The 55894-nt window shown below is 59.4% G+C and carries 58 protein-coding genes and 1 tRNA gene (2 of these 59 cut by a window edge); 38 read left to right on the plus strand and 21 right to left on the minus strand.

What is annotated here, in order from left to right; all coding sequences use genetic code 11:
- Both dnaQ and AB1748_RS05535 read left to right on the plus strand, forming a co-directional pair.
- A protein-coding gene (gene dnaQ / locus AB1748_RS05530) for a DNA polymerase III subunit epsilon (RefSeq protein WP_293770993.1) crosses the window boundary here: on the plus strand, positions 1-419 show its 3' portion. The gene continues 313 nt to the left of window position 1, outside the view; 419 of the gene's 732 nt are visible here — the last part of the coding sequence; the start codon falls outside the window, past its left edge; it ends in the stop codon at positions 417-419.
- A 134-nt stretch (positions 420-553) separates the two neighbouring features.
- Positions 554-630, plus strand: a tRNA-Asp gene (locus tag AB1748_RS05535).
- Positions 631-678: 48 nt separating this feature from the next.
- Here AB1748_RS05535 and AB1748_RS05540 read toward each other — a convergent pair.
- The gene (locus AB1748_RS05540; RefSeq protein ID WP_111140122.1) at positions 679-2187 is read right to left on the minus strand and encodes an NCS1 family nucleobase:cation symporter-1; all 1509 of its coding nucleotides are present in this window, start codon (positions 2185-2187) and stop codon (positions 679-681) included.
- Positions 2188-2331: 144 nt separating this feature from the next.
- On the opposite strand from AB1748_RS05540, the gene AB1748_RS05545 reads away from it, so the two are divergent.
- From AB1748_RS05545 to puuE, 3 genes are read left to right on the plus strand one after another with little or no spacing between them, the layout of a single operon-like run.
- Complete coding sequence (locus AB1748_RS05545; protein ID WP_367396102.1) at positions 2332-3054, plus strand: GntR family transcriptional regulator; 723 nt, start codon at positions 2332-2334, stop codon at positions 3052-3054.
- Positions 3051-3782, plus strand: coding sequence for an allantoin racemase (gene hpxA, locus AB1748_RS05550; protein WP_293770988.1), 732 nt, complete (start codon positions 3051-3053; stop codon positions 3780-3782). Before AB1748_RS05545 ends, hpxA begins: the two co-directional genes overlap by 4 nt.
- Before the next feature lie 33 nt (positions 3783-3815).
- Positions 3816-4769: an allantoinase PuuE gene (puuE, locus tag AB1748_RS05555; protein WP_111140125.1), complete on the plus strand. Its 954-nt coding sequence runs from the start codon at positions 3816-3818 to the stop codon at positions 4767-4769.
- Between the two features lie 46 nt (positions 4770-4815).
- Here the strand turns inward: puuE and hpxZ are convergent, their stop codons facing one another.
- The 4 genes from hpxZ to AB1748_RS05575 are packed head-to-tail and all read right to left on the minus strand — an operon-like array spanning position 4816 to position 8371.
- Complete coding sequence (gene hpxZ / locus AB1748_RS05560; RefSeq protein WP_367396103.1) at positions 4816-5196, minus strand: oxalurate catabolism protein HpxZ; 381 nt, start codon at positions 5194-5196, stop codon at positions 4816-4818.
- The gene (locus AB1748_RS05565) at positions 5196-6593 is read right to left on the minus strand and encodes an AtzE family amidohydrolase (protein ID WP_367396104.1); all 1398 of its coding nucleotides are present in this window, start codon (positions 6591-6593) and stop codon (positions 5196-5198) included. Before AB1748_RS05565 ends, hpxZ begins: the two co-directional genes overlap by 1 nt.
- Positions 6590-6772 carry an oxalurate catabolism protein HpxX gene (gene hpxX / locus AB1748_RS05570; RefSeq protein ID WP_111140128.1) on the minus strand — a complete coding sequence of 61 codons (183 nt, stop codon included), beginning with the start codon at positions 6770-6772 and terminating at the stop codon, positions 6590-6592. The genes AB1748_RS05565 and hpxX overlap by 4 nt, the downstream gene beginning before the upstream one ends.
- 12 nt (positions 6773-6784) lie before the next feature.
- On the minus strand, positions 6785-8371 hold the full coding sequence (locus AB1748_RS05575) for a gamma-glutamyltransferase family protein (RefSeq protein WP_367396105.1): 1587 nt from the start codon (positions 8369-8371) through the stop codon (positions 6785-6787).
- A gap of 138 nt (positions 8372-8509) precedes the next feature.
- Between AB1748_RS05575 and hpxU the strand changes: the two genes are divergently transcribed.
- From hpxU to uraH, 9 genes are all read left to right on the plus strand, one after another.
- On the plus strand, positions 8510-9349 hold the full coding sequence (hpxU, locus tag AB1748_RS05580; protein ID WP_128086597.1) for a MurR/RpiR family transcriptional regulator HpxU: 840 nt from the start codon (positions 8510-8512) through the stop codon (positions 9347-9349).
- Positions 9350-9540: 191 nt separating this feature from the next.
- The gene (locus AB1748_RS05585; protein ID WP_367396106.1) at positions 9541-10326 is read left to right on the plus strand and encodes a transporter substrate-binding domain-containing protein; all 786 of its coding nucleotides are present in this window, start codon (positions 9541-9543) and stop codon (positions 10324-10326) included.
- A gap of 10 nt (positions 10327-10336) precedes the next feature.
- Positions 10337-11005 carry an amino acid ABC transporter permease gene (locus AB1748_RS05590; RefSeq protein WP_128086599.1) on the plus strand — a complete coding sequence of 223 codons (669 nt, stop codon included), beginning with the start codon at positions 10337-10339 and terminating at the stop codon, positions 11003-11005.
- Positions 11005-11661: an amino acid ABC transporter permease gene (locus AB1748_RS05595; protein WP_367396322.1), complete on the plus strand. Its 657-nt coding sequence runs from the start codon at positions 11005-11007 to the stop codon at positions 11659-11661. The genes AB1748_RS05590 and AB1748_RS05595 overlap by 1 nt, the downstream gene beginning before the upstream one ends.
- Positions 11642-12373, plus strand: a complete 732-nt coding sequence (locus AB1748_RS05600) for an amino acid ABC transporter ATP-binding protein (RefSeq protein ID WP_111140134.1) — start codon at positions 11642-11644, stop codon at positions 12371-12373. The genes AB1748_RS05595 and AB1748_RS05600 overlap by 20 nt, the downstream gene beginning before the upstream one ends.
- A gap of 21 nt (positions 12374-12394) precedes the next feature.
- A complete protein-coding gene (locus AB1748_RS05605) occupies positions 12395-13630 on the plus strand; it encodes an alanine--glyoxylate aminotransferase family protein (protein ID WP_111140135.1) in 1236 nt (411 codons plus the stop codon).
- On the plus strand, positions 13627-14880 hold the full coding sequence (gene hpxK, locus AB1748_RS05610) for an allantoate amidohydrolase (protein WP_111140136.1): 1254 nt from the start codon (positions 13627-13629) through the stop codon (positions 14878-14880). The genes AB1748_RS05605 and hpxK overlap by 4 nt, the downstream gene beginning before the upstream one ends.
- 2 nt (positions 14881-14882) lie before the next feature.
- Positions 14883-15377: a 2-oxo-4-hydroxy-4-carboxy-5-ureidoimidazoline decarboxylase gene (uraD, locus tag AB1748_RS05615; RefSeq protein ID WP_367396107.1), complete on the plus strand. Its 495-nt coding sequence runs from the start codon at positions 14883-14885 to the stop codon at positions 15375-15377.
- Entirely contained in the window at positions 15374-15709 is a 336-nt protein-coding gene (gene uraH / locus AB1748_RS05620) for a hydroxyisourate hydrolase (protein WP_111140138.1), read from the plus strand. The genes uraD and uraH overlap by 4 nt, the downstream gene beginning before the upstream one ends.
- A gap of 24 nt (positions 15710-15733) precedes the next feature.
- Here the strand turns inward: uraH and AB1748_RS05625 are convergent, their stop codons facing one another.
- Together AB1748_RS05625 and AB1748_RS05630 are read right to left on the minus strand one after the other, a co-directional pair.
- On the minus strand, positions 15734-16501 hold the full coding sequence (locus AB1748_RS05625; RefSeq protein ID WP_111140139.1) for an amidohydrolase: 768 nt from the start codon (positions 16499-16501) through the stop codon (positions 15734-15736).
- Complete coding sequence (locus AB1748_RS05630) at positions 16489-17649, minus strand: pyridoxal phosphate-dependent aminotransferase (RefSeq protein ID WP_111140140.1); 1161 nt, start codon at positions 17647-17649, stop codon at positions 16489-16491. Before AB1748_RS05630 ends, AB1748_RS05625 begins: the two co-directional genes overlap by 13 nt.
- 299 nt (positions 17650-17948) lie before the next feature.
- Here AB1748_RS05630 and AB1748_RS05635 point away from each other — a divergent pair, with 299 nt between their 5' ends.
- From AB1748_RS05635 to AB1748_RS05645, 3 genes are read left to right on the plus strand one after another with little or no spacing between them, the layout of a single operon-like run.
- On the plus strand, positions 17949-18563 hold the full coding sequence (locus AB1748_RS05635) for a methylthioribulose 1-phosphate dehydratase (protein ID WP_111140141.1): 615 nt from the start codon (positions 17949-17951) through the stop codon (positions 18561-18563).
- Complete coding sequence (mtnC, locus tag AB1748_RS05640) at positions 18560-19243, plus strand: acireductone synthase (protein ID WP_111140142.1); 684 nt, start codon at positions 18560-18562, stop codon at positions 19241-19243. Before AB1748_RS05635 ends, mtnC begins: the two co-directional genes overlap by 4 nt.
- Before the next feature lies 1 nt (position 19244).
- Complete coding sequence (locus tag AB1748_RS05645) at positions 19245-19787, plus strand: acireductone dioxygenase (protein WP_111140143.1); 543 nt, start codon at positions 19245-19247, stop codon at positions 19785-19787.
- 54 nt (positions 19788-19841) lie between these two features.
- Here the strand turns inward: AB1748_RS05645 and mtnA are convergent, their stop codons facing one another.
- Entirely contained in the window at positions 19842-20864 is a 1023-nt protein-coding gene (gene mtnA / locus AB1748_RS05650) for an S-methyl-5-thioribose-1-phosphate isomerase (protein WP_293770968.1), read from the minus strand.
- 121 nt (positions 20865-20985) lie between these two features.
- On the opposite strand from mtnA, the gene mtnK reads away from it, so the two are divergent.
- Complete coding sequence (gene mtnK, locus AB1748_RS05655) at positions 20986-22185, plus strand: S-methyl-5-thioribose kinase (RefSeq protein ID WP_111140145.1); 1200 nt, start codon at positions 20986-20988, stop codon at positions 22183-22185.
- 94 nt (positions 22186-22279) lie between these two features.
- On the opposite strand, the gene fadE is transcribed toward mtnK, so the two are convergent.
- Positions 22280-24730: an acyl-CoA dehydrogenase FadE gene (gene fadE, locus AB1748_RS05660; RefSeq protein ID WP_367396108.1), complete on the minus strand. Its 2451-nt coding sequence runs from the start codon at positions 24728-24730 to the stop codon at positions 22280-22282.
- A 243-nt stretch (positions 24731-24973) separates the two neighbouring features.
- On the opposite strand from fadE, the gene lpcA reads away from it, so the two are divergent.
- Together lpcA and AB1748_RS05670 are read left to right on the plus strand one after the other, a co-directional pair.
- Positions 24974-25552 (plus strand): D-sedoheptulose 7-phosphate isomerase, encoded by a 579-nt coding sequence (lpcA, locus tag AB1748_RS05665; protein ID WP_111140147.1) that lies wholly within the window; start codon positions 24974-24976, stop codon positions 25550-25552.
- Between the two features lie 50 nt (positions 25553-25602).
- On the plus strand, positions 25603-26376 hold the full coding sequence (locus tag AB1748_RS05670; RefSeq protein ID WP_111140148.1) for a class II glutamine amidotransferase: 774 nt from the start codon (positions 25603-25605) through the stop codon (positions 26374-26376).
- On the opposite strand, the gene dpaA is transcribed toward AB1748_RS05670, so the two are convergent.
- Positions 26341-27084: a peptidoglycan meso-diaminopimelic acid protein amidase gene (gene dpaA / locus AB1748_RS05675; RefSeq protein ID WP_111140149.1), complete on the minus strand. Its 744-nt coding sequence runs from the start codon at positions 27082-27084 to the stop codon at positions 26341-26343. The two genes, AB1748_RS05670 and dpaA, sit on opposite strands and share 36 nt — an antisense overlap.
- A gap of 245 nt (positions 27085-27329) precedes the next feature.
- Between dpaA and dinB the strand changes: the two genes are divergently transcribed.
- Complete coding sequence (gene dinB, locus AB1748_RS05680) at positions 27330-28385, plus strand: DNA polymerase IV (RefSeq protein ID WP_111140150.1); 1056 nt, start codon at positions 27330-27332, stop codon at positions 28383-28385.
- 11 nt (positions 28386-28396) lie between these two features.
- On the opposite strand, the gene AB1748_RS05685 is transcribed toward dinB, so the two are convergent.
- The 4 genes from AB1748_RS05685 to pepD form a co-directional block, all read right to left on the minus strand.
- Positions 28397-29464, minus strand: coding sequence for a sugar ABC transporter substrate-binding protein (locus AB1748_RS05685; protein ID WP_111140151.1), 1068 nt, complete (start codon positions 29462-29464; stop codon positions 28397-28399).
- Positions 29465-29489: 25 nt separating this feature from the next.
- Positions 29490-30491, minus strand: a complete 1002-nt coding sequence (locus tag AB1748_RS05690; protein ID WP_111140152.1) for an ABC transporter permease — start codon at positions 30489-30491, stop codon at positions 29490-29492.
- Positions 30488-31993 carry a sugar ABC transporter ATP-binding protein gene (locus AB1748_RS05695; protein ID WP_367396109.1) on the minus strand — a complete coding sequence of 502 codons (1506 nt, stop codon included), beginning with the start codon at positions 31991-31993 and terminating at the stop codon, positions 30488-30490. Before AB1748_RS05695 ends, AB1748_RS05690 begins: the two co-directional genes overlap by 4 nt.
- Before the next feature lie 260 nt (positions 31994-32253).
- The gene (gene pepD / locus AB1748_RS05700) at positions 32254-33711 is read right to left on the minus strand and encodes a beta-Ala-His dipeptidase (protein ID WP_293770956.1); all 1458 of its coding nucleotides are present in this window, start codon (positions 33709-33711) and stop codon (positions 32254-32256) included.
- A gap of 254 nt (positions 33712-33965) precedes the next feature.
- On the opposite strand from pepD, the gene gpt reads away from it, so the two are divergent.
- The 3 genes from gpt (at position 33966) to crl (ending at position 36319) form a co-directional block, all read left to right on the plus strand.
- Entirely contained in the window at positions 33966-34424 is a 459-nt protein-coding gene (gene gpt, locus AB1748_RS05705) for a xanthine phosphoribosyltransferase (RefSeq protein ID WP_111142236.1), read from the plus strand.
- 115 nt (positions 34425-34539) lie between these two features.
- On the plus strand, positions 34540-35787 hold the full coding sequence (gene frsA / locus AB1748_RS05710; protein ID WP_367396110.1) for an esterase FrsA: 1248 nt from the start codon (positions 34540-34542) through the stop codon (positions 35785-35787).
- A 130-nt stretch (positions 35788-35917) separates the two neighbouring features.
- A complete protein-coding gene (crl, locus tag AB1748_RS05715; protein WP_111142234.1) occupies positions 35918-36319 on the plus strand; it encodes a sigma factor-binding protein Crl in 402 nt (133 codons plus the stop codon).
- Positions 36320-36409: 90 nt separating this feature from the next.
- Here the strand turns inward: crl and ompC are convergent, their stop codons facing one another.
- Entirely contained in the window at positions 36410-37522 is a 1113-nt protein-coding gene (ompC, locus tag AB1748_RS05720) for a porin OmpC (protein WP_111142277.1), read from the minus strand.
- Between the two features lie 238 nt (positions 37523-37760).
- Between ompC and proB the strand changes: the two genes are divergently transcribed.
- The 12 genes from proB (at position 37761) to AB1748_RS05780 (ending at position 46424) form a co-directional block, all read left to right on the plus strand.
- A complete protein-coding gene (gene proB / locus AB1748_RS05725; RefSeq protein WP_293770951.1) occupies positions 37761-38864 on the plus strand; it encodes a glutamate 5-kinase in 1104 nt (367 codons plus the stop codon).
- A gap of 10 nt (positions 38865-38874) precedes the next feature.
- Positions 38875-40128, plus strand: a complete 1254-nt coding sequence (gene proA / locus AB1748_RS05730) for a glutamate-5-semialdehyde dehydrogenase (RefSeq protein ID WP_111141861.1) — start codon at positions 38875-38877, stop codon at positions 40126-40128.
- 360 nt (positions 40129-40488) lie between these two features.
- Positions 40489-41220 (plus strand): S24 family peptidase, encoded by a 732-nt coding sequence (locus tag AB1748_RS05735; protein WP_111141859.1) that lies wholly within the window; start codon positions 40489-40491, stop codon positions 41218-41220.
- Between the two features lie 420 nt (positions 41221-41640).
- Entirely contained in the window at positions 41641-41919 is a 279-nt protein-coding gene (locus AB1748_RS05740) for a hypothetical protein (protein WP_111141857.1), read from the plus strand.
- Positions 41920-42123: 204 nt separating this feature from the next.
- Complete coding sequence (locus AB1748_RS05745) at positions 42124-42591, plus strand: glycoside hydrolase family protein (RefSeq protein WP_111141855.1); 468 nt, start codon at positions 42124-42126, stop codon at positions 42589-42591.
- The gene (locus AB1748_RS05750; protein WP_111141853.1) at positions 42588-42935 is read left to right on the plus strand and encodes a hypothetical protein; all 348 of its coding nucleotides are present in this window, start codon (positions 42588-42590) and stop codon (positions 42933-42935) included. The genes AB1748_RS05745 and AB1748_RS05750 overlap by 4 nt, the downstream gene beginning before the upstream one ends.
- Positions 42932-43225 carry a hypothetical protein gene (locus AB1748_RS05755; RefSeq protein ID WP_111141851.1) on the plus strand — a complete coding sequence of 98 codons (294 nt, stop codon included), beginning with the start codon at positions 42932-42934 and terminating at the stop codon, positions 43223-43225. Before AB1748_RS05750 ends, AB1748_RS05755 begins: the two co-directional genes overlap by 4 nt.
- Positions 43226-43229: 4 nt before the next feature.
- Positions 43230-43382 carry a hypothetical protein gene (locus tag AB1748_RS05760; protein WP_158527498.1) on the plus strand — a complete coding sequence of 51 codons (153 nt, stop codon included), beginning with the start codon at positions 43230-43232 and terminating at the stop codon, positions 43380-43382.
- A 47-nt stretch (positions 43383-43429) separates the two neighbouring features.
- Positions 43430-45175 carry a glycosyl hydrolase family 28-related protein gene (locus tag AB1748_RS05765; RefSeq protein ID WP_111141849.1) on the plus strand — a complete coding sequence of 582 codons (1746 nt, stop codon included), beginning with the start codon at positions 43430-43432 and terminating at the stop codon, positions 45173-45175.
- A 141-nt stretch (positions 45176-45316) separates the two neighbouring features.
- A complete protein-coding gene (locus AB1748_RS05770; RefSeq protein WP_293770943.1) occupies positions 45317-45739 on the plus strand; it encodes an Ivy family c-type lysozyme inhibitor in 423 nt (140 codons plus the stop codon).
- 298 nt (positions 45740-46037) lie between these two features.
- Positions 46038-46250, plus strand: coding sequence for an RNA chaperone/antiterminator CspA (gene cspA, locus AB1748_RS05775; RefSeq protein WP_009091867.1), 213 nt, complete (start codon positions 46038-46040; stop codon positions 46248-46250).
- 3 nt (positions 46251-46253) lie between these two features.
- Positions 46254-46424: a cold-shock protein gene (locus tag AB1748_RS05780; RefSeq protein ID WP_111141845.1), complete on the plus strand. Its 171-nt coding sequence runs from the start codon at positions 46254-46256 to the stop codon at positions 46422-46424.
- A gap of 211 nt (positions 46425-46635) precedes the next feature.
- Here AB1748_RS05780 and AB1748_RS05785 read toward each other — a convergent pair whose 3' ends face one another.
- From AB1748_RS05785 to AB1748_RS05795, 3 genes are all read right to left on the minus strand, one after another.
- Complete coding sequence (locus AB1748_RS05785) at positions 46636-48213, minus strand: methyl-accepting chemotaxis protein (RefSeq protein WP_293770940.1); 1578 nt, start codon at positions 48211-48213, stop codon at positions 46636-46638.
- Positions 48214-48515: 302 nt separating this feature from the next.
- Positions 48516-48650: a hypothetical protein gene (locus AB1748_RS05790; RefSeq protein WP_255562796.1), complete on the minus strand. Its 135-nt coding sequence runs from the start codon at positions 48648-48650 to the stop codon at positions 48516-48518.
- Between the two features lie 79 nt (positions 48651-48729).
- Positions 48730-49692 carry a chemotaxis protein gene (locus tag AB1748_RS05795; protein WP_111141863.1) on the minus strand — a complete coding sequence of 321 codons (963 nt, stop codon included), beginning with the start codon at positions 49690-49692 and terminating at the stop codon, positions 48730-48732.
- 167 nt (positions 49693-49859) lie between these two features.
- On the opposite strand from AB1748_RS05795, the gene AB1748_RS05800 reads away from it, so the two are divergent.
- Positions 49860-50252 (plus strand): YgiW/YdeI family stress tolerance OB fold protein, encoded by a 393-nt coding sequence (locus tag AB1748_RS05800; RefSeq protein WP_111141841.1) that lies wholly within the window; start codon positions 49860-49862, stop codon positions 50250-50252.
- A gap of 35 nt (positions 50253-50287) precedes the next feature.
- Here the strand turns inward: AB1748_RS05800 and dbpA are convergent, their stop codons facing one another.
- The 3 genes from dbpA to AB1748_RS05815 all read right to left on the minus strand — a co-directional run bounded on the left by dbpA (position 50288) and on the right by AB1748_RS05815 (position 54812).
- Positions 50288-51670, minus strand: a complete 1383-nt coding sequence (gene dbpA, locus AB1748_RS05805; protein WP_367396111.1) for an ATP-dependent RNA helicase DbpA — start codon at positions 51668-51670, stop codon at positions 50288-50290.
- Between the two features lie 799 nt (positions 51671-52469).
- Entirely contained in the window at positions 52470-53861 is a 1392-nt protein-coding gene (locus AB1748_RS05810) for an amidohydrolase family protein (RefSeq protein WP_367396112.1), read from the minus strand.
- 90 nt (positions 53862-53951) lie between these two features.
- Complete coding sequence (locus tag AB1748_RS05815) at positions 53952-54812, minus strand: LysR family transcriptional regulator (protein WP_367396113.1); 861 nt, start codon at positions 54810-54812, stop codon at positions 53952-53954.
- 87 nt (positions 54813-54899) lie between these two features.
- Between AB1748_RS05815 and AB1748_RS05820 the strand changes: the two genes are divergently transcribed.
- Positions 54900-55894: the 5' portion of a cyanate transporter gene (locus AB1748_RS05820; protein ID WP_367396114.1), read on the plus strand. It continues 175 nt past the right edge of the window; 995 of the gene's 1170 nt are visible here — the first part of the coding sequence; the start codon lies at positions 54900-54902; the stop codon falls past the right edge of the window.

A 55894-nucleotide genomic window follows, 5' to 3' on the forward strand; every position in this document is an offset into this window, starting at 1 on the left:
GCTTTATGGACTATGAGTTTGCAAAGCTGAACCGCGGCATTGAGAAAACCGAAGACTTTTGTAAGATCACTGACAGCCTCGCCCTGGCGCGTCGCATGTTCCCCGGCAAGCGTAACAGCCTCGATGCACTCTGCTCACGCTACGAGATAGATAACAGCAAACGTACCCTGCACGGCGCACTGCTCGATGCCGAGATTCTGGCGGAAGTCTTCCTGACCATGACCGGCGGGCAGACATCGCTCTCCTTCCTGTCAGAAAGTGAAAGCGCCCGTCAGGCGCAGGGTGAAAGCATCCAGCGCATCGTGCGTCCCGCCTCTGCACTGCGGGTCGTGACGGCCAGCGAGGAAGAGGTGGTTGCCCATGAGTCCCGTCTGGATCTGGTGATGAAAAAGGGCGGCAGCTGCCTGTGGCGTGGCTGAACCCTGTGATTTTGCGGATAAAAACAGCGACAAGTTGAAAAAAACAGCAAACGATTTATTCGCCAGGAAAAAGCGTTGACGCCGTACCAGCCTCCGATTACTATGCGCCTCGTTCTCGACGGGGAACAAAGCGCGGAGCGGTAGTTCAGTTGGTTAGAATACCTGCCTGTCACGCAGGGGGTCGCGGGTTCGAGCCCCGTCCGTTCCGCCAATCTTTTAAAAAAGCCGATTCAGAAATGAATCGGCTTTTTGCTGTCTGCTATTCCACGGCGGCCTGTTTCTTCGGCGTTATGCCTTCATGATGCCAGCGCGCGTCATCTCCCGCCTCGCGCTCTTCACGGGCGATAAAGCGATAACAGCCTGCCGCCAGTCCGGCACCGATAAACCAGCTGAAGTTTGCTACCTCATGCAGGGAAGGAATAAAGCTGATCACCAGGCAGATCGCCACCGACGGCAGCAGCGCGGCGATCGCTTTGGGATTGAAGCCCCCGCGATACCAGTAGCGGCCTGACGGCGTATCGTTAAACAGATCGTCGACCGAGATACGTCCACGTTTAATCAGATAGAAATCGGTCAGCAAAATCCCGAACAGCGGCCCGATAAAGGATCCCAGCACGTCGAGGGTGTAGTGGATCAGCTCAGGTGACTGGAAGAGGTTCCACGGCGTCAGCAGCACCGAGCCTACTGCGGCGATCATGCCGCCGGTGCGGAAGCTGATTTTCTGTGGTGAACAGTTGGAGAAGTCAAACGCGGGCGAGACAAAGTTCGCCACGATATTGATGCCGATGGTGGCGGTAATCATGGTCAGTAAGCCAATCGCCACGGCCAGATCGTTGCCAACCATGCTGACCGTCTCGATAGGATCGGTAATCATCCTGCCAAACAGTGACTGCGTACCGGAGACGATGACCACCGTGACGACCGAGAAGAGCAGGAAGTTAAACGGCAGGCCCCAGCGATTGCCGCGCCGGATCTCTGACATGTTTTTGCCGTAGCGGGAGAAGTCACCGAAGTTCAGCAGCGGCCCGGAGAAGTAGGAGACGACCAGCGCCGTCGCCGTGATCATCTGCCACGTCTGTTCGCCTGGTGAAAGCGATTTGCTGGCGAGGGTAAAGGAGATCCCATCAAAACCGGTCTGGTATACAATCCAGCCCGCCAGCGCCACCATCACCACATAGACCGCCGGTCCGGCCACGTCGATAAACCGTTTAATGGCGTTCATGCCGTGCCAGAACACCATCGCCTGCAGTAACCACATCACCCCGAAACAGCACCAGCCCAGCAGCGACAGTCCCAGCCAGTGCGGCTCCGTCATTGCGTTCAGCGACGGCGCGAACTTCAGCAGCACCAGCATCAGCGCATTCGCCGCCAGATAGGTCTGGATGCCATACCACGCAAACGCAATCAATCCACGGATCACCGCCGGGATGTTGGCGCCAAACACGCCAAATGCCTGACGACAGATCACCGCATAGGGCACGCCCGCCATCTGGCTCGGTTTCGCCACCAGATTGGCACAGATCTGCACAATGCAGATCCCGGCCAGCAGGCAGAGCAGTACCTGCCAGCTGGCGAGGCCCAGCGTAAAGAAGCTGGCGGCCACCACATAGCCGCCCATGCTGTGCACGTCCGACATCCAGAAGGAGAAAATGTTGTACCACGACCAGTTCTGATCGCGCGTGGGGGCCAGGTCATCGTTACAGAGCCGTGGGCTGTAACGGGCACTGGTTTCAGAGGCCGTGCTGGCCACTTTGGAATGTTCTGGCATAAAACCTGCTCCTCTACCCGAGAGTGAAATGAATAATCTGGTAAAGGGGTATTGCAGGATTCAGGCCAGATTGCTTTTCCTGTATACAATATTTTCTTTTCGCGTATACGATAGGCGACAGACAGAAGGCGACCGGAGCAGGTGATGACCAATAAAACAGGCCAGCATGACGCGGCCAGACTACAGGATAAAGATGAAAGGATTTACCAGGCGCTGATGAACGCCATCGTTGAGCACCAGCTGCCGCCGGGCAGCAAGCTGCCGGAAGAGGCCCTTTCCGGCGTCTTTGGCGTCAGCCGCACCGGCATCCGCAAAGTGCTGCAACGCCTCGCGGCGGTGCAGATGGTGACTCTGACGCCCAAACGTGGTGCGCAGGTTTCCACGCCGGGTGTCGATGAGGCGCGGGAGATCTTCACCACCCGCAGCTTAATCGAGTGCGGCAATCTGCCCGCCGTGCTGGCGCATCTTCAGCCACCGCATCTGGTGGCGCTGGAGCAGCTCATCGCGCAGGAGAACGAGGCGCACGCCAGCCATGATGGCCCGGCGGCCATCCGGCTTTCGGCGGCGTTTCATATTCAGTTGCAGGCGATCTCCGGCAATCAGGTGCTGACCGGCATGGTCACCAGCCTGACGCAGCGCTCATCGCTGGTGATTGCCGCGTATGGCGCGCCCTGGCAGCGGGGCTGTCGCTGCGACGACCACGCCACGCTGCTGCAACGGCTGCGTGCGCGTGCACTCCAGCCGCTGACTGAGGCGCTGCAGCACCATTTTGACCACATCGTTTCCAGCCTGCATTTTGAGCGCAGCGGCGAAACCCTTCCCGATTTTTCCCGGCTGTTTGCCGCAGACTTCGGAGCGGCCTCATGAGCATCATTCAGGTCATCAACCCCAACACCAGCCTGGCGATGACCGAAACCATCGGTCAGGCCGCACGGGCCGTCGCCGCGCCGGGTACGGAGATTCTGGCCGTTTCACCCTCGCAGGGCGTCCCCTCCATCGAAGGACATTTCGACGAGGCGATCGCCGCCATCGGCGTGCTGGAGCAGGTTAAGCTGGGCAGGGCGCAGGGCGTCAGTGGCCACGTCATCGCCTGCTTCGGCGATCCGGGATTGCTGGCGGCACGCGAGCTGGCCAGCGGCCCGGTGATTGGCATTGCGGAAGCGGCGATGCACACCGCCACGCTGCTGGCGACCCGGTTCTCTGTCGTCACCACGCTGCCGCGCACCCTGATCATTGCGCGCCATCTGCTGCAGCAGTATGGCTTTACCCATCACTGTGCTGCACTGCATGCGATCGATTTGCCGGTGCTGGCGCTGGAGGATGGCAGCGGTCTGGCTCAGGAGAAAGTGCGGCAGCGTTGTATACAGGCGAAACGTGAAGATGGCAGCGGCGCGATCGTGCTGGGCTGCGGCGGCATGGCGACGCTGGCGGCTTCGCTGACCCGGGAACTTGATATGCCGGTGATCGATGGCGTCAGTGCGGCGGTGAAAATGGTGGAGTCGCTGGTGGCGCTGGGCTTTGGCACCAGCAAACAGGGCGATCTGGCCTGGCCTTTGCAGAAACCTCTCTCAGGTGCCTTTGAGCATCTAAACTAACGGAACGTTCAGACTTAAGACAGGAAGCGAGTGATGACTGACGCTGCAGAGAAGAAAGAGTACAGTTTTAACAAAAACTATCCGCGCGATTTAATCGGTTATGGTGCTCATCCACCGCACGCCGCCTGGCCAGGCAACGCCCGCGTGGCGGTGCAGTTTGTCCTGAACTACGAAGAGGGCGCTGAAAACAGCGTGTTGCACGGCGACGCCGGTTCAGAGCAGTTCCTCTCCGACATCATCGGCGCCGCCAGCTATAGCGATCGGCACATGTCGATGGAGTCGCTGTATGAGTATGGATCCCGCGCCGGATTCTGGCGCATCCACAACGAGTTTCAGACGCGTGGCCTGCCGCTGACGGTGTTTGGCGTCGCGATGGCGCTGGCGCGTCATCCGGAGATCGTAGAGGCGATTAAGCAGGCCGATTACGATGTGGTCAGCCACGGCTGGCGCTGGATCCACTATCAGGGCATGGATGCAAAAACCGAACGTCAGCACATGCAGCAGGCGGTCGATGTGCTGGTGGATCTCTTTGGCAAAGCGCCCACCGGCTGGTACACCGGTCGCGACAGCCCGAATACCCGTCGTCTGGTGGTGGAGCAGGGGGGCTTCAGCTATGACAGCGACTACTACGGCGACGATCTGCCTTTCTGGACGCAGGTAACCTGTCAGGATGGCACGGTGAAACCACACCTGATCATCCCCTACACCCTGGAGTGCAACGACATGCGCTTTGCCACGCCGCAGGGCTTCAACACGGCCGACCAGTTCTTCACCTATCTGCGTGACAGTTTCGATGTGCTCTATGAAGAGGGCAAAACCGCGCCGAAGATGATGTCGATAGGCATGCACTGCCGCCTGCTGGGGCGACCGGGCAAATTCCGCGCGCTGCAGAAGTTTCTCGATCACATCCAGCAGCACGACGATGTCTGGATTTGTACCCGCCAGCAGATCGCCGACCACTGGATCGCGACACACCCGGCGCCCTGACGCGGCGATGACGCCTGGCCCTTTTCGGGGTCAGGCGTCAGAAGGCTCAGCTCATCAGGCTGACCTGCGCCGCCACGATGCACCAGCCGTGCGGCATCCGCACCCAGGTCTGCTGCTGGCGGCCCGTTTTCTCGCTGCCGTCGCGGGTAAATTCGGTGCTGCAGACCGCAAAATCCTCGCCAAAGGTGGTGATGACGGTATTTCGCAGCGTCCGGTTCAGCCCGGCTGAGGGGCGCGCGGCGCGGAACGCGCGGATCTCATCAATGCCATACAGGTTTTCACCCGCCCCCAGTCTCACGGTGCGCGCGTCATGCCAGAACAGCGCATCCAGTTCAGCGACATCATTACTGACCAGCGCCTGCTCGTAGCGATAAAACTGCGCCGTCACCTCGTTCACCACCTGCGGTAAATTAATCTCTCTGTTCATCAGGCTCCAGCCATCGTGATTTGCGGCAGGGTGATACCGCGTTGTTCCAGTGTCCAGGCGGCACGTAACACCGCCTCTTCATCAAAAGGCCGGCCGATAAGCTGTAAGCCAATCGGCAGGCCACTCCGGGTCGCCAGCGGCACGGTACAGACCGGCAGACCCAGGAAGGAGATCGGCTGCGTCAGCATGCCCATACTCGCTTTAGCCGGCAGCGACTCGCCCTGGATCGACAGCGTCTGCTGACCGATCGCGATCGCGCTGCAGGGCGTCGCCGGGGCGATCAGCACATCGAAACGGTCGAACAGCGGTAACACCTGCTGCCGGAAATGGCGACGGAAACGCTGCGCCTGCACATACCAGGCTCCCGGCATCATCGCACCGGCCAGCAGACGCTCGCGTGAGTTCGGTTCAAACTGCTCAGGCACCTGGCGCAGGGCGGGCAGATAGTGATTGCCGCCCTCTGCGGCGGTCATGATAAACGCCGCCGAGCGTGCCAGTTCCGCCTCCGGCATCAGCACCTCTTCATGCGCGTTCAGCGCGGCCGCACCCGCCGCGACGGCGGCGCGGGCATCCTCATCGCACCAGCGGGCAAAAAAGCCGCCGAGCACGCCGCAGCGTAAGCCTTCGCTGCCCTGAGCCAGCGAAGGCAGCGTGGCGGCCTGCGGATGATTCGCCTGAAACGCATCAGCGGGATCGGCACCCTGCAACTGGTCATAGACCAGCGCGAGGTCATCCACCCGGCGGGCCAGAGGGCCGATATGGTCCAGGCTGGCGACAAAAGGATGGCTGCCGCTGCGCGAGAGGCGGCCAAAGGTGGGCTTAAGGCCAAAAATGCCGCACAGCGACGCGGGCACCCGAATCGAGCCGTTGGTGTCGGTGCCCAGTGAAAAATGCACCAGCCCGGCGGCCACGGCGGCCGCGGAGCCACCGGACGAGCCGCCCGCCACGCGGCTGAGATCGCGGGGATTGCGTGTCGCGCCATAGTGGCTGTTCTCGGTGGTAAAGCCGTAGGCGTAGGCATCCATGTTCAGCATGCCCGACAGCAGTGCGCCCGCGTGCCGCAGCTTATCGACAGCAAAGGCATCGGTCTGCGCGGCCGGACGATCGCGGAACAGGCTGGCGCCGGCCAGCGTGCTGTGACCCGCCACGTCAAACAGGTTTTTCACGGCATAGGGGATGCCCGCCAGCGGCGGCAGGGACTCGCCACGCTGCCGCTGTGCATCCACCGCGCGGGCTTCCTGCAGCATGCGCGGCCCGGTCACCGCCGTCCAGGCGTTCAGCGCCGGATTATGCTGCTCAATCGCCTGCAGCGTGTGCTGCGCCACCTCATGCGCACTGATCTCACCCTGCTGGATCGCCCGCTGCAGGGTCTGAATCGAAACGTCACTTAAGTTCATGCCTGATAGACTCCTGCCACGTCCAGCCGGTCATCCAGCGGAAACGCCATCAGCGGCGCCGCCATCTCTGCAATGCGCGAAAGCTGGATCAGCAGCTCGGCGCGCCGGGCCTCATCCAGTTCCAGCTGCAGGATCTGCTCCATATGGCCGATGTAGCTGGCCCAGTCGTGTTGATTCATGATTCGCTCCTGTTAAAAACCGGCGGCGCTGCCGTTGCTGCGCGGATCGCTGGCACCTTCGAACATGCCGTTGCTGTGGCGCACGATGGCTCCCGCATGGCCCACGGATTCGCTGAAGTCCGGCAGCAGTTCCACCTCGTGCCCCCACTGACGCAGCCGCGAAACCGTTTCGGCATCAAAGCGGCCTTCCAGTTTCAGCGAGTCGGATGACTGTCCCCAGGTGCGGCCCAGCAGCCAGCGCGGCGCACTTACCGCCTGCTGAAGCGGCAGCCCCTGAATCACATGGCGGGTAAAGATCGCCGCCTGGGTCTGCGGCTGCCCGTCGCCGCCCATCGCGCCGTAGACCAGCGTACGGCCATCTTTCAGGCGTGCCGCGGCGGGGTTGAGGGTATGAAATGGCTGCTTACCGGGCGCCAGCGCCAGCAGATGATCCGGGTCGAGGCTGAACGCGGCGCCACGGTTCTGCCAGGTGATCCCGGTGCCGGGCAGCACGACACCGCTGCCAAATTCGTGATAGATGCTCTGAATAAACGACACCGCCAGACCGCTGCTGTCCATGACGCCCATCCAGACGGTGTCGCCCGGGCCGCGTCCACGGCCCCAGTCGGCGGCTTCGCCATCCGCAATCTGGCTGGCCAGCGTGGCAAGGTGGTCGCTGTCCAGCAGCGCCTGTAAATCTTCTTTGACGTGACGCGGATCGGTGATGTGCTGATCGCGCAGCGCAAAGGCTTTTTTGGTGGCCTCCACGATGCGGTGCACCGTCTGCGCGTCATCCGCGCCGGCCATCTCCAGACGATCGGTGATGCTGAGGATCGCCAGCGACACCATGCCCTGAGTGGGCGGGGTGATATTCCAGATGTCGCCTTCGCTGTGACTGAGATGCAGCGGCGTTGTGCGGCGGGCACGATGCTGCTGAAGGTCCGCCAGCGTAACGGGCATACCCAGCGTAGCCATCTCATCGGCCATATGATGCGCCAGCGCGCCGCGATAGAAGCTGTCGAGCCCCTGTTCGCTCAGCAGACTCAGCGTCTGCGCCAGGGCGGGCTGGGTGAAACGACTGCCTGGCTGCGGTACGTTGCCGTCGGGCATAAAAGTGGCGCTGAAGCCGGGCTGATGCTGTAACTCATGGCGAAACGTGGTGGTCGCGGCGGTCTGCGACGCCGTGACCGGAATACCGTCGGCGGCGTAGCGGATGGCATCCCGCAGCAGGCGCGCCAGCGGCAGCATCGGGCTGCCCATCTCTTCAGAGATCGCCAGCGCCTCCTGCCAGCCACTGACCGTACCGGCCACGGTCAGCGCCGCCTTCGGCCCGCGATGGGGGATCGTCGGGTGATCCGCGTAGAAATCGCAGTGGGCCAGCGCACCGGCTGCGCCACTGGCGTCGATAGCCACCGGCTCCCCGTTGGGCGGCAGAATCAGCCAGAAGCCGTCGCCGCCCAGTCCATTCATATGCGGATAGACCACGGCGATGGTCGCCGCCGCTGCCACCATCGCCTCAATGGCGTTGCCGCCATCACGCAGCACCGCCAGCGCACTCTCACTCGCCAGATGGTGCGGGGTCACCGCCATCCCCTGCGGGGCCATATTGCTCTGAATCATCGTTCACTCGTTCTTCGGGTAACAGAATCTCTGATGAAGCAAGAGCTGTTCCAGTTTTCATCCCGGACAGAGATTGCGGCGGTTAACCTGGCGTAAATTGTGCTAGCTTCTGCTGAAACAAAAGTTACAGGACGGGTTATGAAACAGCTTGATGAACGACTCAGAAGTCACTATCCCCAGCTTTCGCCGCAGGAGCAGCGTATTGCCGACTTCGTTTTTGACCACTTCGACGATCTGATCAGCTACAACAGCGCCGAGCTGGCGCGGCTCAGCGGCGTGTCGAAAGCCACGGTCAGTCGGCTGTTTAAGCGTCTGGGCTATGAAAAATATAAGGATATGCGTGATGAGCTGCGCATCCTGCGTCAGAGCGGCATGCCGCTGACCGATAACCGCGATGCCGTGCAGGGCAACACGCTGCTGGCGCGCCACTACAAGCAGGAGATGGCCAACCTGACGCAGTGGGTCAACAGCCTGGATGCCCGGCAGTTCAGTGAGGTGGTCGGGCAGATGGCGCAGGCGAAGCGCGTCTTTATCATCGGCATGCGCAACGCCTATCCGGTGGCGCTGCACCTGCGTCAGCAGCTGGTGCAGGCGCGTTCCCAGGTGCATATCCTGCCGCAGCCGGGCCAGACGCTGGCTGAGGAGCTGGTGGATATCACCCCGGAAGATATGGTAGTGGTGATGGCGTTTCGTCGTCGTCCCCGTATTATCCGGCCGCTGATGCAGCAGCTTCAGGCCGCTGCGGTGCCGGTGCTGGTGCTGTGTGAGCCGCAGGCGCAGACGGTGATGGCGCTGGCGCGCTGGCAGCTCTGTACGCCGCTGGACAGCGTCTCCGCCTTTGACAGCTACAGCGCCGCCATGAGCCTGGTCAACCTGCTGGCAAACGCGCTGCTACATGAAACCCTGGCCCAGGGACGTCAGCGTATTCATCAGATCGCGGATCTTTATCAGCAGTTTGACGAGCTGGAGCACCGTTAACAGGCACCCTTTTGGTGCTTTGCCCCATTTCAGTACATCCCCGCTACGGCGTAACTGCCCCGGTTACGCCCGCTTTTCACCCCGAACCGCCGCGTTTATCCTTTTTTTTCCTGCCAGCCGGGTTGGCACATTAGTTGCAGATTCCAGTTCAAAGAATCTTTTGTTTCACGTTAATCTCACCGGGGTGCATAATGAAAAAAGTTCTGATGGCGGTTGCCGCAGCGGCGTTACTGATGGCGCAGACGGGAAGCGCGCTGGCCGATCAACTGCAGGATATTCAGAAGCGCGGCGTCATCCGCGTTGCCGTGCCGCAGGATTTCCCGCCGTTTGGTTCGGTGGGTACCGATCTGCAGCCGCAGGGGTATGACATCGATATGGCGAAATACCTGGCAAAGCAGATGAAACTTAAGTTGCAGCTGGTGCCGGTCAGCAGTGCCAACCGCGTGCCTTACCTGCAGACCGACAAGGTCGATCTGGTGATCTCCAGCATGGGTAAAAACGCCGAGCGGGAAAAAGTGATCGACTTTACCCGCGCCTATGCGCCGTTCTTCCTGGGCGTGTTCGGGCCGAAAGGCGACGAAATCAAGGCGGCAGCGGCCCTGAGCGGCAAGTCGATCGGCGTCACGCGCGGAGCGGTCGAGGATATGGTGCTGAGCGACGTGGCGCCGAAAGATGCGCAGGTGAAACGTTACGAAGATAACAACACTACGCTGTCCGCGTATCTCTCCGGTCAGGTGCAGTATGTGGCTACCGGCAACCTCGTGGTCGCCGCGATCGCGCGTCAGAATCCGGCCAAAGCGCCCGTCGCGCAGTTTATGCTGAAAGATTCGCCCTGCTATATCGGCCTGAAGAAAGATCAGCCTGCGCTGAAAGCGAAAGTAAACGAACTGATTGAGCAGGGCATTAAAGATGGCACCCTGAATAAACTCTCTGAAGAGTGGCTGAAAGCGCCGCTGCCCGCGAACCTCGGCGCCTGAGGAGCGATTCATGACCGGGCAACTTAACTTTCCCGCCCTGTGGCCATACTGGCCGGAGCTGCTCTCCGGCCTCTGGGTCACCATTCAGCTGACGGTGCTGGCGACGACCGGCGGCGTGGCGATTGGGATTGCGGGCGCGGCGCTGCGCAGCGGCAAACCAGGCTGGATGAGCCGCCTCTGGGGCATCTATGTCGAGCTGATCCGCAACACGCCGTTTGTCGTGCAGCTGTTCTTTATCGTGTTTGGTCTGCCGGCGCTGGGGCTGAAGCTTACGGCAGGTGAGGCGGCGCTGCTGGCGATGCTGATCAACCTCGGGGCTTACAGCACAGAGATTATCCGTGCCGGGATTCAGGTGACGCCGAAAGGGCAGTGGGAAGCGGGGCGGGTGCTGGGTTTAACCCGCAGCCAGACCTTCCTGCGGGTGGTGCTGCCCCCGGCGCTGCAGCGCATTTATCCGGCGCTGGTGAGCCAGTGCATCATCGTCATGCTGGGCTCGTCGGTGGTGTCGCAGGTCTCCTATGAGGAGCTGACCTTTGCCGCCAACCTGATCCAGTCGCGCACCTTCTTAAGTTTTGAGGTCTATCTGGTGACCACGCTGATCTACCTGGCGTTGTCGATTGCGATGCGCCATCTGCTGCTGGCGATTGGCCGTAAATGGTTTGGAGTGCAGCCCTCATGATGACGACCTTTACCGACTGGGACATTCTGCGCAACCTGCTGCTGGCGGCGCGCTGGACCCTGTTACTGTCGCTGGTGGCCTTTGCCGGCGGCACGCTGGTGACGCTGCCGCTGCTGTTTATGCGCCTGCTGCAGCGCCGGTGGCTGACGCGCATCATTCGCGGCTACACCGCGCTGTTTCAGGGCACGCCGCTGCTGATGCAGCTCTTCCTGGCCTTTTTCGGTGTCGGCCTGTTCGGCATCGATGTCGCGCCCTGGACCGCGGCGTCGCTGGCGCTGACCTTCTACACCAGCGCGTTTCTGATCGATATCTGGTACGGCAGTATCCGCGCCCTGCCGAAGGGGCAGTGGGAAGCGTCGCGCTGCCTCGGGCTGACCTTTGGTCAGACGCTGTGGCGGGTGATTGCTCCGCAGGCGATCCGCATTGGCATCGCGCCCACGGTGGGGTTTGCCGTTCAGGTGATCAAGGGCACCGCGCTGGCGTCGATTATCGGTTTTATCGAGCTGACCAAAGCGGGCACCATTCTGAACAACGTGACCTATCAGCCGTTTAAAGTTTTCGGGCTGGTGGCGCTGGGCTACTTCCTGATGTGTTATCCGCTGTCCCGTTACAGCCAGTATCTGGAGAAAAAATTCAATGCCGCTCATCACCATTAATCAGGTGCAAAAATATTACGGCGACAACCATGTGTTGAAAGGCGTGGATCTGGATATCGACATGGGCGAGGTGATCTCAATCATCGGTCGCAGCGGGTCGGGTAAAAGCACGCTGCTGCGCTGCATGAACGGGCTGGAGGGCTACCAGGAGGGCAGCATCAAGCTCGGCGGGATGACCATTACCGATCGCGACTCGCAGGCGCGTGAAATCAGCCGCTCGGTCGGGATGGTATTTCAGAACTTCAACCTGTTTCCGCACATGACGGCGCTGGAAAACGTGATGCTGGCCCCGCGCCGGGTGCTGAAAAAGAGTGATGCCGAATGCCGGGCGCTGGCAACGCAGATGCTGGAAAAAGTCGGGCTGGGCGAGCGGCTTAACTACTATCCGGGCAGTCTCTCCGGTGGTCAGCAGCAGCGGGTGGCGATCGCCCGTGCGCTGGCGATGACGCCAAAAGTTTTACTCTGTGATGAGATCACCTCCGCGCTCGATCCCGAACTGGTAGGCGAAGTCCTTAAGGTACTGGAGCAGCTGGCGGCAGAGGGGATGACGCTGATCCTCGTCACGCATGAAATGAACTTCGCCCGCGACGTGGGCGATCGTGTGGTCTTTATGCATCAGGGGCGCGTCTGGGAACAGGGCGACAGCAAAACAGTGTTCGCTCAGCCGCAGTCGCCGGAGCTGAAGCAGTTTATCTCTTCGGTGCGTCTCTGAGCCTCTCTAAAGGAAACGATGATGGATATTACCCAATTCCCGCAACTGAATCCGCCACAGCGTCTGCTGATGGGGCCAGGCCCGATCAATGCCGATCCTCGCGTTCTGCGCGCCATGTCGAGTCAGCTGCTGGGTCAGTACGATCCCGCCATGACCCACTACATGAACGAGGTGATGGCGCTTTATCGCGGCGTGTTCCGCACCGAAAACCGCTGGACGCTGCTGATCGATGGCACGTCACGCGCCGGTATTGAGGCGATCCTGCTCTCCGCTATCCGGCCGGGTGACAGAGTGCTGGTGCCGGTGTTTGGCCGCTTCGGTCATCTGCTGTGTGAAATCGCCCGCCGCTGTCGCGCCGAGGTTCACACTATCGAAGTGCCGTGGGGCGAGGTCTTTACGCCCGATCAGGTGGAAGAGGCGATTAAAAAAGTGCGGCCGCGTCTGCTGCTCACGGTACAGGGCGACACCTCGACCACCATGCTGCAGCCGCTGGAGCAGCTGGGAGCGATCTGCAAACGGTATGGCGTGCTGTTCTACACCGATGCCACCGCGTCGCTGGCGGGCAACCCGCTGGAAACGGACGCCTGGGGGCTGGATGCGGTGTCGGCAGGGATGCAGAAGTGTCTGGGCGGCCCCTCGGGCACCTCGCCGATCACCCTGAGCGCAGAGATGGAAGCGGTGATCCGCAAGCGCAAATGCGTGGAGCAGGGGATCCGCACGGAGGCGCACCAGGATGGCGACGAGGAGATGATCTACTCCAACTATTTCGATCTCGGCATGATCATGGATTACTGGGGGCCGGAGCGGCTTAACCATCACACGGAAGCGACCAGCGCCCTGTTTGGCGCGCGCGAGTGTGCCCGTCTGATCCTGCAGGAAGGGCTGGACAACGGCATTGCCCGTCACAAGCTGCATGGCGACGCAATGCTGAAAGGCATTCAGGGAATGGGGCTGGAAACCTTTGGCGACCTGAAACATAAAATGAATAACGTGCTGGGCGTGATGATCCCCTCCGGCGTGAATGGCGACCAGGTGCGCAAGCTGATGCTGGAGGATTTCGGCATTGAGATCGGCACTTCGTTTGGCCCGCTGCATGGCAGGGTCTGGCGCATCGGCACCATGGGCTACAACGCACGTAAAGATTGCGTGATGCAGACCCTGTCGGCGCTGGAGACGGTGCTGACCCACGTCGGCTATCGCACGCCACAGGGCGCTGGCGCCCAGGCCGCGTGGGATCACTACGGGAGTCACGCATGATGATGAGCGCCAGCGAAGCCCGGTCCGCTGCAGAGCGCGTGATGGCGCGCTGCGATGCGCTGGCGGCGATCAGCGAAACGGCAGAGGGGCTGACCCGCGTCTACCTCTCACCCGAGCATCTGCGCGCCAACGCCTGCGTCGGTGAGTGGATGCAGGCGGCAGGCATGCGGGTGTGGCAGGATGAGGTCGGCAATATCTGTGGGCGCTACGAAGCGGCTGACGCGGGCGCGCCTGCTCTGCTGCTGGGTTCGCATCTCGACACCGTGCGCAACGCGGGACGTTACGACGGGATGCTGGGCGTGCTCAGCGCCATCGAAACCGTACAGTGGCTGCACGAACATCAGTGCCGCCTGCCGCTGGCGATTGAGGTGATCGGCTTTGGTGACGAAGAGGGCACCCGTTTCGGCATCACGCTGCTTGGCAGCCGTGGCATTACCGGCAGCTGGCCACAGAGCTGGATCACCCATCCTGACGGCAACGGCATCACGGTGGCGCAGGCGATGGCCGATGTCGGTCTCGACAGCAGTCAGATCGCCGCCGCCGCGCGTCGGGTTGAGGATATCGTCGGCTATCTTGAGCTGCATATCGAGCAGGGTCCCTGCCTGGAGCAGGCGGATCTGGCGCTGGGCGTCGTCACGGCGATCAACGGTGCGCGCCGCCTTAACTGCCGCTTTACCGGGGAGGCGGGACATGCGGGGACGGTGCCCATGACCCACCGCAAAGATGCGCTGGCTGCCGCCGCAGAGTGGATGGTCTTTATTGAGCAGACCACCCGGGAGCAGGATCCGCAGCTGGTGGCGACCGTCGGCACCCTGAACTGTGCGCCGGGCGCGGTGAACGTCATCCCTGGTGAGGTGTCGCTGTCGCTGGATGTGCGCGGCCCGCAGGATCATCCGCTGGAGACGCTGCTCTCCAGCCTGTTAACTCAGGCGGAGGCGATTGCGCTGCGGCGCGGGCTTCGTTTTGCGTCGAACGAATATTACCGCATCGGCGCCACTGCCTGCGACTCCGCGCTGCAACAGGCGCTGAGTCACGCGGTGGAAACGGTGCAGGGGCGCACGCTTTCGCTGCCGAGCGGGGCCGGACACGACGCCATCGCTATCGCCGAACGCTGGCCGGTCGGCATGCTCTTTGTGCGTAACCATCGCGGCATCAGTCACCATCCGGCGGAGTCGGTGGCGGTGGACGATGTGGCACCTGCACTGCAGGCTTATCTGCAGGCGGTCTCGCTGATTGCCGGGCGGAGCTGAAGATGGAATTAGCCACATTTAACCGGCTCGCCGCCGACGAGGCCCGGGCCGCCATCCGGCACTGCGTGGCGATCCCCCACTGGCAGCAGGCGCTGGTGGCCGCCCGGCCTTTTGCCAGCACAGAGGCGCTGCTGGCGGTGGCCGATGCGCTGGCCCGGCAGTGGCAGCAGCCTGAGTTACAGGCCGCGCTCACGGCCCATCCCCGCATCGGCGAGCGCGCAGAGGGCGCGGATAAAGAGGCGGCCCTGTCGCGTAGCGAGCAGTCCGCGATGCAGCAGGCCGGTCACGCCCTGCAGCAGGCGATGCAGCAGGGCAATCAGCGGTACGAAGCGCGTTTTGGCCGGGTGTTTCTGATCCGCGCCAGGGGGCGCAGTGGCGAAGAGATGCTGGCCGCGTTACAGCGCCGGTTGCAGAACAGCGAGGCTGATGAACAGCAGGAGACGCTGGATCAGCTGCGTGAAATTACCCTGTTACGCCTTAAGGAGACAATCCGATGAGTACCATCACCACCCACATTCTGGACACGGCGCTGGGCAAACCCGCCTGTGGCGTCGCGATTTCCCTGGAGCAGAACAGCCCCGAAGGGTGGTTTCCGGTGGCGGAGGGGACGACCGACAGCGACGGGCGGCTGAAAGATCTGACGCCCGAACCGCTGTCACCGGGTCACTACCGGTTAACTGCAGAGATCGGCGACTATTTCGCCGTCGCCGGTCGGGATGCGCTCTACGTCAGCGCGCAGATCGATTTCGTGATTGCCGAGGCGGGCAGCCATTTCCACCTGCCGTTTCTGATTTCGCCCTGGTCCTGGTCGACCTATCGCGGCAGCTGAGGCGCTGACTGCCGCGCCAGGGTTCTACAGCGAAAAACGATCCGCATCCTGCCAGGCCGGGAAGCGCTCGCGGTAGGCGTTGAGCGTCTCCAGCGACAGTTCGGCATCCAGCCGGGCGCGCTGATGCGGCTCGGCCGCGCTGAGGATCTCGCCCTGCGGGGAGATAATCTGGCTGTCGCCGCTGTAGTGATGCTGATTGCCGTCGCTGCCGACGCGGTTGCAGCCTGCCACGTAGGCCTGATTTTCAATCGCCCGCGCTAACAGCAGCGCCTGCCAGTGCCGCGCACGCGGCGCAGGCCAGTTGGCGACGTAGAGTGCCAGGTCGTAATCGTTGCGGTTGCGTGAGAAGACCGGGAAGCGCAGGTCATAACAGATCTGTGGCAGGATCCGCCAGCCGCGCCACGCAAACACCTGACGCTGCTCGCCGGGCAGATAGTGGTGATGCTCATCCGCCATCCGGAACAGGTGGCGCTTATCATACTGATGCACCGTGCCGTCGGGCGCGACCAGCAGGAAACGGTTTACCGCGCCGTTTTCGGTCTGGATCGCCGCGCTGCCGCCAATCAGGGCATCAGTGCGCCGGGCATGCTGATGCAGCCATTCAATCACCTGCGCCTCGGGCAGCGAGCTTTTCGCGGCCTCCATCGCAAAGCCGGTGGTAAACATCTCCGGCAGGATAATCAGATCGCGGCCGGTGAGACCGGCCAGCTGCGCGTCGAAATGGCGCAGATTGGCTTCGCCATCCATCCAGCTCAGTGTCTCCTGCAACAGCGTAATTTTTAAAGCTGACATAGGCGCTCCGCGGCGGCATCCAGGGTCGCCGGCTGTTTAGCAAAACAGAGGCGAATCAGTTTATGAGGAAAAGGGGCGGCGCAGAACACCGAGAGTGGGATCGCGGCGACACCCACTTCGCGGGTCAGCCACTGGCAAAAGCTGACATCATCCAGGTCAGAAATGGCACTGTAATCCACCAGCAGGAAGTAGGTGCCCTGGCAGGGCAAAACCTTAAAACGGCTGGCGGCCAGCGCCGTTGCCAGCCTGTCGCGGCGGTCGCGATAAAACGCCGGCAGCGCATAATAATGTTCCGGATGCTCACGCAGCATATCCGCCATCGCCAGCTGCGCCGGGGTATTCACTGAGAAGGTCAGGTACTGATGCACCTTGCGCAGCTCGGCGCTGATCGCCGCAGGCGCAATGCAGTAACCCACTTTCCAGCCGGTCATATGGAAAGTTTTGCCAAACGAGGAGACCGCTATGGCCCGCTGACGCAGCTCAGGATGGGCCAGCACGCTGGCGTGGCCCGCCTCATCGAAGCAGATATGCTCATAGACTTCGTCGCTCAGCACATAGATCGGCCGGGCGGCAATCGCCTCCCACAACGCGGCGAAATCCTGCTGCTGCCAGACGGTGGCAGACGGATTGTGTGGCGTGTTCAGGATCACCAATCGGGTTTTGTCACTCAGCAGGGCAGCAAAGGCTGCCCGGTCGACGCGGAAAGCGGGCGGCTGCAGCGCAATGCGTTTCATAATGCCGCCCGCCAGCGCGACCGCAGGCGCATAGCTGTCGTAGCTGGGATCGAAGCAGATCACCTCATCGCCCGGCCGCACCAGCGCGGTAATCGCCGCATAGAGCGCCTCGGTGGCGCCCGCCGTCACCGTCACCTCCGTCTCAGCATCTGGCCGGTAGTCATAAAGCCGCGCGGTTTTCTCAGCAATCGCCTCACGCAACGGCAGCACACCGGTCATCGGCGCATACTGGTTTGCCCCCTGGCTGACATGAAACGCCAGCCGCTGCTGCAGATAGTCGGGACCGCTGAAATCAGGAAAGCCCTGCGAGAGGTTGATGGCGTTGTGCTGCTGAGCCAGCGCACTCATCTGGCTGAAAATCGTGGTGCCGAGTAAAGGAAGCTTACTCTCGGGGATCAGGTTGTGCTGCGTCATGGTGTCAGGCCTTAAGCGCGAAGATTGATGCGGTGTCACCCGGGGTTTGTGCCACTATAAACAGGATGATAGTATTTGGCAATCAAGACGCTTAGACGGCTAAATGCGTCATGCTCCGCATCTCAGCGGCACGGGCGGCAGGGGCTTACCCGGTCACTGGCGTGTATCAGCTACCGGGGAACAGGATTCTATGATTTCCTGCGCTTGCTGACTGTTTAATCGTTTTGAGTTGTTCTGTTTTTATCGCCTTTACAGCGGCTTAAGCCACCCGATATCACATTTCACCGCAAGGAACCGTTATGTCGCAGACTCTTCCGTTAGATCAGCTGGTCGCTGCCTGTCACTGGATTGGGGCGAAAGGCTGGGCGCCAGCCACCGGCGGGAATATGTCCGTGCGTCGCGATGCGCATGTCTGCCTGCTGAGCGAATCGGGCAAAGACAAAGGTATGCTGACGCGGGATGATTTCATTGAGGTTGATATCGCCTCCAGCCAGTCACTGTCGGGCCGTAAGCCGTCGGCAGAAACCGGGCTGCACACGATGATCTATCGCCTCTTTCCCGAGGCGGGCGCGGTGCTGCATACCCATACGGTTAATTCGACCGTGCTGTCGCGGGTGGAGCAGGGGGCGGCGCTGCTGCTGCACGGCTATGAGATGCAAAAATCGCTAAGCGGACAGCAGACGCATCTGGATACCGTGGCGATCCCGCTGTTCGACAACAGCCAGGATATCGCGGCGCTGGCGTCGGAAATAGAAGATTACGCCGCCCGTTTTCCGCTGCGCTATGGCTTTCTGCTGCGCGGCCACGGCTTAACCTGCTGGGGCCGGGACGTCAGCGAAGCACGCCGCCATCTGGAAGGTCTGGAATTTTTATTTGAATGCGAACGTCAACGTCGCCTGCTGGAGAGAGCATGATTCACGCGATTGTCACCGATATCGAAGGCACCACCAGCGATATCCGCTTTGTACATAACATCCTGTTCCCCTTTGCGCGCCAGCATCTGCCCGCGTTTGTGCGCGACCATGCCGATCGACCTGAGGTTGCCGCGGCGCTGCAGTCGGTGCGCGATGAAGCTGGTCAGCCCGAGGCCGATCTGGCGGCGGTGACGGCGATCCTGCTGGATTTCATGGATCAGGATCGTAAATCCACCGGCCTGAAAGCCCTGCAGGGCATGATCTGGCGCGACGGCTATCTCAACGGCAGTTTTACCGGCCATCTCTATCCCGACGTCGTGCCTGCGCTGCGCCACTGGAAGGCGCAGGGTATTGAACTCTATGTATATTCCTCCGGTTCGGTGGCGGCGCAGAAATTGTTATTTGGCTACAGCGACGAAGGTGATATTACTGACCTGTTCAGCGGTTATTTTGACACCCACGTCGGGGCCAAACGTGAGGTCACCGCCTATCGGGCGATTGCTGCTGAGATCGGCCAGCCAGCGGAACAGCTGCTGTTTCTCTCCGATATTCATCAGGAGCTGGATGCGGCTGCGGAGGCGGGCTGGCAGACGCGGCAACTGCTGCGTGGCGAGGCGGATCCTGAGAGCCGCCATCGGCAGGTCACCGATTTTTCCCAGATTAACCCGGAGTCGATTTAGGATGAGTGCACTGACTATTTTTACCGATCGTGACGCCGCGCAGCCGGTGTGGCATAGCACTGACGCAGAGGCGATCCGCGATCGCCTGAACACCAAAGGCGTCCGTTTTGAACGCTGGGAAGCGGATCGCAACCTGGGTGACAATCCGGACGCCGAAACCGTTATCCGGGCGTATCAGCACGCTATCGATCGGCTGGTGGCGGAGAAGGGCTATCAGAGCTGGGATGTCATCAGCATGCGCGCCGACAATCCGCAGAAAACGGTGTTGCGCGAGAAGTTTCTTAACGAGCATACGCACGGCGAAGATGAGGTGCGCTTCTTTGTCGAAGGGGCCGGACTCTTCTGTCTGCATCTGGATGGCGAGATCCTGCAGATCCTCTGTGAAAAGAACGATCTGATCTCGGTGCCGGCGGGCACGCCCCACTGGTTTGACATGGGCTCGTCACCGCACTTTACCGCGATCCGTATCTTCGATAATCAGGAAGGCTGGGTGGCGAACTTCACCGGCGATAAGATAGCGGATGCCTATCCGCGTCTGGCGTAACCGGTCACTCTGCGCGTGAGGCGTCGGGCCGCGCAGCCCGCGCCTCACAGCGCATTATCGTGGCTGAAAGTGGCCATCCCGCACCTGATCGGGCGTCACCACGCCGGTGTCCAGTATCCAGCCGCTGATCAGGGCGGCAGGCGTGACATCAAACGCCGGGTTGAAAACCTTCGCCGCCTCCGGCGCCCACTGAACGCTGCCAAAGCTGCCCGCAACGCCTGTGACTTCGCTGGCGGCCCGCTGCTCGATCGGAATGGAGGCGCCATCAGGACAGTGGCGATCCAGCGTGGTATGCGGAGCCGCGACGTAGAACGGGATCTGATGATAGTGGGCCAGCACCGCCAGGCTATAGGTGCCAATTTTGTTCGCCACATCGCCGTTGGCGGCAATGCGGTCCGCGCCGACCCAGACCGCATCCACCTCGCCGCGCGCCATCAGGCTGGCGGCCATGGCGTCGGTAATCAGGGTGTAGGGCACCCCCAGTTCACCCAGCTCCCAGGCGGTCAGACGCCCTCCCTGAAGCAGGGGACGGGTCTCATCCACCCAGACATTTATTACCCGACCCTGCTGATGCGCCCGTGCGATAACACCCAGCGCAGTACCGACACCCGCCGTCGCCAGTCCGCCGGTATTGCAGTGAGTCAGAAGCTGGCTGCCGGGTTTCACCAGCGTGCAGCCCGCCTCCGCGATGGCGTCACACAACTGCTTATCTTCCTGCACCAGCCGCCAGGCCTCCTCCGCCAGCGCGGAGGCAAAGTCCGGCTGCGCCAGTGCCACTTTCATTCGATCCAGATTATTCATCAGATTGACCGCGGTAGGACGGGCGGCGCGCAGGGTCTCCAGCGCCTGCGCCAGTGCAGCGCGTGTCTCGCCCTGACCGGCCAGCAGCGCCAGCAGCAGCGAGGCGGAAAGCCCAATCAGCGGCGCACCGCGCACCCGCAACGCATGAATATGCTCAATCAACTGCGGCACGCTGTGTGCAGGCAGCCAGTTTTTCTGCTGCGGCAGCGCCTGCTGGTCGAGGATCCAGAGCTGATTGTCACGAACCTGTAAACTGGTAGTTTTAAGTGTCTGCATTGTGGGTGAAATCCATGTTGCGTTAATGACAGGTATTGTGCCAACATGCTGAACGGATGTATAGACGTCTGAACGGCTTATTATCCCCGGTCATCCCCCTTCGATTGATGAGGAAAAGGCAATGTCGCAATACCATACCTTTACTGCTGCTGATGCTGTGGACTATGCCCGGCAATTTGGCGGTGTGGACAATCCTGCTGCACTGAGCCGGGCAGAAGAGATTGGTGATGGCAACCTCAACCTGGTGTTTAAGATCTATGACGACCAGGGTACCAGCCGGGTGGTGGTCAAGCAGGCGCTGCCTTACGTGCGCTGCGTGGGTGAGTCGTGGCCGCTGACGCTGGACAGGGCGCGGCTGGAAGCGCAGACGCTGGTCGAGCATTACAAATATTGTCCGCAGCACACGGTGCAGATAACCCATTACGATGCGAATCTGGCGGTGATGGTGATGGAGGATCTCTCCAGCCATCGCATCTGGCGCGGCGAGCTGGTGAAGGGGGTTTACTACCCGGAAGCGGCCCGGCAGTTAGGCGTCTATCTGGCAGAAACCCTGTTTCACACCTCCGATTTCATCCTGCATCCGCACCAGAAAAAAGCGGAAGTGGCGCGGTTCATCAATCCGGAAATGTGTGAAATCACCGAAGATCTCTTTTTTAACGATCCCTACACCGGTCATGAGCGCAACAGCTATCCCGCCGCGCTGGAGCCACTCGTCGCCAGCCTGCGCGACGACGCTGCGCTGCGCATTGCGGTGGGCGGCCTGAAACATCGCTTCTTTGCCCATGCCGAAGCACTGCTGCACGGGGATATCCACAGCGGCTCGATCTTTGTGGCGGACGGCAGCCTCAAGGCGATTGATGCGGAATTTGGCTATTTTGGCCCTATCGGTTTTGACGTCGGTACCGCTATCGGGAACCTGCTGATTAACTACTGCGGCCTGCCGGGGCTGCTGGCGCCGCGCGAGGCGGCCGATGCACGCGAACAGCGCCTCAGCGATATACATACGCTCTGGACGACCTTTGCCGCACGCTTCATGGCGCTGGCAGAAGAGAAAACCCGCGATCAGGCGCTGGCCTGGCCGGGCTACGCGGCCGCGTTTCTGCGCAAAGTCTGGGCAGACACCATTGGTTACTGCGGAACCGAACTGATTCGCCGCACGGTGGGGATGTCCCACGTCGCCGATATGAAGCTGATTGCCGATCCGGCGATGCGCACCGACTGCATCCGCAATGCGATTAACCTGGGTCGCACGCTGATTCTGGCGGCGGATCATGTAGAAGATGCGGATGCGCTGATTGCCCGCATCCGTCAGGCGGGATAAAAAAAGGCCGACGGGAAGTCGGCCTCTGAAAACAGTTCTGGCTCCGGGCGCACAGGGTCACTACCCGGAGCCGGCATCACATCGGCTCCCGATTCTAGGCCGCCTCACTCGCCCGTGACGCAGGCTGAGGCGCTTTCTCAGGCACCGCCACCGCCAGTGCGTCCGGCTCAAACTCATCGACGTTAATCGACCGCAGACGGCTCACTTCGGCACGCTGCAGGATCTCAGCCTCTTTCGCATCGATCCAGCCCTGCTCCAGCCCGCGCTTCGCCAGCGCATCCAGCCGGGTAAAGGAGAGAGGCTGTTTCGTCTGTTTGCACAGCCGATCATGAATCACCTCGGCCGCCATGACATCCTGCAGCGCCTGTTCCAGCTGACCGGCAGGGTTATGTTCGCTCGGCGTCAGGTACATGCCACGGCCCAGGCGGCTGCGGGTCGCGGAGGGCTGCTGCAGCATTTTCGCCAGCTGATGATCCAGACGGTCAGACGGTGCAGGGCAGTGGTGTCCGCCCGCGAACAGCGTCATCCGCAGGGCGCCCGCCACCAGCCGGTTCGGGAAGTTACGCAGCAGATCGTCCATCGCCTCTTCGGCCTGGTGCAGCGCATCCTGCACACCCCAGTGCACCAGCGGCAGATCGGCTTCATTGCGGCCCTCATCGTCATAACGTTTCAGCGTCGCCGAGGCAAGATAGAGCTGGCTCAGCACATCACCCAGACGCGCCGAGATGCGCTCACGCCGCTTCAGGCTGCCGCCCAGCACGGCCATCGACACATCAGAGAGCAACGCCAGGTTCGCGCTGATGCGGTTCAGGTGCTGATAGTAACGGCGGGTGCTGTCGCGGGTCGGGCTGGCGCTGGTCCGTCCGGCGGTGATCCCCAGCCACAGGCTGCGCATGGCGCTGCTGCCGACATGGCCGATGTGGCTGAACAGCGCCCGGTCAAACGCGTTAACGTCGTTGCTGGCGGCCGCCGCCATCTCCTGCAGAACATAGGGATGGCAGCGGATAGCACCCTGACCGAAGATAATCATGCTGCGGGTCAGGATGTTCGCGCCTTCCACCGTAATAGCGATAGGCGCACCCTGATAGGCGCGAGCCAGGAAGTTGCTGTTGCCGAGCATAATGCCTTTACCCCCGGCAATATCCATGGCGTCGATAATGGCGCGCTGACCGCGATGGGTGCAGTGATATTTCACAATCGCCGACAGCACCGCCGGTTTTTCGCCCTGCATAATCCCGGCGGTAATCAGCGTGGCCGCGGCGTCCATTACGTAAGCGTTACCGGCGATGCGCGCCAGAGGCTCCTCGATCCCTTCCATCTTGCCGATAGAGAGACGGAACTGACGACGGATGTGGGCGTAGGCGCCGGTTGCCAGCGCCACCGTTTTAAGGCTGCCGGTTGAGTTTGAGGGCAGCGTAATGCCGCGACCCACTGACAGACACTCGACCAGCATCCGCCAGCCCTGACCGGCCATTTCCGGCCCGCCGATAATGTAGTCAATCGGCACAAAGATATCTTTGCCGCGGGTCGGGCCGTTCTGGAAGGGCACGTTCAGCGGGAAGTGGCGGTGACCAATCTCCACGCCAGGCGTATGCGTCGGGATCAGCGCACAGGTGATGCCCGGGTTTTCGTTGTCGCTGAGCAGATGATCCGGGTCAGACAGTTTGAAGGCCAGGCCCAGCACGGTCGCAATCGGCGCCAGCGTAATGTAGCGCTTGTACCAGGTCAGGCGCATACCCAGCACCTGTTTGCCCTGCCATTCGCCCATGCAGACCACGCCGGTGTCGGGGATCGCCCCGGCATCAGAACCCGCTTCCGGGCTGGTCAGTGCAAAGCAGGGGATCTCGTCACCGCGCGCCAGGCGTGGTAAGTAGTGATTTTTCTGCTCGTCGGTGCCGTAGTGCTGCAGCAGTTCGCCCGGGCCGAGTGAGTTAGGCACGCCGACGGTGATCGCCAGAATGCCGGAGACGCCCGCCAGTTTTTGCAGCACGCAGGCCTGCGCATAGGCGGAGAACTCGAGGCCGCCATACTCTTTCTTGATGATCATCGCGAAGAAACGATGCTCTTTCAGATAGGCCCAGAGTTCCGGCGGCATATCGGCCAGCTCATGGGTGATCTGGAAATCGTTGGCCATACGGCACGCTTCTTCAACCGGGCCGTCGAGAAACGCCTGCTCCTCGGCGGTCAGACGCGGCTGCGGATAATTGTGCAGCTTCTGCCAGTCCGGTTTGCCCTGGAACAGGTCGCCTTCCCACCAGGTGGTGCCCGCATCGATCGCCTCTTTTTCGGTGCGCGACATCGGCGGCATCACCTTACGGAAACGCTGAAAGATCGGCGCTGAAAACAGGCCGCGACGCAGCGACGGCAGGTTAAACGGCAACAGAATGATCGCCAGCGGCAGCAGCAGCCACGGCGTCCAGAGGTGAGCGACAGCCATCGCGGCGGTCCAGAGCAGCAGGATCGCGCTGCTCAGCCGTAACGACAGGCGGTGATAGAACAGGGCGCCGATTAGCGCCACCGTGGCAAGTATCGAAACAACCATCATAGTGAACCGCTCCAAGTAGTAAGAGGTCTGACCTGTTATGTAGAGAGGTTTAGAGCAGTTGGCCCGATTTATCAATTTGTTTACATCGCAATTACAACCTGCCTCACAAAATCCCCGCCCTGTCTGTTTTTTCATCAGTAGCGGCGGTCAGAATCACCGCCACGGCCCGGCATGACGCTTTGCGCTGACGGGCCATTCCGTTAAACTTGCTGCGATTAACCTCTCCTACAAAAGGACACCCCTATGTACCAGGACATCATCCGCGCTGAGCTTAATGAAGCTGCTGACACGCTGAACACATTCCTCAGTGACGATGCCAATATCCATGCGATCCAGCGTGCTGCGGTGCTGCTGGCTGACAGCTTCAAAGCGGGCGGCAAGGTGCTTTCCTGCGGTAACGGCGGCTCCCATTGCGATGCGATGCATTTCGCCGAAGAGCTGACCGGCCGTTACCGTGAAAACCGTCCTGGTTATCCGGCGATTGCCATCTCCGACGTCAGCCATCTCTCCTGCGTCAGTAACGACTTTGGCTACGACTACGTCTTTTCACGCTACGTGGAAGCGGTAGGGCGGCCGGGCGATGTGCTGCTGGGTCTTTCCACCTCCGGTAACTCTGCCAACATCATTAAGGCAATTGAGGCGGCGCGTGCGCAGGGGATGAAAGTGATCACCCTGACCGGTAAAGATGGCGGTAAGATGGCGGGCAGTGCCGATATTGAAATCCGGGTGCCGCACTTTGGTTATGCCGATCGCATCCAGGAGATCCACATCAAAGTCATCCATATCCTGATGCTGCTGATCGAAAAAGAGATGGTGAAGTAATTGCGCCGGCTTCCCGCTCGCGGGGGGCCGCTTAATCTAAGGCGGTGGCTATGTGCGAATTGCTCGGGATGAGCGCCAATGTTCCCACGGATATCTGTTTCAGCTTTACCGGACTGGTTCAGCGTGGCGGTGGAACCGGACCTCACAAAGATGGCTGGGGCATTACTTTTTACGAAGATAAAGGCTGCCGTACGTTTAAAGATCCGCTGCCGAGCTTTAACTCGCCGATTGCGCGCCTGGTGCAGGAGTACCCCATCAAATCGCATTCGGTGGTGGCGCATATCCGCCAGGCGAACCGCGGCCAGGTGTCGCTGGAAAATACGCACCCGTTTACCCGCGAACTGTGGGGCCGCAACTGGACCTATGCGCACAACGGTCAGCTCAAAGGCTATCGTCAGCTGGAAACCGGCACCTTCCGGCCGGTTGGCGAAACGGACAGTGAAAAAGCGTTCTGCTGGATCCTGCATCAGCTGGCCACGCGCTACCCGCGTACGCCGGGCAACTGGCCTGCGGTGTTTCGTTTTATCGGGGAGCTGGCGGGAACGTTGCGGCAGAAGGGCGTGTTTAACATGCTGCTGTCAGATGGCCGTTATCTGATGGCCTTCTGTTCGACCAATCTCTTCTGGATCACCCGCCGCGCGCCCTTTGGCCGGGCGCAGCTGCTGGATCAGGATGTGGAGGTTGATTTTCAGCAGCACACCACGCCGCATGACGTGGTGACGGTGATCGCAACGCAGCCGCTGACGGCCAATGAAACCTGGCAGCGGATTGCGCCAGGTGAATGGGCCTTATTCTGCCTTGGAGAGCGCCAGGAAGGAGCGTGAAGCGGCTTCGGGACTGGCTAAAACCGGTGCCGGGCTGCTCATCACATATTTGCCGCTGGCGACACTCACCACCGGCGGCTGGTGATACTTCGCAAACCAGGCGTATCCCGGCTGCAGCTGCTGCCAGAAACTGGCGTAGGCGGAGTAGCGGTGACGCTGCATGTTGCTGTCGGTCATGCGGAACGGATAAATGCTGATGCTGACATCCTGCTGGCCGTTACGCAGCGCGGCATTCACATAGGTAAAAATCTCATCCATATAGGCGTTGGTCATGGCATAGCAGCCGATTGACTTGCAGTCGCCATGGATCATCAGATAGTTGCCGCTGTAGCCCTGATTGCGGTCATACTGATTCGGGAAGCCGATGTTGATCGCGCGATAAAACCGGCTGTCCGGCTTCAGCTGATTCAGCCTCACGTTGTAAAAACCTTCCGGGCTTTTGAAATCGCCTTCGCGGCGTTTCGGGCCGAGGCCACCCGAAAAGTTACAGATGCGGTAGGTATCCAGCAGGCGGTATTCGTTACCGATTTTGCCGTAAAGTTCGAGTGTGCGTTCTTCCTTGAAGATCTGGATATAAACCGGGGTGCCAAGTAACTGTTTCTTTAACTCTTTGCTGACCGGTGCCGCTGTCTGAACGGGTTCGGGAGTCATTGCCATGCTGAGGGCTGGCAGTAAAATCATCGCAAACAGGAGTGCGATTTTGCCCATGCTGTGTGTACCTTGAGGTGAAGAGAACATGACGCAAATTGTGCGTCTCTGCTTGCATTATCGGAACTGTCCGCTACCGCAGCGCAACATTAAACATTGTCTGTTTTTTTAGCAAGACGGTCTCAGTCAAATTCGCGAATTACTGGCAGTTATTCGGTCAGAAATTTGTAAACTTTAATCCTCAACGCGACAGCGATTGCAGTTACGTCCGCCAGCTGTATACTTATCCAGTGCCGGAGGGGGGTATGCGTAAAATCATTCATGTCGATATGGACTGCTTCTATGCCGCGGTGGAGATGCGTGACAATCCCCAGCTGCGCGATATCCCGATCGCCATTGGTGGCAGCCGCGAACGTCGCGGCGTGATCAGCACCGCCAACTATCCGGCCCGCAAATATGGCGTGCGCAGTGCGATGCCCACCGGCATGGCGCTTAAACTCTGCCCGCATCTGCGTCTGCTGCCGGGCCGCTTTGACGCCTATAAAGAAGCCTCTGCGCAGATCCGTGAGATCTTTACCCGCTACACCTCACTGATTGAACCGCTCTCGCTGGATGAAGCCTATCTGGATGTGACCGACAGCCCGCACTGTCACGGCTCGGCGACGCTGATGGCCCAGGCGATCCGCGCCACCATTTTTCGTGAAACCGGACTTACCGCCTCGGCCGGGATCGCCCCGATTAAGTTTCTGGCGAAGATCGCCTCTGACCTCAACAAGCCGGACGGCCAGTATGTGATCACACCGCCGGAGATGGCCGGTTTTCTGCTGACCCTGCCGCTGGCGAAAATTCCCGGCGTCGGCAAAGTGTCGGCTAAAAAGCTGGAGGAGATGGGGCTGGCCACCTGCGGCGACGTGCAGAAAGCGGACCTGGCGCTGCTGCTGAAGCGTTTTGGTAAGTTTGGCCGGGTGCTGTGGGAGCGCAGTCACGGCATCGATGAGCGAGGCGTGATTGTGGAGCGCGAGCGTAAATCGCTGGGCGTTGAGCGCACGCTGGCGGAGGATATCAGCGACTGGGAGGCGTGCCTGGAGATTATCGATTTTCTCTATGCCGAGCTGGACCGCCGTCTGACCCGGATCCGACCCGATAAGCAGGTGGCGCGTCAGGGCGTCAAACTGAAGTTCAGCGACTTTCAGCAGACGACCCAGGAGCATATCTGGCCGGTGCTGAATAAAGAGGACATGATAGCCATCGCCCGCAAGACCTGGGATGAGCGTCGTGCCGGGCGAGGCGTGCGGCTGGTGGGGTTACATGTGACGATGGTCGATCCCCAGCTTGAGCGTCAGCTACTGCTGGGGCTGTAACGGCCCGCCTTTTACTTGCTGTTTTTCGCCGCCAGGGTGGCGAACCACGGCGCAACGAAATCCTGATTATCGCCCCAGCCCGGAATGATTTTGTTCAGCGAGGCGACGTTGACCGCGCCCGGCTGGCTGCTCAGCTGCTGCTGCGAAATCGACGCGGCTTTGAACTGGTATGTGGCTGGCGTCTCTTCACCGGCAATCTTCTTCGCCACCAGACGCATATTCACCGCGCCGATGGTTTTCGGATCGACCGCCACCGTCTGCACCCACGGGCTGTTTTTCTCGCGCATCAGTTGCAGATCCTGGTTTGACACGTCGATGCTGTAGAGCTTGATCTCGGTGCGGCCATTCTCCTGCAACGCTTTATATGCGCCCTGACTGAAGGCATCCCACGCCCCCCAGATGGCGTCGATCTGACCTTTCGGGTATTTTGCCAGAATCGCGCCGATCTTATTCGCCGTGTCACCCTGGACGTCGGTTGAGACCGCACCAATCGACTCAAGCTGCCGGATGCCCGGATTCTCTTTCAGCAGCTTTTCATACACGACCTGACGGCGTTCCATCGGCGGGAAGCCGGCGACCCACAGTTTGACGATCTTCGCCTTGCCGTGGAAATCACTGATGAGCTGGCCCAGCGACAGCTGCGCCAGCGAGGCGTCATCCTGGGCAGTCACGGTGACGCCCGGAACCGGGCTGTCTACCGGCGTATCGAACACCGATAGCTTAATGCCCGCATCGGCGATCCGCTTCACCAGACCACTGGCGTAGGGCGCTTTACCGTGTGACAGCACGATGCCGTCATACTTCTGGCTGATCGCCTGATTCACGAAATCCTGAAAGCGCGCGTCATCGCCGTTGCTCAGGAAGGTACTGACCTTAAAGCCCAGCTGACGGCCCTGCTGGATCGCGCCAGCCACAAACTGGGTGGTGTTGTCATCGGAACCGAGGTTGCGGATCACGGCGATACGAATCGGGCCGTCATGGCTGGCGATAGCGGCAGGCACCGGCGTAACGGCGTCCGCGAAGGCGGCGCTGGCGTTCAGCAGGCTCAGGGCCAGCAGCGAGAGTGTGATTTTTTGCATTGTTATTAACTCCGGTAAATGCGCCTCAGCGGCGCTGGATATAGGTGATCGCCAGCGCTAAGGCCAGCACCAGTCCTTTAATAATGTCCATGGCATAGTAAGGAACGGAGAGCATCACCAGCCCGTTCTGCAGCACGCCGAGGATCACCGCGCCGACCAGCGTGCCGAGCGCATTCGGCTTGCCGGAACCCGCCAGCGAGAAGCCGATCCACGCCGCCGCGACCGCATCCATCAGGTAGCCGCTTCCGGCGTTGACCTGAGAAGAGCCGATACGCGAGGCGAGCAGGATGCCGCCCAGACCCGCCAGCAGCGAGGCGATTACATACGCCAGCACCCGATAGCGGGTGGTGCGGATGCCCGACAGATGTGCCGCTTCCGGGTTGCCGCCCAGCGCATACATCCGGCGGCCATGTTTGGTCAGCGACAGCGCCAGCTGCGCCGCAACGGTCACCACCAGCATGATAATCACGATGGTCGGCACCTGGCCGAGCAGGCCAAAGGCCGCCGGAATGGTGCCTTCGGCCATATCGCCGCTCGGCAGTACCATGTTCTCGGTGATTGAGCCGCCAAAACTGTAGGTCATCGCCACACCCTGAATCACAAACAGGGTGGCCAGCGTCGCCAGCATGTCGGGGATACGCAGGATAACAATCAGAAAGGCGTTGAACAGCCCGACCAGCGTGCAGAGCGCCAGGGTGATCAGGATCGCGCTGGTGGTGCCAAAGCCGTACCAGACAAAGAGGGAGATCACCAGCGCATTCGCCAGCGAGGCGGTTGACCCCACCGAGAGATCAAAGCCGCCCACGGTCAGCGAAATCGAGACGCCGATCGCAATCACCGTCACGATGGCAATCGAGCGCAGGATATTGATGATGTTGTTGGGTTCCAGGAAACTGTCGGAAGCCAGGCCAAAGGCGGCGATCAGGATCACCACCGTCAGCAACATCCCCCATTTATAGAGGAAGTCGAACAGCTGGTGACGCCACGGTGTGGCGGTCAGGTTCAGATGGGTCTCTTTACTGCTCACGCAGGGGTTCCTCCGGTGGAATAGAGCAAAAGCGTCTCTTCGGTGACGTTCTCTGCGGCCAGTTCGGCCACAATACGTCCATCCCAGAGCACGCAAATCCGGTCGCACAGGCCGACCAGTTCAGAAAATTCACCTGACGCATAGATAATGCCTTTGCCTTCCCGCGCCAGGCTGTCGATCAGGGTAAAGAGTTCGGTTTTCGCTTTGATATCGACGCCCTTGGTCGGCTCGTCAAAAATCAGCACGTCTGCGTTGTTGCGCAGCCATTTGCCAATCGCCACCTTCTGCTGATTACCGCCGGAAAGACGGCGCAGCGTCTGAGCCGGGCCGGTGGTGCGGATCCGGAGCTGGCGGATAACCTGCTCCGCCCAGCGCCACGCCTGGCGATGACCAAACAGGCTCCAGCGTGAAAAACTGTCGTCCGCGCTGACGCTGAGGTTCATCGCGACCGACTCATCAATGAAGATCCCCTCTTTGCGCCGCTCCTCCGGCACCAGCGCCATGCGGCGGCTGACCGAGTCGTGCGGAGAGCGGGGCTGCCACGGCTGACCATGCAGTTCGCCCCGGTCGATGCGGCTTTTGCTGGCACCAAACAGCGCCTTGCAGAGTTCGGTTTTACCGGCACCGGCCAGTCCTGCGATGCCGAGGATCTCGCCTTTGTGCAGCCGCAGCGAGATAGCCTGCAGCCGCTCATCATCGTGCAATCCTTCCACCGCCAGCAGCAGCGGCTGCGCCGCCTGTGGCCGGCGGGGCGGAAAGATATCGGTGAGCTGATGTCCCAGCATCTTCTCGACGATCTGCTCGCCGCTGAGCGCGGCCATCGGACCGGTTTCCACCAGGCGGCCATCGCGCAGCACCGTCAGCTGGTCGCAGATCGCTTTCAGCTCATGGATGCGGTGAGAGATAAAGACCACGCCGATGCCGCTGCGCTGCAGACGACGCACAACGGCAAACAGCCGTTCGCTCTCGTGCTGATCCAGCGGGGCGGTGGGTTCATCCAGAATCAGGAAGCGGCAGTGGTGGGAGAGCGCCCGTGCCAGCAGAATTTGCTGTTTTTCCGCCAGGGTGCAGCGCCCGACCAGCCGGTTGACGTCCAGCGTCACGTCGAGCTCTGCCAGCAGCGCCCGCGCCTGACGGCGGACCTCCCCCCAGCGATAGCAGTGGCCGGGTTCAGCCAGCCGATCCAGCAGGATGTTTTCCGCCACGCTGAGCTGCGGCACCAGCGCCACATCCACTTCCTGCTGAACCAGGTGGATCCCCCGCTGCCTGGCTTCACGGGGCGAGCGGATAGAGACCGGCTCGCCATCCAGCAGGATCTCACCGCTGTAGTGGCGGTGCGCACCGGAGAGGATCGCCATCAGCGTGGATTTCCCGGCGCCATTCGCGCCGGTCAGCGCGTGTACCGAATGGCCTTCGCTGCGGAAATCCACCGACGATAGCGCGGCAAACCCGCCAAAAGCGATGGAGATGTTACGCATCTCAAGGCAGTTTAACCCTGGCATGTCATTACTCTCCTGAAGAATCACTGGCCGCATTTTTTCCTGAACGGAGGATGGGCGGCAACAGCCGAAAGCGCATAAGCTAGCACGAAATCTTATTAGCCATCCAGACATCTGGACATAATGGCGTCTATAACCAGCGAAGCGCGGGAACGTGGCGGAATAGCGGGGAGAAGCGCGAAAAAGGTAGCGAATTATGCTGGTGAAAAGGGGCAGGCATAAAAAAACCAGGCCGGAGCCTGGTTTACTTTTTTGCGGCAGAATTACTTTTTCGGGACCACGTTCAGCAGGGTGGTCAGCAGTTTCCAGTAGAGGCCCACGCTTTCGATGTGAACCTGCTCATCCGGCGAGTGTGGCCCGGTGATGGTAGGCCCAATCGACACCATATCCATGTCCGGATACGGTTTTTTGAACAGACCGCACTCCAGACCCGCGTGAATAACCTGGATGTTCGGGGTCTTATCAAACAGCGCGATATAGGTCTCACGGGTCAGCGCCATGATGGCGGAGTCCGCATCGGGCTGCCAGCCCGGATAGCCGCCTTTCGCTTTGGTCTGTGCGCCCGCCAGCTGGCCCAGCGAGGTCAGCATCTGCACCACGTAATCACGGCCCGTATCGATCAGGGAACGAATCAGGCAGTTGATTTCGGCGTGGTCATCTTCCATTGTGACCACACCGATGTTCAGTGAGGTTTCCACCACGCCTTTTGCCACGTCTGAATTGCGGATCACACCGTTAGGCGTGCTGTTCAGCAGGTTAAGGAAGCGATCGCGGCTGTCACGGCTCAGGGCGTCACCCTGATGCGCCAGCGGCTCGCTGACCAGCGCGATGTTCGGCTCTTTTGTGCCATGCTCGTTCTTAATGGCGCTCAGGAACTGCGCCGCCGCCGATTTCAGCGCGTCGGCTTTATGGCTTTCAACGGCCACGGTCGCGAAGGCTTCACGCGGAATCGCATTGCGCAGCGTGCCGCCGCTGAAGGCCAGCAGACGCAGATCCAGTTCGGCCGCGTGTGCCGCCAGGAAGCGTGCCAGCAGTTTGTTGGCGTTGCCAAGACCCATATGGATATCGGCGCCGGAGTGACCGCCGCGCAGCCCTTTCAGCGTCAGCTTCAGGGTCTGGAAGTCAGCCGGAACGGCTTCACGGGTCAGGGGCAGGGTGGAGACGAAGTCGATACCGCCCGCACAGCCCATGTAGATCTCACCCTCTTCTTCTGAGTCGGTGTTGATCAGAATTTCGGCCTGCAGCCAGTTGGGTTGCAGTCCGAACGCGCCATCCATGCCGGTCTCTTCGGTCATGGTCAGCAGCACTTCCAGCGGGCCATGCGTCAGGCTGCTGTCCGCCAGCACCGCCAGCGCCGAGGCCATACCGATGCCGTTGTCCGCGCCCAGGGTGGTACCGCGCGCTTTGACCCACTCGCCATCGATCCACGGCTGAATCGGATCTTTGGTGAAGTCATGCACGGTGTCGTTATTTTTCTGCGGCACCATATCCAGATGCGCCTGCAGCGCGACCGGCTTGCGGTTTTCCATGCCCGGGGTGGCGGGTTTACGGATCAGGATGTTGCCGACCTGATCGCGCTCACACCAGAAGCCCTGCTCTTTCGCCCAGCCCATGATGTAGCCAGCCAGCGCTTCTTCGTGAAAGGAGGGGTGAGGAATGGAGCAGATCTTAGCGAAAATATCCCACAGTGGCTGTGGAGAGAGTTGAGACAATTCAGACACGACAGGTCTCCTGTATCCGTGTACCGGCGGGGCCGGACATCGCGAGTTTCCAGTGAAAAATCGCCGTCAGAAAATCTGACGAGCCAGGCCCGAGAATATCACTGTTTTTCACCGGGTGCGCTCTCCGGCGCGCTAAAAAGCCGCAACCAGCGCGCGGGTGCTGGTTTTTAGCGCGTCAACTCCTTATAATCTCGCGCAACCTTTTCCCCGTTGCACATTTTTAAGCCACTTCGGTTGGCTGGGATTTCTATTCTATGAGCGAAAAATACGTCGTTACCTGGGACATGCTTCAGATCCATGCCCGCAAACTGGCCCAGCGCCTGCTGCCTGTTGAACAGTGGAAAGGCATCATCGCGGTGAGCCGCGGCGGTCTGGTACCGGCTTCGCTGCTGGCCCGTGAACTGGGTATCCGTTACGTTGATACCGTCTGCATCTCCAGCTACGACCACGATCATCAGCGCGAAATGAAAGTGCTGAAGCGCGCAGAAGGCGACGGCGAAGGGTTTATCGTGATCGATGACCTGGTGGACACCGGCGGTACCGCCCAGGCGATCCGCGAGATGTACCCGAAAGCCCGTTTCTGCACCATTTTCGCTAAACCGGCCGGTCGCGCACTGGTTGATGATTACATCGTGGATATTCCGCAGGATACCTGGATCGAGCAGCCGTGGGATATGGGCGTGGTCTACATTCCGCCGATTGTAAAAAACTGATTGATACACATCAGACAACGCCCGGTTTTCCGGGCGTTGTGCTTTCTGAGCCTCGCACGCTGAATAGCCGTACAGTACACTTAGCCCACGCCGTTCTGATGCAGGAGAAGTGAGTATGTCGAGCAAAAATCTCAGCGAGGAGCTGTTCAAGCCGCGCTTCAAACATCCTGAAACCTCTTCCCTGGTTCGCCGCCAGCATCACGCCACCCCGGATGTCCACTCCGCCCTGGATGGTGATAGCCAGCGTGGCTGGTATCGTATGCTCAACAAACTGATGTGGGCATGGCGTGGTCTGACGCCGCAGGAGATCAGCGAAGTGCTGGCGCGAATCGCCATCAGCCGGGCTGAACACACCGATGAGGCACTGCTCGACACGGTCATCGGGTTTCGCGGCGGCAACTGGCCCTTTGAATGGTGCCGACAGGCGGGATTCTGGCAGCAGAAGGCGCTGGAGACCCGCGACGACAGCGAGGCGGGCAACCACTGGCTGCATGCGGCGCATCTCTACAGCGTCGCCGCCTATCCCTATATCAAAGGGGATGAGCTGGCCGATCAGGCGCAGACCCTGGCGAATCGCGCCTATGAAGAGGCGACGCAGCGGCTGCCCGGCGAACTGAAAATCCTCACCTTCGCCATCCCGAACGGCAGCCCGGTCAGCGGCTTTCTGCACATGCCGCCGGGTGTGGACGCCCCTTATCCCACCGTGCTGTTCTGCGGCGCGCTCGACTCCCTGCAGAGCGATCACTATCGTCTTTTCCACGACTATCTTGCCCCGCGCGGCATCGCGATGCTGACCATCGATATGCCGTCGGTCGGTAACTCGGTGAAATGGACGCTGAATCAGGACACCAGCTTCCTCCATCAGCAGGTTCTGCGCGATCTGGCAAACGTACCGTGGATCGATCATCAGCGGGTGGCGGCGTTTGGCTACCGCTTCGGGGCCAACGTGGCCGTGCGACTGGCCTATCTGGAGTCGCAGCGGCTGCGCGGTGTCGCCTGTCTGGGGCCAATCGTCAACGCTCTGCTGACCCAGAGAGCGTTGCAGGATGCGATCCCGAATATGTATATGGATATGCTGGCCAGCCGGCTGGGCATGGCCACCGCCTCCGACAGCGCGCTGCGCACCGAACTGAATCGCTACTCACTTAAAACCCAGGGGTTACTGGGCCGCCGCACGCCGACGCCGATGCTGTCGGGCTACTGGCAGAACGATCTCTTCAGCCCGGAAGAGGAGAGCAGGCTGATTGCGAACTCCTCGTCAGACGGCAAAGCGCTGCTGATCCCGGTTAAGCCGATGATAGCCAGTTTCGACAGGGCGCTGAATGAAATTTGCGACTGGCTGGAGAAGCGTCTAAAAAGGTAACTGGCAAAATTCACACTGTTTGCTACAACTAGTAGCGAAATTGTTCCGGGGTGTCTGTCTTACGCCAGGGTGTGAGCAGAGTGCCAGGAAAAACAGGGCTGTATAGCGGTCAAACCTACGGAGAATCAGCATGACGTTACCAAGTGGTCACCCCCGCAGTCGCCTGCTTAAGCGCTTTACGGAGCTGGGGCCCTATATTCGCGAGGGAAAATGTGGCGAAACCCGGTTCTTCTTTGACTGCCTGGCTGCCTGCGTCAATGTGAAACCGGCACCGGAGCTGCGTGAATTCTGGGGCTGGTGGATGGAGCTGGAAGCGCAGGCTGACCACTTTACCTATGTCTACCATATCGGTCTGTTCGATAAAGAGGGCGACTGGTCGGTAGCCACAATCAAAGGCAAAGAGAACACGGCGCGCGTGGAAGAGACGTTACGGAATTTCCACACCCGCCTGAAAGCGATGCTGAAGGAGCAGGAACTGGACCTTATTCCGGCCAGCGACTTCGATGAGAAACCGGTGAAGCTGAGCGCCTGATTAGGGTTCAGCATAAAAAGGGCGAGTTAAAAAACTCGCCCTTTTTTTATGGCTGTTCTGGCGCGCCTGCCCGCAGGCAGGCCTCTGCAATCAGAACTGGTAGGTCACACCCATCGCCACCACGTCGTCGTTGTTGAGTGACAGCGCGTTATCATCATCCAGCTGGTTGATTTTGTAATCCACGAAGGCGGACATGTTTTTGTTGAAGTAGTAGGTCGCGCCCACGTCGATATATTTCACCAGATCCGCATCGCCGATACCGTTTTCAATATCTTTGCCTTTGGTCTGCACATAACCGACAGAAGGACGCAGGCCGAAATCAAACTGATACTGCGCCACCAGTTCGATGTTCTGCGCTTTGTTGGCTGCGCCCGCGACGGCAGCGCCGGTGTTGCGGTTGGTGCCGCTGATAGGCGTCATGTTGCGGGTGTCGGTGTAGATCGCGGCCAGGTAAACGCTGTTGGCATCATACTTCACGCCTGCACCCCATGAATCCGCACGGTCACCACGGCCATAGGCGCGCGCCTGCTGCTGGGTGGTGCGATCAGAGGAGGTGATGGCACTCATCAGGCTCACGCCGGAATCGCCCAGCGCATAGCCCAGAGAGGCGCCGTAGCCGTCGCCGTTCTGACGGTTGATGTCAGTACGGCTGTTGGCGCTGCTGGCGTCGTTTTTGCCCTGATACTGCAGCGCAAATTTCAGCCCATCCACCAGGCCAAAGAAGTTGTTGTTACGGTAGGTCGCCACGCCGGTTGCGCGCTGCGTCATGAAGTTATCGGAGCGGGCCGTGCCGTCGCCGCCAAACTCAGGGAAGACGTCGGTCCAGGATTCCACGTCATACAGCACACCATAGTTGCGGCCATAATCCACCGAACCATACTGCGAGAACTTCAGACCGGCAAAGCCAAGGCGGGTTTTGTTGCCGTTGTTCGCATCGCTGCCTTCGGAGTTGTTAACGTTATACTGATATTCCCACTGACCATAACCGGTCATCAGGTCGTTAATCTGCGTCTGACCCTTGAAGCCGATACGGGTATAGGACTTGTCACCGTTTGCGCTGGCATTATCGCTGATGTAGTGCTCTGCCTTGACCTTGCCGTATAAGTCCAGCTTATTGCCGTCTTTGTTATAGATTTCGGCAGCCTGCGCGGCAGAAGCCAGCGTCAGTGAGGAGAGGATCAGGGCCAGTGTGCTTTTCTTCATTTGCTATCAATCCCAATGTGAACGCCGTAAAAAAATGAAAGTTTTTGTAAAGCACCGACTTTTTACCCGTCACTGATGAACTTTTTATGACACTTTTCCTGATTTCTTGTTAATGCTGAACTTTTGGTCTACCGCCTTGTTCGCGTAATTTCGTGCTTTTCCCCCGCTGGCTGTTGGCATCCGTATCGACTCCTGTTAAAACGTCCTTTCGTAAAAATTTTTCACTACGGCAGGAAATATGAGTGGCAGTCAGACCCTCGTGGTCAAGTTGGGTACCAGCGTTCTTACCGGCGGCTCCCGCCGGTTAAATCGGGCGCACATGGTGGAACTGGTTCGTCAGTGTGCGCAGCAGCACGCCGCAGGCCACCGCATTGTGATCGTCACCTCTGGCGCGATGGCCGCCGGACGCGAACATCTGGGCTACCCCGAACTGCCACCGACCATCGCCTCAAAGCAGCTGCTGGCTGCGGTGGGGCAGAGCCGTCTCATTCAGCTGTGGGAACAGCTGTTTTCCATTTACGGCATCCATATTGGTCAGATGCTGCTGACCCGCGCCGACATGGAAGATCGCGAACGTTTCCTGAATGCCCGCGACACGCTGCGTGCGCTGCTGGATAACCACATTGTGCCGGTCATCAATGAGAATGACGCCGTCGCTACGGCGGAGATCAAAGTCGGCGACAACGACAACCTTTCCGCGCTGGCCGCGATGCTGGGCGGAGCCGACAAGCTGCTGCTGCTGACCGATCAGCAGGGGCTGTTTACCGCCGATCCGCGCAATAATCCCGACGCGGAGCTGATCAGCGACGTCCATATTATCGATGATGCGCTGCGCGCTCTGGCGGGTGACAGCGTCTCCGGGCTGGGGACCGGCGGCATGTCCACCAAGCTTCAGGCGGCCGATGTCGCCTGCCGTGCGGGTATCGATGTGATCATCGCCTCCGGCAGCCGCAGCGGCGTGATCAGCGATGTGATCGACGGCAAACCGGTCGGCACACGCTTTCACGCGCAGCAGTCGCCGCTGGAGAATCGCAAGCGCTGGATCTTTGGTGCGCCACCGGCCGGTGAACTCACCGTCGATGACGGGGCGCTGGCGGCCATTATCGAACGCGGCAGCTCGCTGCTGCCCAAGGGCATCCGCGCTATCCAGGGAAACTTCTCGCGCGGTGAGGTGATCCGTATCCGTAGCCTGCAGGGGCGCGATATCGCCCATGGCGTGTCGCGCTACAACAGCGACGCTATGCGGATGATCGCCGGTCACCACAGCCAGCAGATCAGTGAAATCCTGGGATATGAATATGGCCCGGTGGCGGTTCACCGCGACGATATGATCGTCAGTTAAGGAGCGGATAATGCTTGAAGAGATGGGAAAAGCGGCACGCGCCGCAGCTTACACCGTGGCCGATCTGTCAGCGGCCGAAAAGAATCAGGTGCTGATGACGATTGCCGACCGCCTGGAGGCGGAGAGCGCCGATATTCTGGCGGCCAATGAGCTGGATTTAGCCGATGCGCGTCAGAACGGCATGAGTGCCGCGCTGCTGGATCGGCTGACGCTCAACCCGCAGCGGCTCAGCAGCATCGCCAGCGATGTCCGTCAGGTCTGCCAGCTGGCCGATCCGGTCGGCCAGTTAATGGATGGTGGCCTGCTCGACAGCGGGCTGCGGATTGAACGCCGTCGTGTGCCGCTGGGCGTGATCGCGGTGATTTACGAGGCGCGCCCCAACGTCACGATCGATGTCGCCAGCCTCTGCCTGAAAACCGGCAATGCCGCCATTCTGCGCGGCGGAAAAGAGACCTGGCGCACCAATGCGGCCACGGTGCGCGTCATCCAGAATGCACTGCAGCAGCACGGTTTGCCGACGGCCATTATCCAGGCGATTGAAAACCCCGACCGCGAGCTGGTGAATCAGCTGCTGAAGCTGGATCGCTACGTCGATATGCTGATTCCGCGCGGCGGAGCCGGTCTGCACAAACTGTGCCGGGAAAATTCGACCATTCCGGTGATCACCGGCGGCATCGGCGTCTGTCACATCTATATCGATGAGACGATGGAGATCGAACCGGCACTTGATCTGATCGTCAACGCCAAAAAACAGCGTCCCAGCGCCTGTAACTCCCTGGAGACGCTGCTGGTGGATCAGGCGATGGCCGATCGTTTCCTGCCCGCCTTCAGCGCGCGTATGGCGCAGGAAGGGATCGCGCTGCACGCCGACAGCAATGTGCTGGCGCAGCTGCAGCAGGGGCCAGCCACGGTCACGCAGGTGACTCCTGAACAGTACAACGATGAGTGGCTGTCGCTGGATCTTAACGTCCGACTGGTGGCGGATATGGATGAGGCGATCGAGCATATTCGCACCCACGGCACGCAGCACTCTGATGCCATTCTGACCCGCAACACCCGCAACGCCGCGCGCTTTGTGCGGCAGGTCGACTCATCGGCAGTCTATGTGAACGCCAGCACCCGCTTTACCGACGGCGGGCAGTTTGGACTGGGCGCAGAAGTGGCGGTCAGCACACAGAAGCTGCATGCCCGCGGGCCGATGGGGTTAGAGGCGCTGACCACCTATAAATGGATAGCCTGGGGCGACGACACGCTCCGATCCTGACCACACTAATTTTTAACAAAACGGGAGTCTTTCACAGACTCCCGTTTTTTTTAGCGCATTTTTTCGGGCCAGTGAAAGATAGAGTTTTTTGTGAATCAGATCTCTTTTCGCGCTGGCTTTGTCACCGCTGTCCGCTATGCTGGCTGAATTTTACGCAATTTTTTACGGAACATTCCTGAAAGCCCAGGCTCTATGCGGCCTGAGGCAATATTTTTTGTTCAGCGGCAGGCTGAAGCGGATAATGATAATCAGAAATGCTTGATAAAGCGGTTAGGTAGTAAATGAGCGGTAATATAAAATGAACTGGTAGCAATAATGAAAATAACATCCAGTATCTCTTCTATGGCTGATTATTAACTAATGGTTAAAAAAGAAAGTACAAGACAGGCTTTCACTGCCAGGCTGATAGCGGCCTGTGAGAGTGCCGGCATTGTCGGACATGGACGAAACAAACAGGTTGCCAGGGCCCTGCAGCAGCAAGGCTGTAAGATTTCAACGCCAGGAGTGTGGAAGTGGTTTAATGCGCAGTCCGTCCCCGATGGCGGTAATCTGCTGGCGCTCAGTCAGCTGCTGGGCGTCAGGGTAGAGTGGCTGCAATACGGAATGGAGCAGCCCGCAGAACCGGTCACGCTGAACACCTTCACTGCCCACAAAAGTGTGTATCGGGTCGACAGTCTCGACATCGGGCAGCGCAGCGCGGCGGGCTTGCCCGCGCGCGATGAGTTTGTAGAGACCATCCAGGCCATTGAGTATGGTCTGGATGAGGCGCGGGTGCTGTTTAATGGCCGTCCGGCAGAGAACATCCGGCTTATCGCTATCAACAGCGACTCAATGGCGGACACCTTTGCGCCACGCGATCAGCTGTTTGTGGACATCAGCGTGCGGATGTTCGACGGCGACGGCATCTATATCTTTACGCTTGACGAGCAGCTCTACCTCAAACGCTTACAGCTGCAGCATAAGAAAATTGCTGTAATTTCAGATAATAAACGTTATGAAACCTGGTATCTGAATCATGAGGATGTCACCAGCCTGAAGGTGCTGGCGAAAGTGATCATGAGCCAGGCACGTCACTATCAAATCCTCGGCTAAGCCCGTTTTTGTCGCTTTCCTCGGGGGGCTGCAAAAAAATAATCGGCTTAAATTCATAAATTTAACCAGCGGTAAATAAAAAATTAACCAACAGTGTTTGATAATGCATAAGAACCTGTTAATAATTTGAACATGGACGAACGAAGCAGTTCTTTCAGGGATGAGCCGCTCTTAAACAATTGAGGCGCTGCACAAGCGCGAATCATACCACCCAAAAGTCAGTGAACTTTGGGATGGGGTGGATGCGCAAAATGCAGCGTCGTCAGATGCCGTTATTTCCCTTCGCTTACTTTCCACCTGGCTGCTTACGCAGCCGGGCGGCAGGCGTGCGATCGCAATAAACGACATTCGGGCCCGTTCGGATCACCGAAAGCTCGCGCCTGCCACCCCATCGCCAAAGACTCATTCACAGGAGGAGTTATGGCGATAATTCACTATGGCAAAAGCGTTTTTGTGGGCAACGCACGTACTCGCCGCCATCGGCGGCGCCAACCCCTCAGCAGCCTGAAACAGAGCATCGATCAGGCGCTGAACTTCCCGACTGAAACACTACCCCTGCGACGTGCAGAGCAAATCTGCCAGCGTCAGGTTACTCCGCGTGTTGAACGCGCAATCACCGCTCCCCGTATTACCAGTCAGGAAACACCCAGTTTCGACAACTGCTGCCTGCCGCACGTCCATCTCTACGCCGTGGGCTGACAGGCAGAGAAAAGGGCGGTTTCCGTTCCGATCAAAGCTCCGCGAACTCCAGCTCCGGCTGGACGCAATCTGCTGAAATACTGTTCAGTTTTGCTGGATGGTCAGCAGAGCATTCTGCTGCGCGGCGCAGGGTAATGATCAGCGTGCGTTATGTATTTCTTTTCACAGGGCTGTATGGAATTCACCCGTTATTGAGGAGTTGTTATGAGCCAGATCATCGCAGTACTGAATTTTGAAGAGGGATATGTGGACACGCCTTATCTCGACACGCTGGGCTTCCCCACCGTGGCGGGCGGTATCCGCATCGGACCGAAAGGCGCGTCGCTGAGTAACTACGTCTTTCGCGTGCCACGACGGGTCGGCGACGTCTGGAAGCAGTGCATTCTTGAAAACAAAATTCAGGAGATGCAGGGCAGGGAGCCGCTGCGTAACGCGCTGGCAAAGTGCAACGACGCCCGGACCGACGTCCTGCTCAGCATGGCTTACCAGCTTGGCGTTGAGGGGGTAATGCAGTTCAAAAACATGCTCAGCGCCATCGCCGCAGAGCAGTTTAATGAGGCGGCCGACGCGATGATGAACAGCCTCTGGGCGCGTCAGACGCCGGGCCGCGCCAGGCGTCACGCGGAGATGATGCGCAGCGGAACCTATGCGGTTTACAGGGGGTTGCTATGAGATGGCTCATGTTCCTCGTCGCCGTATTAACGGCAATCATCATTCTGCTGCTGCTGCAGCGCTTCACCACCCTGCAGTTTGTCTCTCATGCCCGCCTCTTGTTTAAAACCTGGTCTGTCTGGCTGGCGTCACTCGGCTCGATGCTCAGCGCCTGGGCACAGTCCTTTCCTGCCGCCGCCGTCGATGCCTGGAGCGTTCTGCCGGAAGATGTGAAAGCGATTCTGCCGCACAACTACCTGGGGCTGGTGGGCGCGTTCATGGTGGCGATGGGGGTGATTGCCCAGTTTGTCCGGCAGAAAAATCTGCTTAACGCGAAGGATCAACCCGGAGGCGCGAAATCATGACGCTGATTACTTCTCTGCTGGGCGGCAGCTGGCACTGGCTTGCGGCGCTGGCTGGCATCGTCGCGGCGCTGGGTGCCAGCTATTTCGGCGGCAAAAAAGTCGGAAAAGTGCAGCAAAAAGCACGATCTGACGTCGATAACGCGCGTCAGGAGGCGTCCCGCGTTACGGCGGTGGCACAACAGCAACAACAGCATCGCGAGGAGGCTAACCGTGTGGCGACCGACAATAACAGCCTTGATGACGCTGCTGCTCGCGACAAGCTGCAGCAGTCGAAATACCACAAACCCTGAGCCAGTGGCGATCACCGACTCTGCCTGTGTGCTTTTTTCCCCTCTTTATACCTACGGCGATGATGCGCAAAAGATGGACATCCGGACGGTGCGCGCCATCAACACCCACAACGACATGTGGGACACCCTTTGCGGCCATCCGGCCGCGGCAAAGTAGTGCGCTGATAACCGGCGCACTATCTCAATGATCCTGAGGAGGATTCTATGATCGAAGTTAACTCTTTTGCTGAACTGCGTACCACAGTCCCACCGAAATCAGGTGAAGTGGCGAGCCTGAAACGCTATTACGACAAAGACTCCAGCTTCCGCGGCGGCGCTGACTTTGTGGGATTCCTCAGCACCACGCCGCTGAAAGATGATGGCGGTACGGTGGCAGTGGGTAACGGTTTTTACTGGAAGCGCACCATCAACGATCCTGCCGAAGTGAATATCCTGCACTTTGGTGCGAAGGGGGATGGCGTTACCGATGATACCGATGCCTTTAAACGGATGCTGGCATGGACCCAGAGTTACAACACCTATGCCAAAGCGATCCCGGTGCGTTTTCCGGGCGGCCGTTTCCTGATCTCACCGATCGATCTCACCAACACAGAGCTGCCGTTTTTTGGTCTGATTGGGGATGACATCGAACAGGGCTCGTCGCCGCGCACCACCATCGTCTCCGACAAGAGCGATAACCCGGTGTTTAAGGTGATGGCGCGTAAAATCGCCATTAAAGGCATCGCCTGGCACGGGCAGGCCAGTGCCGATATCGCCCTGAAATCCACCGTGAGTCCTGAGCAGTGCAGCAACAAACAGCCGTTTTTTGAAAATACAATTACCGGCGGCCAGATCGTCAGCCTCTTCTGCTTTAAAGCGCAGAGTACGGGGGGCACGGTCTTTAAGCTGCAGGATACGCTCGACAGTAAGTTCGATCAGATCTACACCTCCAGCACCTTTTCCCGGGTGTTCGATGTGGGCTGGTCAAACGCACCGAAGGGTAACTGGGATCACTCAACGGCTATCGAGTTGTGTAATGCCAATTTCCAGTCGGGCTACGGCGATGCCACGCTCTATATGCCGCGCGTGACCCAGGGGATCATGCGTAACGTCTGGATCGAGCATACGGCGAACCCGGGCGATCTGTCGGACGGGGGCTGGACCATCGATACGCTCAACATTGAGGATTGTGTAACGCCGCTCAATCTCAACAATGCCCGCGTAGTGATGCGTCACATTAACCTGCAGGCCGGTGCGAAAATCACCAATGATGTGGCCGGCAACAAATGGTTATCCACCTTTGAATATGGCTATCGCCGGGATGAGAACTACGGCAGTTTCCTGACCGGTTCGCTGCGCGCTGGCTATTACAGCGGCTACAAGGTGGTGAACAACACCGATACCGATAACTGGTATCGGCTGGGGCAGCTCTATTTCCCGGCGCCTAATCAGCAATGGGTGATGGAGCTGATCGGGAAAGCGGATGCCACCACGCCGTCCGGCACCGCCGGTTCACCAGTCAATGTGCCCGGCACCGGTAAAACCCTGATCAACCTGCAGCGACTGGAGACGGTCTGGGCCGATGCTTACCACATGGGACAACCTTCCGTGCTGGATATTCGCTATGGCCGGGTCGGCACCACCTATGCCGTCGTGTGGGTCAAGCTGAAAGCCAACAGCGGCGAAACCATGTTCAACCTGAAAACCACCGGTCCGACGCGTTTCGATACCGGTGCCTGCTCGCTGTTCCAGGCTGATATGTCGGTGGTTACGGATATCACCAAACTCAGTAACCTGAAACCCGCAGCACGCTTCGGCATGCATAACGGGCTGGCAGGTGTCGGGGCGAATGAAAAAGGGGTTGTCACGCTGGCCACCGCAGCGGGTACACCGACCAACAAGACCGCACCAACCGGTTTTGTGCTGATCAATATCAACGGCGTTGACCGCAAGGTCCCTTACTACGATTGATGATCGGCATTTTTTGGGCGAGGCTCCGGCCTCGCCCTTTTTTGATCTGGCGGGCTGATCGTGTTTAATCTGTCAGGCAACGACAAAGCCGATATTGTCCTGCTTAATGCAGTTGATACGCGTGATAAATAAGGAGAGGTCATGAAAAAAGGGTTTATGGCGGCCGCACTGGCGATGGTTCCGATGTTTGTGAGTGCGGCAACGCCGCCTTATCTGTTTGATTTTATACAGAACAGGCAGACAGGTCAGGCTTATCAGCGGCTGATCGCCGGGCATAATTTTCCTGCCTGGGTGAAGCAGGGCGGCACCAGTACGCCTGCTGAAACCCTGACGCTGAAGGGCGTGACCTGGCAGGTGCTCTCCGGCTGTAAACCGCACAACTGCCCGGCGCAGTCTGTTGCCATTCTTTACTCACCGGAAAAAGGAGAGATCCATGGCGTTTACTCCGATTACGATCAGACGCACGATCGCCAGACGCTGACCTGGCTTAACCTCGATCCTCTGAACGATGCCGGGCTGCGAAATATCCTGTTCAGAGAGCTGAATGGCGGGCCCGCTGAGTAAGCTTTTTGCCTGCGGAGCCGCGCAGAATAAGGGCTCCGCAACACAATCCGCGCCAGCACTTCTTGCGGGCAGGGCGATTTGAGTTTAATTTCAAATGCAGGTTGCGTCCCCGGAAGAAGTATGGCTTAATGAATCGTCGGTTTGATTAACAGACACTATCAAAGCTAAGTAACCAAAGCAGTTCTCATCTCTAAGTTTGTCGCGAGACATCCCTTCTTTTTGAGTCTTCTCTTACGTTCTGATTAAAATCTGTTCTCAGGCCATTACGCCGGAAGGCTCGATAATTAAGGATTTAAGCATGTCTAACAAAATTCGCGGTACCGTTAAATGGTTTAACGCAGAGAAAGGCTTCGGTTTCATCTCTCCTCAGGACGGCAGCAAAGATGTATTCGTACACTTCTCTGCAATCCAGGGCACCGATTTCCGTTCATTAGACGAAGGTCAGCAAGTTGAATTCACAGTAGAAAATGGCGCTAAAGGCCCGGCTGCTGCGAACGTTGTTGGTCTCTAAGGACTGAAGATTACTTTTAAGTGTCCTCACTGTAATGGCTCACAGTTTCGTACATCACATTTTGATGTGACAAGAGCCAATCCGCATGGAGCGAAATGCATTTTCTGCAAATCTGTTGTTGTTCAGGTGAACGCAACGAGGATTGCAACTCAGAGCGCGCCTCGTGCTCTCTGATAAAGGCTTGTGAGCTTTATAGCGTTGTTGCATTTACAGTAATAAAAGGCTGCCCCGGGCAGCCTTTTTTGTTTCTGCTGTTTCTCTTCTTCAACCTCAACCCTGTCAACCTATCCTGCCTGAAGATCCTGCTTTCCCGACAAAGAAACGCGCTATGCCGTCCTGTCGGCTCTGCACAGCAACAGGCCTGCCGCAGCAGGCCGTGGTAAGATTAAGGCTGTACGGGCTGCAGTGAGAGCTTGACGGTATTGAACACGCTCATCGCCTGCGCCATCCGTTCAGCCTGATCCTGCAGCGCCTGGGAGGCGGCGGACGCTTCCTGTACCAGCGCGGCGTTCTGCTGCGTCACCGCTTCCATCTGCGTAATCGCCTGATTGATCTCATTGATGCCGCTGCTCTGTTCGCTGCTGGCAATGGTGATTTCGCTCATGATGTTCGCCACGCTCTGCACGCTGTTCACCACGTCGCCAATGGTGGAACCCGCATGGGTCACCAGTTTACTGCCTTCATCGACTTTCGCGACAGAGTCTTCAATCAGCACTTTGATCTCTTTCGCCGCAGAGGCCGAGCGCTGCGCCAGATTGCGCACCTCACTGGCCACCACCGCAAAGCCACGACCCTGTTCGCCCGCGCGCGCCGCTTCGACCGCCGCGTTCAGAGACAGAATGTTCGTCTGGAAAGCGATGGAGTCGATGACGCTGATGATATCGACGATTTTACGAGAGGAGAGGGCGATCGCTTCCATTTTCTCGATCACCTGCTCCATTACGACGCCCCCTTCGCGTGCCACGGTCGAGGTGGTTGCAACCAACTGGTTAGCTTCGCGGGCATTGTCGGCGTTATGTTTCACGGTAGAGGTCATCTGCTCCATTGCTGAGGCGGTCTCTTCCAGCGAACTGGCCTGCTGTTCGGTGCGGGTCGAAAGATCGAGGTTACCGCTGGAGATCTGATTGGATGCGACGGCGATGGTATCTGAGCCGGTGCGCACTTCGGTCACAATCGACAGCAGATTGTCATTCATCCGCTGCAGCGCCTGCATCAGCACGCCGGTTTCGTCGCGTGAGGTGACCTTGATCTGAGAACTCAGGTCACCTGAGGCAACGCGCTCTGCGACATCAACGGCGCTCACCAGCGGACGGACAATCGAGCGGGTCAGCAGATAGCCGAGCAGGATAGAAGCCAGAATCGCCAGGCCCGAGAAGAGCAGCGTGATAAAGATGGCGGACTGACCATTTTCCACAATGCCCTGACCTTCACTGCGCAGCTGCGAATCCTGAGAGTTAGCGAAATTTACCGCATCCTGCAGAAACTTATTCTGGGTGGCGGTCATCGATTTGAGCACATAGACGCTGGCCGCATCAAAATTCCCCGACTTCACCAGCGCGATCAGCTCCGCCTTCACTTTCTCAAAGGCCAGAGACGACGCCAGCAGGTTGGCGATCTTTTTCTTGCCGATCGGCGTGACCTGAATCTCTTCGATCTTTTTCATGGCCATATTGGTTCGCCGGGTGGCTTCATCCAGCTGACCATAACGTTTCACGTTCATTTCCGGTCGTGTGGTGTCGATCACCATGCCGCGCAGGTATTTGATCTGATCGTTGACGCCATCGCGCACATCAAATGCCAGTCGTACTTTTACATAACGATCGTCAACGATCGACGCGATCGCCGTATTAATATTGTTAATCCTGGTAATGGATGTCACACCAATCACTATCAGTAACGTCACAATAATACCGAAGGCTGCAGCAAGCCGCATTCCCACCTTCATATTCCTGATGCTGACCATGTTCTCTTCCCCGCTTTATTATTAATCAATTTGTTAGCCACATTCAGAGCTTATGCTGTTGTGCGCAGTGCCGCGTTGAGGTCTGTGGTCACTGCCACAGGCAAAATGTGATCCCGCGCATACTGTTATCGGAGCACGCCGTTGTACCTTTAACAATTTTTAAGTAATAACGGTGCGTAAATAAATCGGCGGCAGGAAACATCAGAAGGGCTAAGCAGATAACCTAAAGGCAAATCAGCAGGGCAAAAAAAAGGCTGTCAGCAGCGGTGCTGACAGCCCTATCCAGACGAACAAGAATGGATTCAGAAAATTAAGAAGTAGAGGCCTACCCAGAAAACCAGACTCAGGGTTACCGCGGTGATCCAGGCCAGCTGGCGTAAACGGCCGCGCAGCACGTTCTGACGGGACGGTGTATCTGTTAGCGTTTCGATGTGCATAGTGCGTTCCTGGTCAGGCCAGCCTTTCCGCTGGCGAAGAGTAAAAGTGTGACGGGCCTGTCAGGCGGCCCGCACGGATCTAGCGGGCTGCGTCGAGAACGTTGAAAATGACGTCTGACAGCTCATTTAACTCAAACTTCGCTACATAGCCGTCGGCACCGACTTTGCGAACGTGATCTTCGTTGGCGCTGCCTGAGAGAGAAGAGTGAATGACCACCGGCAGCGTTTTCAGCGTCGGATCGCGCTTGATGTTGCGGGTCAGCGTAAAGCCATCCATCTCCGGCATCTCCAGGTCGGTCAGCACCAGCGCAATTTTGTCGCGAATCGATTCGCCCGCGGCCTGCGCTTCCTGGTTCATCAGTTTGATTTTTTCCCAGGCATCCAGACCGGTGTTAAACATCAGTGCCGGAATGCCCATGCTTTTCAGGCCCTGTTCCAGCAGCTGTCGTGCCACTTTGGAGTCTTCTGCCACGATAGCGACCGCACCGGGGCGATAGGGGAAGGCACGCGGCAGGGCCGCTTCTGGTTCAACGCCACGCACCGAAGGAATGATGTCATACAGGATCTGCTCAACGTCCAGCACCATCGCCAGCTCGTTGCTCTGCTTGTCGCTGTCCAGACAGGCAATACTGGTGATATTGCGGCCGCCAATACCGGCTTCAGCGGTGTGGACCTGGCTCCAGTCGAGACGCACGATGTTCTCTACCGACTCCACGGCAAAAGCCTGGGTGTTTCGCGCATATTCGGTAACCAGCAGCAGGTTAAGACCGGTTTCCGGAACACAGCCCGTCACGGCAGGCAGGTCGATGACCGGGATAAACTGACCCCGGATGCTCGCCATACCCAACAGCGGTGAACGCATGCCGGCCGCTTTGGTGATGGGGGGCATCGGCACGATTTCACGCAGCTTGAAGACGTTAATGCCAAAGAGCTCCGACTTGCCTTTGAGCTGGTCGGAACCTAAGCGAAACAGCAGCAGTTCAAACTTGTTTGATAACGCGAGGTTCGCTCTTTCATCGATCTCTTTTTGAAAATTATCCATGGTTGCCTCTGCATTAACGCAGCTGGTGAAATAGGGTGTGAACAGGTTATCGGCAGCAAACGGAAAAAAGTGAGAAGAGAAGGGTGAAATAAAACGGACGCCCATTATTGTGCCAGGCTTAATGCTGAAGGTTCAGCATGGACACCTTTCCAATAAAGGAGTGTGAAATGAAAAAAGTGATTTTAGCGTCATTGCTGGTGTTGATGAGTGCAGGGGTATCGGCCGAAGAGGGTGGATTCAAAGCCGGTGATACGCCACCGCCGCAGCATAAGCAGGATGCGGGTTATAAAGGTTCAGAAGATACCGGTCAGACGCATATCAATCAGATCCGCGATTTCCGTCAGGGCGGCTATGTGACGCTGGAAGGGTATATCGTGAAGAAAGAGCAGGGTGAGCGGTATCAGTTCCGCGATAACACCGGCACGTTGCCGATTATCGCCTCGAAAAAGACATTCGGGGGCAAAACCTACACCGCCGATGACAAAGTGCGCGTGAGCGGCAAGGTGCACGGCAAAGGTGACAAAACAACTCTGCATGTGACACAGATCGACGAGCCATAATAGCGCGGGCGAGGGTAATCCTCGCCCGTTTTTCCTTAATCCTTCAGCAGAATCGCCCGGCAGGTTTTGCCCTTGATTTTACCCTGCCTGAGCTTCACCAGCGCCGCTTTGGCCTGGTTCGCCTCAATTGCCACATAGGCGTGGGTCGGCGTCAGAACGATTTTCCCTATCTGCTCGGCGCGGAAACCGGCTTCACCTGTCAGCGCGCCCAGAATATCCCCCGGACGAATTTTGGCCTTGCGGCCGCCATCGATACAGAGCGTCATCATCGCGGCAGGCAGCGGCTTGCTGCTGCCCTTTTTCAGCGTGCTGGCTGACACCCACGGCAGCTTCTGCTGCAGGAAATCCTCCAGCGCATGCGCGCGCGCCATTTCATCGGCGGCGACCAGGCTGACCGCAACGCCATGTTCACCTGCGCGAGCCGTACGGCCAATGCGGTGCAGGTGGACTTCCGGGTCCCAGGCGAGCTGATAGTTGACGACCATCGCCAGGGATTTGATGTCGAGCCCGCGCGCGGCGACATCGGTCGCCACCAGGACGCGGCCGCTACCGTTAGCAAAGCGGATCAGGACACGCTCGCGGTCGCGCTGCTCCAGATCGCCATGCAGTGGCAGGGCGCTGATATCGCGCGCGTTAAGCGCCTCAGCGACCTCGTCACATTCACGTTTGGTGTTGCAGAAGACCACGCAGGAGGAGGGTTGCTGGTCGCCCAGCAGGGCGATAAGCAGCCCCAGCTTCTCATTGTGGCTGGCTTCAAAGAACTGCTGGTCGATGTGCGGCAGTTCGCTGACATCTTCCGTGACCACGCTCAGTGCATCGCGCTGGAAGCGGGTGCTGATGGCCGAGATGGCATCGGGCCAGGTGGCAGAGAAGAGCAGTGTCTGGCGCGAGTCGGGTGTGGCTTTGATGATCGTTTCCATGTCGTTCAGGAAACCCATCTCCAGCATACGATCCGCCTCATCCAGCACCAGGGTGTTGAGCTGGTCCAGCTTGAGGTTTTCGCGGTTAATATGATCGAGGATGCGGCCCGGCGTGCCGACGACGATATGTGGCGGATGCACCAGTGAGTCGCGCTGTGCGCTCATCGGCTGCCCACCGCAAAGTGTCAGGACCTTGATGTTACGGGTGTAGCGCGCCAGCTGGCGCAGCACATTGCCTACCTGATCTGCCAGTTCACGGGTCGGGCAGAGGATCAACGCCTGGGTCTGGAAGCGGGTGCTGTCGATATGGTGCAGCAGACCAATGCCAAAGGCAGCCGTTTTGCCGCTGCCGGTTTTCGCCTGCGCGCGCACGTCGCGTCCCTGCAGGATGGCAGGCAGCGTAGCCGCCTGCACGGGCGTCATGCTGGTATAGCCCATCTCGCGCAGGTTATCGAGCTGGCTGTCGGGAAGCGAATTGAGGGTAGAAAAAGCGGTCACGGGCGCGGCCTCTGAGGCTGAAGGTGTCGGGCATTATTGCGCCGCAAGTCTGGCAGAAAGCACGCCTGACAGCAACGGGAACCTCGATGGTAAGCGTGATGAAACTATCGTCATCAGAGAGCTTAAGAATTGACTGAACTTTACAGAAAAAGGTGGTTTATTTTTATCAATCACACGGGCGAAAGGAGAGCGGGTTGATGTCAGATCCGATTTGAGGCCAGTTATCGCTTTATAAGTGGCCGTTTTTGAAAATTTATTTCATTGTTAATCAGATAACTCCCTAACTAAGCCTCCAGTAATAGAATTAATCATTAAAAAATATCGGTGCTCGTGCCGATAAAAATCCTGAGCTAATTGCTTTATATTTAGCGCGCCATATTCCTGGTACAACGACCGGTAGAGGGTATTTTCATTGAGTAATAGCATCCAGGGACCACATGAGAATGTGCTTAAAATAGTAGGCCGCGCCGTACTGACACTGCATGTTCATGGAGAGAGTTTATCTGCGGATAAGATCGCCTCCATGATCGGCTGTTATGCGGAAGATGAGCCCTGTGATCAGGAAGATCGTCGCCTATACGCGCTGGCAATGGAATTGATGTCAAAGGATAAATGGGCCAAAAGCGCGTAATCCTTACTGCGCTCAGGTAAATGCAGAGCCTCCCATCGGGAGGCTTTGTTGTTTCTGGCTGCAGGTGATTTGTGCTGCGTTGGCGGCAGGGCCGGAGTCTGACAGAAGATTGCCGCTGTGGAAGGGGGGGCTCCCCTTCCTGTACGCAGGGGAGCTGTTTGCGGCGTCTCAGGCCGGGGGCAGCGCAAACACCGGTTTACCGCGCGAGAAGGTTGCAACCACCGGCGAAATGCGCGCCACCGCTTCGGCCGAACAGCTGGCAGAGACCAGCATCATGCTTGCCTCATCACCCGGCGCGGGCCACTGGCGTTCTCCCTGTGCCGACAGCGGCAGCCGGTCGTCCGTCGCGATGGCCAGCGCCCGCGACAGCGAAAACTCATCCGATCCACGGTAGAGCTGCGCATAGAGATTTGCCTTTTCCAGCATGCTGCCGGTTCCGAATGGCGACCAGTGATCGATCACGCTGTCGGTGCCGGTCATCACCTTCACCCCGGCCGCCTGCAGTTGCGGAATCGGCATCGTGAGTTTGCCGATGGGCAGCGTCGAGGCGACGCTGAACTGCTGTTCCGCCAGCCCCTCAATCATCTTATCCAGCGCCGCGCCGTCCAGGGTCGCCAGAGCAAAACCGTGGCTCAGCGTGACCCGGCCTTTCAGCTGCGGATTTTTCGCCACGGTGTCGATCATGTAATGAATCGCCGCCACGCCCGCTGGAGAGGTTTCATGCAGATGGATGTCGACGCCGCGCTGGTAGTCGAGCGCAATCTGAAACATCGCATCCAGCGACTTCTCCATCGCGCCATCGACGTTAGTCGGGTCCAGCCCGCCGACATACCCGACGCCATGCTGCATCGCCTCGCGCATCAGCCCGTCAACCTGAGAGTGCAGCAGGCCGTGCTGCGGAAACGCCACAATCTCGCAGGGAAAGTCGGGATGCCGGGCCAGGGCCGCCTGCAGATGTTCCAGGCTCTTCAGGCCGCTGACCGGGTCGATGTTGCAGTGGCTGCGGGCGCGGGTGGATCCTCTGGCGTGCAGCAGGGCGATCAGGGCTTCGGCGCGCGCCTGGGAATGGGGCAGCAGTTGCGGGATCAGCACCTGTTCGCGTGCGATCATATCCATAATGGTTTTGCCCTGACGCGGACGCGGCGCCTGCCACGGACCGCCATAGAAGGTCTTATCCAGATGGATGTGCATATCCTGGGTTGCCGGCAGCAGCAGCGCATTCTGCGCATCCCAGGAGGGCAGCGAAGCGTCGCCCTGGCCTGCGGCGGTCAGCTGGTCAATGTTGCCGTCGCGGACGCTGATGTCGTAAAGCCCGGTCCGGGTTGCCACAATCTCATCATCCTCGCGGATAAAGCCCTCCTCCAGCCGCACGTTGCGCAGCAGATAGTGATCCTGATGGGGCAGGGCGGCAGCGGGTCGATCGGGTCCGGTGGCGGGCGACGAGGAGGCGGTCGCGGCGCTGGCCTGGCCGAGACCGGCTGCCAGCAGGCCGCCTGCGGCGGTCCAGCGAACGCTTTGTCCAAGGAAATCACGGCGGCTGGGTGAAGAGGTAATCGGCATCAGAGGCTCCTGCAAAGTGAACAAGGTTTTAATCTGACAAACGGCGGTTAACTCTGCTGCGCTATTTTCCACTGACGGCTATTCGATCTCTCACTGCCAGCGTAACTGCCCGAACGCCGCCAGCGACTCTGCCAGCTCACGCTGCAGCGGATCCTGAGGATGACGGCAGAAGAGGGCCAGCTCGAAGGTATCGATCACCGGCAGCCCCTGTTCACTGCCCAGCACCCGATGCTGCGGCAGGCGACAGCTGGCAGGCAGTAGGGTCAGGCCCAGCCCCTGCGCACTGGCCGCGGCCAGCGCAACCAGGCTGGCGCTGCTGTAGCCAATGCGCCAGCTGCGCCCCAGGGCGTCGAGCGTCTGACAGACCTCATCGCGGTAAAGCCCCTGCTGCGGAAACAGCACCAGCGGCACGGGTGTCTGCTCGAAGCAGGGCCAGGCTGCGCTGTCGAGCCACAGCAGCGGCTCGGGACGCGACGCCAGCGGCCGCTCACCGTAGGGCTGTTTGATCAGCATGATATCCAGCTCTTCCCGCTGCCAGGCGCGGCGCAGTTCCACCTGCATTCCGCTCATCACATCCAGCCGCAGCTGCGGGTGGGCGCGACTGAAGTGCGCCAGCAGGTCGGCGGTGGGCGCGGCGAAATCTTCCGGCACCCCGAGCCGCAGTACGCCGTCGCGCCACTGGTCATTGAGCACGTCATGCGCCTCCCCGTTCAGGGCGATAATCCGGCGGGCGTAGCCCAGCAGCTTCTCGCCCTCTTCGGTGATCTGCACCTGATGCGAGGAGCGAACCAGCAGTGCTTTACCGACCATCTCCTCCAGCCTTCGCACCTGCTGGCTGACGGTGGACTGCGACAGATGGACCCGGTCGGCGGCGCGGGTAAAACTGGCGGTTTCACACACCGCTACAAAGCTGAGCAGCTGCTGAGGCGTAAACATCGGATGACGATTCATTTTTCCACTACCTGGCAGAGTAATATTTCATTTCCAGATAGTAGCGACTGCTGTCAGGCTGGCAACTTTAAACTGTGTGGATCTCAGATGAACAGAGAGAACAACCTGCTGCTGGCGGCGCTGGTTCTGGCGGGGCTGAATATGCGGCCGCTGATGACCTCAGTCAGCCCGCTGCTGGATCTGCTGCGGCAGAGCATCGGCCTGTCCCCCCTGGCGGCCTCGCTGCTGCCCGCGCTGCCGATGATGATGATGGGCGTGATTGCGCTGGTCAGTGCGCCGCTGATGCAGCGATTCAGCGTGCGTAAACTGCTGACGGGCGGGTTAGGGCTGCTGCTGCTGGCGCTGGTGAGTCGCGGATTACTCAGCGACGAATATGGGCTGGTGTTGAGTACTGTTCCGGGTGGGGCGGGAATCGGCATCGTGCAGATGGCGATGCCGGGATGGATTCGCCAGCGTTTTGGCCGTCGCAGCGCCGGTGTCACCGGACTCTGGGCCGCCGCGCTGATGGGCGGCGGTGGCATAGGGGCGGCCCTTTCGCCGTGGCTGAATAGCCTGTTTGGCTGGCAGGGCGCGCTGAGCAGCTGGGCCGTGCCGGTGATGCTGGCGATCCTGCTCTGGCTGTTTATCCCCTCTGCACCGGTCGCCCAGACTGAAGAGGTCACGCTGCCGGCGCTGTGGCGCAAAACCCGGGCCTGGACGCTGGCGCTGAGCTTTGGGCTGGTCAACGGCGGTTATGCCATCTGCGTGGCCTGGCTGCCCGATTTTTATCATCAGCTCGGCTGGAGCGCCCAGGCGGGCGGGTCCCTGCTCGGTATGATGATCGGCTGTCAGGTGAGCGGCGCGTTGCTGCTGCCCCTGCTGGCGCGAGGGCGCGATCGCCGTCCGCTGTTGCTGCTGACGCTGGCGATGCAGTTCGGCGGGATGCTCGGCTTCCTGTTTGCGCCGCAGCTTGCGCCCTGGCTCTGGGCGGGTGTGGCAGGTTTCGGATTAGGCGGCGCGTTTCCGCTGGCGCTGGTGCTGGCGCTGGACCATCTGGAACAGCCGCAGGCGGGCGCACGGCTGGTGGCGTTCATGCAGGGTGT

The organism is Pantoea sp. Ep11b (assembly GCF_040783975.1).
Classification (GTDB): domain Bacteria; phylum Pseudomonadota; class Gammaproteobacteria; order Enterobacterales; family Enterobacteriaceae; genus Pantoea.

Bases quoted from the DNA above. Each gene is read 5' to 3' on its own strand.
- AB1748_RS05540 (WP_111140122.1), bottom strand. From the start codon at position 2,187: ATGCCAGAACATTCCAAAGTGGCCAGCACGGCCTCTGAAACCAGTGCC.
- AB1748_RS05545 (WP_367396102.1), top strand. From the start codon at position 2,332: ATGACCAATAAAACAGGCCAGCATGACGCGGCCAGACTACAGGATAAA.
- hpxA (WP_293770988.1), top strand. From the start codon at position 3,051: ATGAGCATCATTCAGGTCATCAACCCCAACACCAGCCTGGCGATGACC.
- puuE (WP_111140125.1), top strand. From the start codon at position 3,816: ATGACTGACGCTGCAGAGAAGAAAGAGTACAGTTTTAACAAAAACTAT.
- hpxZ (WP_367396103.1), bottom strand. From the start codon at position 5,196: ATGAACAGAGAGATTAATTTACCGCAGGTGGTGAACGAGGTGACGGCG.
- AB1748_RS05565 (WP_367396104.1), bottom strand. From the start codon at position 6,593: ATGAACTTAAGTGACGTTTCGATTCAGACCCTGCAGCGGGCGATCCAG.
- hpxX (WP_111140128.1), bottom strand. From the start codon at position 6,772: ATGAATCAACACGACTGGGCCAGCTACATCGGCCATATGGAGCAGATC.
- AB1748_RS05575 (WP_367396105.1), bottom strand. From the start codon at position 8,371: ATGATTCAGAGCAATATGGCCCCGCAGGGGATGGCGGTGACCCCGCAC.
- hpxU (WP_128086597.1), top strand. From the start codon at position 8,510: ATGAAACAGCTTGATGAACGACTCAGAAGTCACTATCCCCAGCTTTCG.
- AB1748_RS05585 (WP_367396106.1), top strand. From the start codon at position 9,541: ATGAAAAAAGTTCTGATGGCGGTTGCCGCAGCGGCGTTACTGATGGCG.
- AB1748_RS05590 (WP_128086599.1), top strand. From the start codon at position 10,337: ATGACCGGGCAACTTAACTTTCCCGCCCTGTGGCCATACTGGCCGGAG.
- AB1748_RS05595 (WP_367396322.1), top strand. From the start codon at position 11,005: ATGACGACCTTTACCGACTGGGACATTCTGCGCAACCTGCTGCTGGCG.
- AB1748_RS05600 (WP_111140134.1), top strand. From the start codon at position 11,642: ATGCCGCTCATCACCATTAATCAGGTGCAAAAATATTACGGCGACAAC.
- AB1748_RS05605 (WP_111140135.1), top strand. From the start codon at position 12,395: ATGGATATTACCCAATTCCCGCAACTGAATCCGCCACAGCGTCTGCTG.
- hpxK (WP_111140136.1), top strand. From the start codon at position 13,627: ATGATGATGAGCGCCAGCGAAGCCCGGTCCGCTGCAGAGCGCGTGATG.
- uraD (WP_367396107.1), top strand. From the start codon at position 14,883: ATGGAATTAGCCACATTTAACCGGCTCGCCGCCGACGAGGCCCGGGCC.
- uraH (WP_111140138.1), top strand. From the start codon at position 15,374: ATGAGTACCATCACCACCCACATTCTGGACACGGCGCTGGGCAAACCC.
- AB1748_RS05625 (WP_111140139.1), bottom strand. From the start codon at position 16,501: ATGTCAGCTTTAAAAATTACGCTGTTGCAGGAGACACTGAGCTGGATG.
- AB1748_RS05630 (WP_111140140.1), bottom strand. From the start codon at position 17,649: ATGACGCAGCACAACCTGATCCCCGAGAGTAAGCTTCCTTTACTCGGC.
- AB1748_RS05635 (WP_111140141.1), top strand. From the start codon at position 17,949: ATGTCGCAGACTCTTCCGTTAGATCAGCTGGTCGCTGCCTGTCACTGG.
- mtnC (WP_111140142.1), top strand. From the start codon at position 18,560: ATGATTCACGCGATTGTCACCGATATCGAAGGCACCACCAGCGATATC.
- AB1748_RS05645 (WP_111140143.1), top strand. From the start codon at position 19,245: ATGAGTGCACTGACTATTTTTACCGATCGTGACGCCGCGCAGCCGGTG.
- mtnA (WP_293770968.1), bottom strand. From the start codon at position 20,864: ATGCAGACACTTAAAACTACCAGTTTACAGGTTCGTGACAATCAGCTC.
- mtnK (WP_111140145.1), top strand. From the start codon at position 20,986: ATGTCGCAATACCATACCTTTACTGCTGCTGATGCTGTGGACTATGCC.
- fadE (WP_367396108.1), bottom strand. From the start codon at position 24,730: ATGATGGTTGTTTCGATACTTGCCACGGTGGCGCTAATCGGCGCCCTG.
- lpcA (WP_111140147.1), top strand. From the start codon at position 24,974: ATGTACCAGGACATCATCCGCGCTGAGCTTAATGAAGCTGCTGACACG.
- AB1748_RS05670 (WP_111140148.1), top strand. From the start codon at position 25,603: ATGTGCGAATTGCTCGGGATGAGCGCCAATGTTCCCACGGATATCTGT.
- dpaA (WP_111140149.1), bottom strand. From the start codon at position 27,084: ATGGGCAAAATCGCACTCCTGTTTGCGATGATTTTACTGCCAGCCCTC.
- dinB (WP_111140150.1), top strand. From the start codon at position 27,330: ATGCGTAAAATCATTCATGTCGATATGGACTGCTTCTATGCCGCGGTG.
- AB1748_RS05685 (WP_111140151.1), bottom strand. From the start codon at position 29,464: ATGCAAAAAATCACACTCTCGCTGCTGGCCCTGAGCCTGCTGAACGCC.
- AB1748_RS05695 (WP_367396109.1), bottom strand. From the start codon at position 31,993: ATGCCAGGGTTAAACTGCCTTGAGATGCGTAACATCTCCATCGCTTTT.
- gpt (WP_111142236.1), top strand. From the start codon at position 33,966: ATGAGCGAAAAATACGTCGTTACCTGGGACATGCTTCAGATCCATGCC.
- frsA (WP_367396110.1), top strand. From the start codon at position 34,540: ATGTCGAGCAAAAATCTCAGCGAGGAGCTGTTCAAGCCGCGCTTCAAA.
- crl (WP_111142234.1), top strand. From the start codon at position 35,918: ATGACGTTACCAAGTGGTCACCCCCGCAGTCGCCTGCTTAAGCGCTTT.
- ompC (WP_111142277.1), bottom strand. From the start codon at position 37,522: ATGAAGAAAAGCACACTGGCCCTGATCCTCTCCTCACTGACGCTGGCT.
- proB (WP_293770951.1), top strand. From the start codon at position 37,761: ATGAGTGGCAGTCAGACCCTCGTGGTCAAGTTGGGTACCAGCGTTCTT.
- proA (WP_111141861.1), top strand. From the start codon at position 38,875: ATGCTTGAAGAGATGGGAAAAGCGGCACGCGCCGCAGCTTACACCGTG.
- AB1748_RS05735 (WP_111141859.1), top strand. From the start codon at position 40,489: ATGGTTAAAAAAGAAAGTACAAGACAGGCTTTCACTGCCAGGCTGATA.
- AB1748_RS05740 (WP_111141857.1), top strand. From the start codon at position 41,641: ATGGCGATAATTCACTATGGCAAAAGCGTTTTTGTGGGCAACGCACGT.
- AB1748_RS05745 (WP_111141855.1), top strand. From the start codon at position 42,124: ATGAGCCAGATCATCGCAGTACTGAATTTTGAAGAGGGATATGTGGAC.
- AB1748_RS05750 (WP_111141853.1), top strand. From the start codon at position 42,588: ATGAGATGGCTCATGTTCCTCGTCGCCGTATTAACGGCAATCATCATT.
- AB1748_RS05755 (WP_111141851.1), top strand. From the start codon at position 42,932: ATGACGCTGATTACTTCTCTGCTGGGCGGCAGCTGGCACTGGCTTGCG.
- AB1748_RS05765 (WP_111141849.1), top strand. From the start codon at position 43,430: ATGATCGAAGTTAACTCTTTTGCTGAACTGCGTACCACAGTCCCACCG.
- AB1748_RS05770 (WP_293770943.1), top strand. From the start codon at position 45,317: ATGAAAAAAGGGTTTATGGCGGCCGCACTGGCGATGGTTCCGATGTTT.
- cspA (WP_009091867.1), top strand. From the start codon at position 46,038: ATGTCTAACAAAATTCGCGGTACCGTTAAATGGTTTAACGCAGAGAAA.
- AB1748_RS05785 (WP_293770940.1), bottom strand. From the start codon at position 48,213: ATGGTCAGCATCAGGAATATGAAGGTGGGAATGCGGCTTGCTGCAGCC.
- AB1748_RS05790 (WP_255562796.1), bottom strand. From the start codon at position 48,650: ATGCACATCGAAACGCTAACAGATACACCGTCCCGTCAGAACGTGCTG.
- AB1748_RS05795 (WP_111141863.1), bottom strand. From the start codon at position 49,692: ATGGATAATTTTCAAAAAGAGATCGATGAAAGAGCGAACCTCGCGTTA.
- AB1748_RS05800 (WP_111141841.1), top strand. From the start codon at position 49,860: ATGAAAAAAGTGATTTTAGCGTCATTGCTGGTGTTGATGAGTGCAGGG.
- AB1748_RS05810 (WP_367396112.1), bottom strand. From the start codon at position 53,861: ATGCCGATTACCTCTTCACCCAGCCGCCGTGATTTCCTTGGACAAAGC.
- AB1748_RS05815 (WP_367396113.1), bottom strand. From the start codon at position 54,812: ATGAATCGTCATCCGATGTTTACGCCTCAGCAGCTGCTCAGCTTTGTA.